The organism is Streptococcus suis, from assembly GCF_029616525.1.
Taxonomy (GTDB): Bacteria; Bacillota; Bacilli; order Lactobacillales; family Streptococcaceae; genus Streptococcus; species Streptococcus suis_AF.
In genome coordinates this window covers 1-56734 of sequence record NZ_JANFME010000013.1, presented here as the reverse complement: position 1 = coordinate 56734, position 56734 = coordinate 1, and the positions used below count along the sequence as shown (strand labels likewise).

The 56734-nt window shown below is 41.2% G+C and carries 60 protein-coding genes and 1 riboswitch (1 of these 61 cut by a window edge); of the genes, 43 read left to right on the top strand and 17 right to left on the bottom strand.

The features are described 5' to 3' along the window. The 9 genes from NOL38_RS06605 to NOL38_RS06565 form a co-directional block, all read right to left on the bottom strand. Positions 1-435, bottom strand: partial view of a rolling circle replication-associated protein gene (locus tag NOL38_RS06605; RefSeq protein WP_004195527.1) — the 5' portion only. It extends 348 nt beyond the left edge of the window; only the first 435 of its 783 coding nucleotides appear in the window; the start codon lies at positions 433-435; its stop codon lies beyond the left edge, outside the window. A gap of 224 nt (positions 436-659) precedes the next feature. Then, positions 660-1421 carry a metallophosphoesterase gene (locus tag NOL38_RS06600; RefSeq protein ID WP_044754998.1) on the bottom strand — a complete coding sequence of 254 codons (762 nt, stop codon included), beginning with the start codon at positions 1419-1421 and terminating at the stop codon, positions 660-662. 9 nt (positions 1422-1430) lie between these two features. Then, positions 1431-2210 carry a metallophosphoesterase family protein gene (locus tag NOL38_RS06595; RefSeq protein ID WP_044754997.1) on the bottom strand — a complete coding sequence of 260 codons (780 nt, stop codon included), beginning with the start codon at positions 2208-2210 and terminating at the stop codon, positions 1431-1433. Positions 2211-2424: 214 nt separating this feature from the next. Then, the gene (locus NOL38_RS06590) at positions 2425-2748 is read right to left on the bottom strand and encodes a hypothetical protein (RefSeq protein ID WP_029186902.1); all 324 of its coding nucleotides are present in this window, start codon (positions 2746-2748) and stop codon (positions 2425-2427) included. A gap of 9 nt (positions 2749-2757) precedes the next feature. Continuing rightward, a complete protein-coding gene (locus tag NOL38_RS06585; protein ID WP_004195539.1) occupies positions 2758-3147 on the bottom strand; it encodes a hypothetical protein in 390 nt (129 codons plus the stop codon). Between the two features lie 41 nt (positions 3148-3188). After that, a complete protein-coding gene (locus NOL38_RS06580) occupies positions 3189-3503 on the bottom strand; it encodes a hypothetical protein (protein ID WP_004195544.1) in 315 nt (104 codons plus the stop codon). A 90-nt stretch (positions 3504-3593) separates the two neighbouring features. Next, a complete protein-coding gene (locus tag NOL38_RS06575; RefSeq protein WP_044754996.1) occupies positions 3594-4913 on the bottom strand; it encodes an FtsK/SpoIIIE domain-containing protein in 1320 nt (439 codons plus the stop codon). Between the two features lie 21 nt (positions 4914-4934). Next, positions 4935-5693, bottom strand: coding sequence for an endonuclease/exonuclease/phosphatase family protein (locus NOL38_RS06570; protein WP_044754994.1), 759 nt, complete (start codon positions 5691-5693; stop codon positions 4935-4937). A gap of 256 nt (positions 5694-5949) precedes the next feature. Next, complete coding sequence (locus tag NOL38_RS06565) at positions 5950-6456, bottom strand: hypothetical protein (RefSeq protein ID WP_004195552.1); 507 nt, start codon at positions 6454-6456, stop codon at positions 5950-5952. Between the two features lie 435 nt (positions 6457-6891). Here NOL38_RS06565 and NOL38_RS06560 point away from each other — a divergent pair, with 435 nt between their 5' ends. The 9 genes from NOL38_RS06560 to NOL38_RS06520 all read left to right on the top strand — a co-directional run bounded on the left by NOL38_RS06560 (position 6892) and on the right by NOL38_RS06520 (position 13072). Further along, positions 6892-7335: an LPXTG cell wall anchor domain-containing protein gene (locus NOL38_RS06560; protein ID WP_277941747.1), complete on the top strand. Its 444-nt coding sequence runs from the start codon at positions 6892-6894 to the stop codon at positions 7333-7335. A gap of 157 nt (positions 7336-7492) precedes the next feature. Further along, positions 7493-8074 carry a hypothetical protein gene (locus NOL38_RS06555; RefSeq protein ID WP_277941746.1) on the top strand — a complete coding sequence of 194 codons (582 nt, stop codon included), beginning with the start codon at positions 7493-7495 and terminating at the stop codon, positions 8072-8074. A gap of 237 nt (positions 8075-8311) precedes the next feature. Next, complete coding sequence (locus tag NOL38_RS06550) at positions 8312-8500, top strand: hypothetical protein (protein ID WP_277941745.1); 189 nt, start codon at positions 8312-8314, stop codon at positions 8498-8500. Between the two features lie 169 nt (positions 8501-8669). Further along, positions 8670-9113, top strand: a complete 444-nt coding sequence (locus tag NOL38_RS06545) for a zinc-dependent MarR family transcriptional regulator (RefSeq protein WP_004195554.1) — start codon at positions 8670-8672, stop codon at positions 9111-9113. Further along, positions 9114-9818: a metal ABC transporter ATP-binding protein gene (locus NOL38_RS06540; RefSeq protein WP_002936595.1), complete on the top strand. Its 705-nt coding sequence runs from the start codon at positions 9114-9116 to the stop codon at positions 9816-9818. Beyond that, positions 9811-10623, top strand: a complete 813-nt coding sequence (locus NOL38_RS06535) for a metal ABC transporter permease (RefSeq protein ID WP_002936593.1) — start codon at positions 9811-9813, stop codon at positions 10621-10623. The genes NOL38_RS06540 and NOL38_RS06535 overlap by 8 nt, the downstream gene beginning before the upstream one ends. Positions 10624-10632: 9 nt before the next feature. Continuing rightward, entirely contained in the window at positions 10633-12147 is a 1515-nt protein-coding gene (locus NOL38_RS06530) for a metal ABC transporter solute-binding protein, Zn/Mn family (RefSeq protein WP_277941744.1), read from the top strand. Between the two features lie 99 nt (positions 12148-12246). Then, positions 12247-12696: a CopY/TcrY family copper transport repressor gene (locus NOL38_RS06525; protein ID WP_172041282.1), complete on the top strand. Its 450-nt coding sequence runs from the start codon at positions 12247-12249 to the stop codon at positions 12694-12696. A 166-nt stretch (positions 12697-12862) separates the two neighbouring features. Then, on the top strand, positions 12863-13072 hold the full coding sequence (locus NOL38_RS06520) for a heavy-metal-associated domain-containing protein (RefSeq protein ID WP_105130627.1): 210 nt from the start codon (positions 12863-12865) through the stop codon (positions 13070-13072). A gap of 27 nt (positions 13073-13099) precedes the next feature. On the opposite strand, the gene NOL38_RS06515 is transcribed toward NOL38_RS06520, so the two are convergent. Genes NOL38_RS06515 through tyrS form a run of 3 tightly spaced genes read right to left on the bottom strand, consistent with a single transcriptional unit; the run spans position 13100 to position 15573 of the window. Continuing rightward, on the bottom strand, positions 13100-13477 hold the full coding sequence (locus tag NOL38_RS06515; protein ID WP_277941743.1) for an HIT family protein: 378 nt from the start codon (positions 13475-13477) through the stop codon (positions 13100-13102). A 53-nt stretch (positions 13478-13530) separates the two neighbouring features. Next, entirely contained in the window at positions 13531-14313 is a 783-nt protein-coding gene (locus tag NOL38_RS06510; protein WP_277941742.1) for a TMEM175 family protein, read from the bottom strand. 3 nt (positions 14314-14316) lie between these two features. After that, positions 14317-15573, bottom strand: coding sequence for a tyrosine--tRNA ligase (tyrS, locus tag NOL38_RS06505; RefSeq protein WP_277941741.1), 1257 nt, complete (start codon positions 15571-15573; stop codon positions 14317-14319). Positions 15574-15726: 153 nt separating this feature from the next. On the opposite strand from tyrS, the gene pbp1b reads away from it, so the two are divergent. The 4 genes from pbp1b (at position 15727) to NOL38_RS06485 (ending at position 27019) form a co-directional block, all read left to right on the top strand. Continuing rightward, a complete protein-coding gene (gene pbp1b, locus NOL38_RS06500; RefSeq protein WP_277941740.1) occupies positions 15727-18114 on the top strand; it encodes a penicillin-binding protein PBP1B in 2388 nt (795 codons plus the stop codon). Between the two features lie 993 nt (positions 18115-19107). Continuing rightward, positions 19108-22680, top strand: a complete 3573-nt coding sequence (gene rpoB, locus NOL38_RS06495; RefSeq protein ID WP_277941739.1) for a DNA-directed RNA polymerase subunit beta — start codon at positions 19108-19110, stop codon at positions 22678-22680. A 177-nt stretch (positions 22681-22857) separates the two neighbouring features. After that, complete coding sequence (gene rpoC / locus NOL38_RS06490) at positions 22858-26505, top strand: DNA-directed RNA polymerase subunit beta' (protein ID WP_277941738.1); 3648 nt, start codon at positions 22858-22860, stop codon at positions 26503-26505. Between the two features lie 148 nt (positions 26506-26653). Then, positions 26654-27019 (top strand): DUF1033 family protein, encoded by a 366-nt coding sequence (locus NOL38_RS06485; RefSeq protein ID WP_172001920.1) that lies wholly within the window; start codon positions 26654-26656, stop codon positions 27017-27019. 34 nt (positions 27020-27053) lie between these two features. Here NOL38_RS06485 and NOL38_RS06480 read toward each other — a convergent pair whose 3' ends face one another. Beyond that, a complete protein-coding gene (locus NOL38_RS06480; protein ID WP_277941737.1) occupies positions 27054-28004 on the bottom strand; it encodes a S66 family peptidase in 951 nt (316 codons plus the stop codon). An 85-nt stretch (positions 28005-28089) separates the two neighbouring features. On the opposite strand from NOL38_RS06480, the gene comGA reads away from it, so the two are divergent. From comGA to NOL38_RS06425, 11 genes are all read left to right on the top strand, one after another. Next, positions 28090-29040 (top strand): competence type IV pilus ATPase ComGA, encoded by a 951-nt coding sequence (gene comGA, locus NOL38_RS06475; RefSeq protein ID WP_277941736.1) that lies wholly within the window; start codon positions 28090-28092, stop codon positions 29038-29040. Further along, a complete protein-coding gene (gene comGB, locus NOL38_RS06470; protein WP_277941735.1) occupies positions 28952-29989 on the top strand; it encodes a competence type IV pilus assembly protein ComGB in 1038 nt (345 codons plus the stop codon). Before comGA ends, comGB begins: the two co-directional genes overlap by 89 nt. Position 29990: 1 nt before the next feature. Next, positions 29991-30272: a competence type IV pilus major pilin ComGC gene (gene comGC / locus NOL38_RS06465; RefSeq protein ID WP_024387069.1), complete on the top strand. Its 282-nt coding sequence runs from the start codon at positions 29991-29993 to the stop codon at positions 30270-30272. After that, positions 30253-30660 (top strand): competence type IV pilus minor pilin ComGD, encoded by a 408-nt coding sequence (gene comGD, locus NOL38_RS06460; RefSeq protein WP_099871810.1) that lies wholly within the window; start codon positions 30253-30255, stop codon positions 30658-30660. The genes comGC and comGD overlap by 20 nt, the downstream gene beginning before the upstream one ends. Further along, the gene (comGE, locus tag NOL38_RS06455) at positions 30632-30925 is read left to right on the top strand and encodes a competence type IV pilus minor pilin ComGE (RefSeq protein ID WP_024405248.1); all 294 of its coding nucleotides are present in this window, start codon (positions 30632-30634) and stop codon (positions 30923-30925) included. Before comGD ends, comGE begins: the two co-directional genes overlap by 29 nt. Beyond that, complete coding sequence (comGF, locus tag NOL38_RS06450; RefSeq protein WP_277941734.1) at positions 30912-31346, top strand: competence type IV pilus minor pilin ComGF; 435 nt, start codon at positions 30912-30914, stop codon at positions 31344-31346. Before comGE ends, comGF begins: the two co-directional genes overlap by 14 nt. Continuing rightward, positions 31324-31842: a competence type IV pilus minor pilin ComGG gene (gene comGG / locus NOL38_RS06445; RefSeq protein WP_277941733.1), complete on the top strand. Its 519-nt coding sequence runs from the start codon at positions 31324-31326 to the stop codon at positions 31840-31842. Before comGF ends, comGG begins: the two co-directional genes overlap by 23 nt. Before the next feature lie 49 nt (positions 31843-31891). Beyond that, positions 31892-32845, top strand: a complete 954-nt coding sequence (locus NOL38_RS06440) for a class I SAM-dependent methyltransferase (RefSeq protein WP_277941732.1) — start codon at positions 31892-31894, stop codon at positions 32843-32845. A 49-nt stretch (positions 32846-32894) separates the two neighbouring features. Continuing rightward, complete coding sequence (locus NOL38_RS06435; protein ID WP_277941731.1) at positions 32895-34082, top strand: acetate kinase; 1188 nt, start codon at positions 32895-32897, stop codon at positions 34080-34082. A 125-nt stretch (positions 34083-34207) separates the two neighbouring features. Beyond that, positions 34208-34352: riboswitch (THF riboswitch) on the top strand. Between the two features lie 42 nt (positions 34353-34394). Further along, on the top strand, positions 34395-34946 hold the full coding sequence (locus tag NOL38_RS06430) for a folate family ECF transporter S component (RefSeq protein ID WP_277941730.1): 552 nt from the start codon (positions 34395-34397) through the stop codon (positions 34944-34946). A 55-nt stretch (positions 34947-35001) separates the two neighbouring features. Then, the gene (locus NOL38_RS06425; protein ID WP_277941729.1) at positions 35002-36258 is read left to right on the top strand and encodes a bifunctional folylpolyglutamate synthase/dihydrofolate synthase; all 1257 of its coding nucleotides are present in this window, start codon (positions 35002-35004) and stop codon (positions 36256-36258) included. 44 nt (positions 36259-36302) lie between these two features. On the opposite strand, the gene pepA is transcribed toward NOL38_RS06425, so the two are convergent. Then, positions 36303-37364, bottom strand: a complete 1062-nt coding sequence (gene pepA / locus NOL38_RS06420; RefSeq protein WP_208580731.1) for a glutamyl aminopeptidase — start codon at positions 37362-37364, stop codon at positions 36303-36305. A 146-nt stretch (positions 37365-37510) separates the two neighbouring features. Here pepA and NOL38_RS06415 point away from each other — a divergent pair, with 146 nt between their 5' ends. Genes NOL38_RS06415 through ytpR form a run of 4 tightly spaced genes read left to right on the top strand, consistent with a single transcriptional unit; the run spans position 37511 to position 39755 of the window. Continuing rightward, positions 37511-37795 carry a DUF4651 domain-containing protein gene (locus NOL38_RS06415; protein WP_012774909.1) on the top strand — a complete coding sequence of 95 codons (285 nt, stop codon included), beginning with the start codon at positions 37511-37513 and terminating at the stop codon, positions 37793-37795. Further along, the gene (locus tag NOL38_RS06410) at positions 37792-38112 is read left to right on the top strand and encodes a thioredoxin family protein (protein ID WP_024386278.1); all 321 of its coding nucleotides are present in this window, start codon (positions 37792-37794) and stop codon (positions 38110-38112) included. Before NOL38_RS06415 ends, NOL38_RS06410 begins: the two co-directional genes overlap by 4 nt. A gap of 44 nt (positions 38113-38156) precedes the next feature. Beyond that, positions 38157-39113, top strand: coding sequence for a DUF1002 domain-containing protein (locus NOL38_RS06405; RefSeq protein WP_277941728.1), 957 nt, complete (start codon positions 38157-38159; stop codon positions 39111-39113). A gap of 18 nt (positions 39114-39131) precedes the next feature. Beyond that, positions 39132-39755, top strand: a complete 624-nt coding sequence (gene ytpR, locus NOL38_RS06400) for a YtpR family tRNA-binding protein (RefSeq protein ID WP_277941727.1) — start codon at positions 39132-39134, stop codon at positions 39753-39755. A gap of 32 nt (positions 39756-39787) precedes the next feature. Here ytpR and NOL38_RS06395 read toward each other — a convergent pair whose 3' ends face one another. Then, positions 39788-40567 carry a DUF2785 domain-containing protein gene (locus tag NOL38_RS06395; protein ID WP_277941726.1) on the bottom strand — a complete coding sequence of 260 codons (780 nt, stop codon included), beginning with the start codon at positions 40565-40567 and terminating at the stop codon, positions 39788-39790. A 54-nt stretch (positions 40568-40621) separates the two neighbouring features. On the opposite strand from NOL38_RS06395, the gene NOL38_RS06390 reads away from it, so the two are divergent. After that, a complete protein-coding gene (locus tag NOL38_RS06390; RefSeq protein WP_277941725.1) occupies positions 40622-41017 on the top strand; it encodes a single-stranded DNA-binding protein in 396 nt (131 codons plus the stop codon). A 118-nt stretch (positions 41018-41135) separates the two neighbouring features. On the opposite strand, the gene NOL38_RS06385 is transcribed toward NOL38_RS06390, so the two are convergent. Continuing rightward, entirely contained in the window at positions 41136-41381 is a 246-nt protein-coding gene (locus NOL38_RS06385) for a hypothetical protein (RefSeq protein ID WP_277941724.1), read from the bottom strand. Positions 41382-41578: 197 nt separating this feature from the next. On the opposite strand from NOL38_RS06385, the gene groES reads away from it, so the two are divergent. From groES to fusA, 5 genes are all read left to right on the top strand, one after another. Continuing rightward, positions 41579-41860 carry a co-chaperone GroES gene (groES, locus tag NOL38_RS06380; protein WP_014637330.1) on the top strand — a complete coding sequence of 94 codons (282 nt, stop codon included), beginning with the start codon at positions 41579-41581 and terminating at the stop codon, positions 41858-41860. Between the two features lie 10 nt (positions 41861-41870). Beyond that, a complete protein-coding gene (gene groL, locus NOL38_RS06375; RefSeq protein ID WP_277941723.1) occupies positions 41871-43493 on the top strand; it encodes a chaperonin GroEL in 1623 nt (540 codons plus the stop codon). 229 nt (positions 43494-43722) lie between these two features. Next, positions 43723-44136 carry a 30S ribosomal protein S12 gene (gene rpsL, locus NOL38_RS06370; protein ID WP_002940030.1) on the top strand — a complete coding sequence of 138 codons (414 nt, stop codon included), beginning with the start codon at positions 43723-43725 and terminating at the stop codon, positions 44134-44136. 16 nt (positions 44137-44152) lie between these two features. Then, on the top strand, positions 44153-44623 hold the full coding sequence (gene rpsG / locus NOL38_RS06365) for a 30S ribosomal protein S7 (RefSeq protein ID WP_029178040.1): 471 nt from the start codon (positions 44153-44155) through the stop codon (positions 44621-44623). Between the two features lie 377 nt (positions 44624-45000). Further along, on the top strand, positions 45001-47082 hold the full coding sequence (gene fusA / locus NOL38_RS06360; protein ID WP_024419398.1) for an elongation factor G: 2082 nt from the start codon (positions 45001-45003) through the stop codon (positions 47080-47082). A gap of 202 nt (positions 47083-47284) precedes the next feature. Here fusA and NOL38_RS06355 read toward each other — a convergent pair whose 3' ends face one another. Beyond that, positions 47285-48445, bottom strand: a complete 1161-nt coding sequence (locus NOL38_RS06355; protein ID WP_105106871.1) for a glycerophosphodiester phosphodiesterase family protein — start codon at positions 48443-48445, stop codon at positions 47285-47287. 272 nt (positions 48446-48717) lie between these two features. On the opposite strand from NOL38_RS06355, the gene gap reads away from it, so the two are divergent. From gap to glnA, 9 genes are all read left to right on the top strand, one after another. Beyond that, positions 48718-49728 carry a type I glyceraldehyde-3-phosphate dehydrogenase gene (gene gap / locus NOL38_RS06350; RefSeq protein ID WP_024397990.1) on the top strand — a complete coding sequence of 337 codons (1011 nt, stop codon included), beginning with the start codon at positions 48718-48720 and terminating at the stop codon, positions 49726-49728. 153 nt (positions 49729-49881) lie between these two features. Continuing rightward, on the top strand, positions 49882-51006 hold the full coding sequence (locus NOL38_RS06345; RefSeq protein WP_277941722.1) for a hypothetical protein: 1125 nt from the start codon (positions 49882-49884) through the stop codon (positions 51004-51006). A 7-nt stretch (positions 51007-51013) separates the two neighbouring features. Then, a complete protein-coding gene (locus NOL38_RS06340) occupies positions 51014-51598 on the top strand; it encodes a hypothetical protein (RefSeq protein WP_277941721.1) in 585 nt (194 codons plus the stop codon). A 2-nt stretch (positions 51599-51600) separates the two neighbouring features. Beyond that, a complete protein-coding gene (locus tag NOL38_RS06335; protein ID WP_277941720.1) occupies positions 51601-51951 on the top strand; it encodes a hypothetical protein in 351 nt (116 codons plus the stop codon). Between the two features lie 192 nt (positions 51952-52143). Beyond that, positions 52144-53343, top strand: a complete 1200-nt coding sequence (locus NOL38_RS06330) for a phosphoglycerate kinase (protein ID WP_277941719.1) — start codon at positions 52144-52146, stop codon at positions 53341-53343. Between the two features lie 136 nt (positions 53344-53479). Beyond that, a complete protein-coding gene (locus NOL38_RS06325; protein ID WP_277941718.1) occupies positions 53480-54016 on the top strand; it encodes a hypothetical protein in 537 nt (178 codons plus the stop codon). Between the two features lie 9 nt (positions 54017-54025). Beyond that, positions 54026-54541 (top strand): FUSC family protein, encoded by a 516-nt coding sequence (locus NOL38_RS06320; RefSeq protein ID WP_277941717.1) that lies wholly within the window; start codon positions 54026-54028, stop codon positions 54539-54541. Positions 54542-54616: 75 nt separating this feature from the next. Then, a complete protein-coding gene (locus NOL38_RS06315; RefSeq protein ID WP_002940041.1) occupies positions 54617-54988 on the top strand; it encodes a MerR family transcriptional regulator in 372 nt (123 codons plus the stop codon). Between the two features lie 28 nt (positions 54989-55016). Then, the gene (glnA, locus tag NOL38_RS06310; protein ID WP_011921751.1) at positions 55017-56363 is read left to right on the top strand and encodes a type I glutamate--ammonia ligase; all 1347 of its coding nucleotides are present in this window, start codon (positions 55017-55019) and stop codon (positions 56361-56363) included. Positions 56364-56734 lie beyond the last annotated feature (371 nt).

Here is a 56734-nt window from a genome sequence, read left to right as displayed (position 1 = left end):
AAGTAGAATATGAGCATGCCATGCTCCACGTTTTTGCTTTTCTAATACTGCTATATATCTTAATTGGCTTTTCTTAGTTTTAAATATGTGATAGTTAAAGCGTTTGATAAATGTTTTGAGTAAGTCTTTGAATTCGTTTCTCTCGCTGATATTTTCTTTAGTGGTCAAGGTAAGAAAAGAAGTCGTATCATCAAAGTTACAATCGACTAGGCGGAGTAAGCTCCACTTTGCTTCTAAGCGAGTTTTTTTCATGCGTTCAAGACGTTGTTCTTGTTCTTCTGGTGTTAGTTCGTCAAATGTTCTGCGTTTTGATTTTTCCTTGTTTTCAGTATTAGTATCTGTAATTGATTTTCCTTTTGAAAATATTGGCTTATCATATTCCCAAATTTCAATATAGGAAGAAGTGCGGACTATTTTTTTATTATATGAGGTCATAAAAAATAGTTCCTTTTTGATTGGCTTTCGCCAAAAGATTGTCTATATAATAAATAAACTAGGAGGAGCAAAGCTCCTCCCTACTTCTATCATGTGATCCTAAGCACCGCTCCGCTAAACACGCTTCCAGCTTGCCGACCTACAGTCGGCAGTTTTGCCTAGGTACATGATTAGAAGTAGTTACGTATGAGTGTCAGCAATAAAATATTGCATAGGTAACCCTCCTAGTAGTCATATGATTGAGTGACGGTATTATAACAAAGAACGGGTATGATATGACTTTTGCCAACACAACCATCAATAAAATAATGACTTTTTTGGTCATAGTAGATTTTCCCAAGATAGCTTGGGTCATTTGCGACCTCTGAAGAAGCAATGTGTCCTGAAATAATATCCTTATAAAAATATCCGATACTTGCTGGAAATTTGTTAGTAAAAATATCAGGATTAGAATACAATTTCCAATTTTCTCCGAACTCTTCATCAACTCCAGCATGGACAAATATTTGATTATCAGTCTCATAAAAACGTTCTGAATTAAAATATTTATTTCTAAACCAATCTACTATTGCAGGATATTCAGAAGTAACACAGTCTCTTATTTTCTTGTTAATTTGAACTAGGCATTCTTCATCAGATATAGAAAAATCTGATACAACTGTATCAACGATATTTTTTCGCTTATTCTGACCAATGAAACTAATTATAGTATCATAGGAAGTGTATTTAGAAGTTCCGTCTTCCTCAAATAGCCACTCAGAAAAATATTCTTCATGATTTCCTAATAAAGTGATAACCTGGTCAGGAAACTTCTTTTCTAGTTCGATGATTTTTGAGATAACTTGAAAAGATTGTGAACCGCCATCTATATAATCGCCAAGCAATATAAGTCGATTGTTCGTATCAGATAAATCCACTTTTGATAGGCTTTCAATAAATTCATCATAATGTCCATGAATATCGGACATGGCATAAATTTTAGACATAAAAAATTCCTATTGAATTAACTTTTTTAATGTTTCGTATGTTTCTAGATTTCCCCAATTTGTTGAGATGACTGTTAATTCATTGTGCTTATCATCATGGATAATCAAATCACCATTTCCGATAACTTGATATTCATGGTGGTTATTAAGGTATAATGAAAATGTATCAATTCCAATGATATTATTAGAAGTATCAATATTTTTTTGGGGAGTATGACCTACAATCTGTTTGGGATATTTTAAGTTTGTTTTTTCTTTTAGCTCGCTTAAATCTGCCCACAGAGGAGAACCAGTTTCAAATAGTCCTCCTCGTTTTGTTCCAATGCTATCAGCCAATTCTTTTAGTTTGTGAAGATGTCTTGAGGTGATTTTTTCAAAGTGCCAAGGTTCAGGGTTGAAAAGAGTGGTATATCCTGCGTGACTGATAAGAAAATCGTTCAATTGATATGCTACTTGTAATCCTAGTTCCTTTAATTGTTCTTTAACAGCAAAAAACACTTCTATATTTTCGACAGAATACTGGCTTACGAAATTAATAAGATAATCTGCGTCGTGGTTACCGATGATATTGATAACCTCCAAACCATTGGCTTCCATATTCTTTTTCCAACTAAATAAAAATGTGAGGTCATGTGCATAGAGATTTATATTATTTGTTTGACCAGGAAAGTCAACATAATCTCCGAGGAAAATAACTCTTTTGACATTATTATCTTTGATAACATTGTCAACTATTGGCAAAATTAGTTGAGATTTCAGATGTAAATCTCCGACTAGTAATGTTTTCATTTGACCTCCTATCTTGCATTTACTGCATAATCATAATATAAGTAATTAGCAATTAATGAATGTGAACTGCCATCTATATAATCTAAAACCAAAATATATTGGTTGTTATATCATATAAATCCTCCTTTGAAAGGTTTCAACAAATTCATCATAATGTCCATGAATATCGGACATGGCAAAAATTTTTGACAAAACCTCCTACTATAATGGTTTCTTACTCATTTCTTATCCATTCTTGAGTTTGCATCCACTTTAATATATCTTCAATTTGTTGTGGTGTGAACTTATATCCACCTTCCCAACTTAAATCTTCTTCAGCGATACGATGTAAAGAATGAAAGTCAATTTGGTGTGAGAACCTTATATAATTTGTATTTTCCCAATATTTGAGTGGCTCAAACCAAATTCGTTTATTATTAGTATGAGGAGTATCATCAATAAAAAATATCATTACTTCTAATAAATCTTTTATTGCTTGTAATTCTGAATCGGAATATTTTCCAGGAGGTTGAGAATAATAGTTGACATCTTCAATCATTGGTTTCTCCTATCTTGCATTTACTGCGTAGACATAATTTAAGTAATTAGCAAAATCCCCCATTCGTTTTCTATCGTCATGAAACTTATCAAACCAAGAGGTATCATTTCCAATTTTTTCAGCGTATCGTTTAATAATTTTGAGTTGAATAATAATTGAATCATGAATCCGCGTCCTTGATTTATTAGCAGAATCCTTCTCGGCTAATGGTATAGTTAAGAACTTACCACGTGCCTCGGCATATTGAGCACATAGCTCAATTAGTCTTTGCCAGTATTCAAGGAATTCTGAATCATGAATATTTACCGAGCTGATTAAATCCTCATAAATTTTTTCAGCCTGTTCAAAAGTTATGATTCCTTTGTCTTTTAGAAAATCGTTATAAGTGAAAATTTGCATTGTAAAACTCCTTTATATGTTTTTGTTATATTTTAACATAACTATTTTGTTACAGGTAAGACATCAGAGCAAGCAAACCAAAGATTGCCATTGAATTGTCCAACGTTCAAATCTTTAAGCGCAACAGGACAAGTCTTGTTGTTTGCCATTTCTTGAACAGAAGCAGTAGGGGTTAAAGTGTTGACTTTGACTTGAATCATTTCCATAAAGAAATCTGAGGTTTCATCTTGAATTGATACATTGAGCCGTAAAGCTATTGGTTTATTTGTTTCTCTGTCTAAGACTTCAGTATATCCTTTTACGGCAAAGAAGCGATTACCAAGGAGCTCAGGTTTCAAAAAATCATTTAGTTTCATAATAGTTTCCTTTCTTATCATCGCTGAGCGATGAGGAACCGATATTTCTACTGAAAATCTTACGAATTTCAGTAAAAATATCGATTGCAATTAGTTGGTTTCCTCTAAATATAATTGTAGTTCACTTATAAAATTAAATTGTTTGGTATCTAAGTAGGGGCTTTCCCAGTATTGAGCGTTTTCCCTGCCTGACCCCTGCATATAAAGATAGCCAGCTCCCTTTACTTCAATAGGTTTCAAATTGTCAGGAGTAGCAGAGCCAAAGACCATTCTATAACCTTCATTAGAATTGGCACCAAGAGCGATTCTCAATCCCAAGTTATCTCTAAGGTCAGTATTTAAGGTTTCGGCTCTCATTTGTTGGGCTGCTACAAGGATAAATATACCTGATTGCCTTCCGAGTAAAATAATTTGTTTAATTCCGTCCATAACTTCGGCAATAATTTCTCTTGATTTTTTATCTGTCCCTGATGCTTGAAATGCCCCCATTTCATCAAAAATCAGCCATAGAGGTTTAAAGCCATGGTCTGCAAAGTTTGAGCCGTATAGAAAGTTATCACGCATATATTGATATCGTTCCTGCATTTCTTCGACTACTAAACGGACAATACGAGCGATATTATTAGGAGTGGTTGCTACATATTTTTCTCCAAAGTAATGTGACAAGCTACCCAGGTCAGAGTTTTTTGGGTCTGCTATGTAGACAGTTGATTGTCGCTTGAGAAGTTCTAAAATCAAGAAAGTAATAAAAACTGACTTTCCACTTCCTGTACCTCCTGAAACCAAAATGTGAGGGCATTTTACAGGGTCATAGATTATTCCGTATCCTAAATCAATATTATGGTTGTTAATCATTTGTTTTTTGCTGTGAGATTGTATAATTAATCTTTCTGGTTTTTTGTAGTAAAAGTGGTACTCTACAAAACTAGGACGGATAATTTTCTCGTCTAATTCAAGTTCGAGAACTCCAGCAAGGACATCATCAAGTGACTGTACTTTTTTGCTAAATTCATCGCCTGTAATCAGAGCTTTGATAAGTACGTGACCCTTTTGCCTATCTAGCTCATATTCTAAGGTTGCACTTCTAATAATTTTTTCATGCCCTGTACTATCTTTTTGAGCAGTATAAAGTCGGTTAGTATATAGCACATACAATAAACTTTCTCTAATTATTAAATAAAAATCCAGGTTATATCTGAAATGTTTTAATTTAAGGTGGATTTTATATATAACAAAACCACTTAGTAAGAAGAATGGGATTTGAAGAAAAGCAGGTGCCCTAATATTTACGATAATAGTAAATAGAGTACAGACCGTCAGTCCTAGTATCAACCATTGGAATACTCTTAATCGCCGACTTGAAATAATGTAATTTCTTGTTAAATCTGCTATATGTTTCAGTCTAATCATAAAATCTCCTCTCTACTATTATTAAAGTGAAATAGTTGCAGTTAGGATTGCGTGGTCAGGATATCCGACTTTATTTTGATAATCAGGATTTTTTAAGAATTTCCAGGAATAATTTTCATTTGATATTGGGACATTTGCAAAAATATGGTCTAATTTACAATACTTCCAAGAGTTTACATCTGATGGAGTATATGCAGTTAAACCTAATTGGCTCATTTCCTTGACAAGTAATGGATAAGAGTAAAATTCCCTAGCTTTTCCCTGGTAAGAATGAACATCATCATTTTGTTTGAAGAAGCCATTATTAAAGTCACCTAGAATAATAGTATTTTCATGACTTGCAGGCAAATTTGAAATTAGATTATCTAGTTGTATTTTGCGCTCTTTAAAATCTTCAATGATATCTTTTCCACCAGTTTTTATACGAGTACCTATAATATTTAACTCCTTACCAAATATATTTACTGTAACTCGCAAAAAGTTTGGATTACTATCATCATTATCAATGGTAGTGAATTTACTATCAGAAATTAAGGAACTTTTGATAGCTACTAAGATTTCGTTTCCGAATTCAAGAGAACGGTTATCTTCAAAAATTTCATAGCCAATATCCTGCAATCTAGCACAGAATAAATTATGGGTCTCTGTCTTAACATACTCTGTTAGACAAATAATATCTGCGTTTAATTGTCTTAGTTCGGTTACAACCATTTCAGGAATTTGTCTGCCAAGTCCTGAACGTTGATTGATATTCCAAGTAGAAACTGTAAGTTGTGTCATAAAACTGTCCTCCAAAAAAATTAGCAAGAGGAGGAACTCCTCCTGCTAGTCGTCTAATCCGTCAAATATTTCTCCTTGTTCGTCCTCATCATAATAACTATCCAATTCTTCATAGAAGTAATCTAAAGCTTCTTGGTCAGTAGTATTCATAGCGTTCTCCTTTTTGTTTTTTGTCCGTTGCAATAATAGGACATATTAGTTATAACAAAGTTAAAAAGATTTGTCAACAAAAAATGTCCAAAATATAATTTGGACACTATCTTCTTATTGATTCAGTTTTTAGTTCCGTAAATAACTGAATGAACTGACTGTGATTTGCGGGAGCGATGTAATCTAAAATTTTTTGTTCATATATTTCAAAAATCTCTTCAATATTCTGAGAAGTAGAATTCAAAAAGTCAGGATTTTTCCTTAATAATATTACAGCTTTAAGTATAAATTTTAACGTAACACCCAACGTAATACTTCTTGTTCCAATAAATTGAGGAAGATATGATTTATAGTACTTTATCGTTTCTTCAAGTTGAGGTGTAATCTGTATTCTAAGTCGTAAATCTTTTTCTTCAAAATTGGTATTTTCGATTTTTATAGAATTATCAGAAATTATTTTTTCCCAACTATTTATACCAGATATTTCATCGATTGCTTTAGCGATGACAAATGCTTGAGTTATATAGTCAGAGGTTTCATCTTGATAAATCTTTTTCAAATAATTAAAATAATATGCTGTTTCTATAGATATTCTAGCTTGAAAATAGTTCATTAAGTTCTCCTACCCAATTTTTTTCTTGGTATCATTATAACATGGACATAAAAAAAATCAAATTAAGAATAATATTGATACTTATATATTGAAGAAAAGTAAATCCTAAAAAGTTACTAAAAATAAAAAAATCTACCATTTTTTTGATAGAAGTAGTTACTTATAATGCCGATTTTATCGGTTTTCATCCTATTAAAACTTCGAGTGCCAAACTCAAAATCCAGTGTCCGCAAGGACGTGCCGGTTTGACCCCGGCCGCCGGTATAGTTTATGAAGAAACGTTGATTTATCAGCGTTTTTTTTTTTTTTTTTTTGCTTTGTCTGGCGGGTAGGGTGGTTTTAGGCTCAGAATATTTCTGACATTGTAGTACTGTTAGATTTGCTATAGTATTTCTACTTTAGTATGTTGATAATGGTAAGGTGGGCTTCTGAAAATTGACACAGTTGTTTCCTGTATTTAAGGTGTTGATTAATTTGGGCATGGAAAATAATGTTTTCAGTTTTTCCTTTGGGCTGATGACAAGCTTTTATGAGGCTGTGAAGGAGGCTTATACCCAAGCACAGATTGTGGCTCAGCGACAAGCTATCAATGATACAGGCGGTCAACCGATTGCTATCACAGATAAAGTTGGTAAGATTGCGGGCTACTTTGATGGCAACCAAACTGCAGGCACTAAGCTACAGCCAATCACTTATAGCAGAGTTGAAAAGTATAGACAGCTGCCACAAACGGGCTCACAAGAAAGCCTTTTGGTATTGTTAGGCTACACGGCCCTTGCTGGTCTTGGACTAGGTTATGCAAAAAAAACGGAGAAGAGGATAGGAAAGAATGGCAGAACAACAAAATATAAACCAATTTGGTCGCGAGGAACTCATTGATATTTTGCAGTATTTGTATGTGCAGATTGATGAATTCTTTACTATTAAGAATAAAATGTCTTCTATTGTTGAATAGACCATTAGTACACGTGTTAAACAGGCTACAACAGCTAAGTATAATCGGAATGGAAATATTGGTGGTATCATTTTTGCCCTGATGGGAGTGGTTGAACTCGGCAATAATTTTTTCAACGCTCTTTTCATGATGGGGGTGATGTATCTATTTGGGCAGGCTGCAGTCCGTCTCTTTATTTGGCTTATGGCTAGACCGACTAATAAAAAACATTCGGTTTTCGGTCTCAATTATACTGTAAATGTACTTAGTAAGAAACAACTTGAAAAGGTCACTCAAGAAGCAACTGTTGAAGCGGAACATTCTCAAGAATATCAGTCGCTCCTTGCAGATAAGTTAGCATTGGAAAGCAACCAGACACTTCTTTATTTCCTATCTCTGATTCCTGATAATTTTGCAAATTTGACAGATTTTGCGGGTATGTTGGTCTTGTTGCAGGATTTCCGTGCAACGAATTTCCAAGAAGCTGCCAACCTTTGGCGGACAGAACAGCGTCAGCAATCTGTGATGAATCAACAGAAAAAATGGCGGAACAATTGGCGCGGAGTAATGCTCAAATTTCACAACTGCGTGATCAGGCAGAGCGACTTCGTAAGGGGCAGGCTCATTTGGAAGATGCCGCGGCAAGGGCAGCTATCCAGAATGCGCGAGCTAATGAAAAATTAGCTAACATGGAGCGTTACGGCGTCCATGCAACTATTCGCTGATTCAAATGAACTGGAGAAGTCCTGGTTTGTAGGAGAAAGATGAAAAAGAAATTATTAAGATTAGGTTTTGTAGCCTTGTCAGTTTTGGTGTTAACGGCTTGTCAGATGGGAACGAAAGAATATCTATCTGTTTCTTTTAAAAGAAGATTCTTTTGTCAAAACTTCAACAGATTTCTATGTTTACAATTTCTCTAAATTGATTATTGACAAGGATGGTATTGTTACACTAGAAGCACCGAGTAAACTAGATAAAGATAAAATGGTTAAGCTATCTGCTCAGTCGGATCATTTTTATCGTGATAGTATCGATGATGTCTATGCAAGCTTGACTAATCTCGAGTATAGGGATGTTACAACAGAGGCGGAATCTGCTGTTAACAGATAGTAAGAATAGTTTGAAATGAAGGAACACTGAGAAATTGGTGTTTCTTTTTTATTAAGAAGGCTTACGAGTTGCTATGGATAGATATACTTTTTTTCAGTAAATTTTCCTTGTTTTTTTGTTTTCTATGTGGTATACTTAACAAGTTAATTAAAAGGTTAAGGGGATGCCTATGAATCGTATTGCATTAGAAATTGAGAAGTACCTGCACGAGATTGTTTTGAGTTCGGAGAATCAATTGGAGATTTTGGTTGGCTCTTGTCAAAGCACTGTGAAGTTGACGAATACGCAGGAGCATATTTTGATGCTTATTGAAAAGGCTGCATATACTAATACTGAGATTGCTAAGGAGTTGAATGTTAGTCAGGCTGCGATCACGAAGGCTACAAAGTCATTAGTTGCTCAGGGGTTATTGGTGGCGGTTAGAGATGATAAGGACGCTCGTATTGTTCGCTTTAGTTTGACTGAGGCTGCTAAGCCTATTGCTGCAGAGCATGCTCATCATCACGCGCATACCTTGGAAGCTTATGAAGAGCTTTTGGAACATTATAGTCTTGAAGAGCAGGAGTCAATTGCTCGATTCTTAAGTGAGTTAGTGGAGAAGATTAGAAAATAGATGAGATATATTACTGTGGAAGACTTGTCGTTTTATTACGACAAAGAACCGGTTTTAGAACATATTCATTATTATCTTGATAGTGGGGAATTTGTGACTTTGACTGGTGAGAATGGCGCAGCCAAGACAACCCTCATTAAGGCGACTTTGGGGATATTGAAGCCCAAACAAGGGAAGGTTTCTATTGCTGAGAAGAGTATAAAGGGGAAGAAGTTGAGAATGGCCTATTTACCTCAGCAAATTGCAAGTTTTAATGCTGGTTTTCCGAGCACGGTTTACGAATTTGTAAAATCAGGGCGTTATCCTCGACAAGGTTGGTTTCGTCGTTTGACAGCCCATGATGAGGAACATGTTCGGATTAGTCTGGAATCTGTAGGGATGTGGGAACATCGGGATAAGCGCTTAGGTGCTTTGAGTGGTGGGCAGAAGCAGCGTGCGGTCATTGCGCGTATGTTTGCCTCTGATCCAGATATTTTTATTCTGGATGAACCGACAACAGGGATGGATGCAGGGACCAAGGATGCTTTTTACCAGCTCATGCACCATTCGGCTAAGAAGCATGGAAAGTCGGTTTTGATGATAACTCATGATCCTGATGAGCTGAATAAGTATGCGGATCGAAACATCCACTTGGTTCGTGATCAGCAGTCTCCTTGGCGTTGTTTCAACGTCCACGAAGCGGATGAGGAGGTTGCCCATGTTTGATCTATCTGTATTTCATTATGACTTTATGCAGCGTGCTTTCCTGGCAATCATTGCGATGAGTCTGTTCTCGCCCATTTTGGGGGTCTTTTTGATACTTAGACGGCAGAGTTTGATGTCGGATACTCTTAGTCATGTTTCGTTGGCTGGGGTTGCATTTGGTTTGGTATTGGGGATTTCACCAACGCTTTCGACTGTTCTTGTCGTTATTGTGGCAGCTGTATTTTTAGAGTATTTGCGGACAATTTACAAGAATTTTATGGAAATTGGGACGGCTATCCTCATGTCGACTGGTTTGGCTATTTCGCTCATTGTCATGAATAAATCTGGTGGGAAATCAGGGCTTAGCCTGGAACAATATCTGTTTGGTTCGATAGTGACCATTAGTCAGGAGCAGGTAATTGCTTTGTTTACGATTGCTGTGATTGTCATCGTGCTGACATTGTTGTTTTTACGTCCGATGTATATTCTTACCTTTGACGAGGATACGGCATTTGTAGATGGGTTACCTGTGCGAGCTATGTCCATTGCCTTCAATGTGGTGACTGGTGTTGCCATTGCCTTAATGATTCCTGCGGCAGGTGCTTTGCTGGTTTCAACAATTATGGTTTTGCCTGCTTCTATTGCATTGCGACTTGGTAAGAGTTTTAAAGCTGTTATCTTTACGGGGATGGGAATTGGTTTTTTTGGAATGGTCATGGGGTTGCTGACCTCTTACTATGCAGAAACCCCAGCGAGTGCAAGTATTACCTTGATTTTCATTAGTATTTTCTTACTGGTGAATGTTGTTCAAAAATTTAAAAAATAAGGAGTTAAGATGAAAAAAGTTGGTTTATTATTCTTGTCTGTCTCAGCTTTGCTTTTAGCTGCTTGTGGCAATAGCACAGCTTCTCAGGAAGATGGCAAGTTGGATATCGTCACGACTTTTTATCCTGTTTACGAATTTACCAAGGAGGTAACAGGTGATGAAGCAAATGTTGAATTGTTGGTTAAGGCTGGGACAGAGGTTCATGGTTATGAGCCGTCAGCTAAAGATATTGCTCGTATCCAAGAAGCAGATGCTTTTGTTTATGAAAATGAAAATATGGAAACATGGGTCCATGATGTAGAAGGTTCGATTGATACTGAAAAAGTAAATGTTATCAGTGCGACGGAGGGGATGTTGCTTTTGCCTGGTGGTGAGGAGGAACATGAAGGCCACGACCATAGTGAGGAGGGGCATAGCCATGCTTATGATCCGCATGTATGGTTGTCTCCTGAGCGTGCCATCACACTTGTAGAAAATATTCGTGATAGTTTGGTAGCTAAATACCCAGAAAAGAAAGATGCTTTTGAAACAAATGCGGCAGCCTATATTGAGAAATTAGATGCTTTGGATGCTAAATATTCTGAAACATTATCTGCTGCGAAACAGAAATACTTTGTTACACAACATACTGCATTTGCATATTTGGCTTTGGACTATGGTTTGAAACAAGTTTCTATTACAGGTGTTGCTGCAGATGAGGATCCAACTCCATCACGTCTAGCAGAATTGACAGAGTATATTAATAAATATGGTATTAAGTATATCTATTTTGAAGAAAATGCGTCAAAATCTGTTGCAGAAACACTTGCCAAAGAGACTGGGGTTCAGTTGGATGTTCTTAATCCTCTTGAAAGTTTGACGGATGAGGATATGAAAAATGGTAAGGATTATATTTCTGTTATGGAAGATAATCTGACTGCCCTTGAAAAAACAACTTCCCAAGAAGGTTCTGAAATTTTGCCAGAAGAGGGTGCTGAGACTGCGCAAACTGTTTATAACGGTTATTTTGAAGATAGTGCCGTAAAAGATCGTACTCTTTCAGATTATGCAGGCGAGTGGCAATCTGTTTATCCATATTTGCTAGATGGGACCTTAGATCAAGTCTGGGATTATAAGGCTAAACAGAAAGGCGATATGACAGCTGAAGAGTACAAGGCTTATTACGATACAGGCTACAAAACAGATGTGGATCATATCAACATTACAGACAATACCATGGAATTTGTAGTGGGAGATAAGAAAGAAAAATTCACGTATAAGTATGTGGGTTATAAGATTTTGACCTACAAAAAAGGAAATCGTGGCGTTCGTTTCTTGTTTGAGGCAACTGATGCAAATGCTGGTAACTATAAATATGTTCAATTTAGCGACCACAATATCGCCCCTGTTAAAACAGGTCACTTCCACATCTATTTTGGTGGAGAGAGCCAAGAAAAATTGTTGGAAGAAATGGACAACTGGCCTACTTACTATCCAGATGATATGACTGGTTTGGAAATTGGTCAGGAGATGCTGGCTCACTAACATATGAAAATCGACCGAGTATCTTGCTCGGTCGTTCTTCTTGACATTTTTTGACTACAAATGTAAACTGATTGTAGAAAAGTGATTGGAGGTGAATGTGTGGAGCAGACAATTTCTGCTGCGGAGTGGCAGGTGATGCGGGTTCTGTGGGCCCATCCTGGTGCGACTTCTCAGGAAATTATTCAGGCCTTGCAGGAGGGATTTGATTGGCAGGCGACGACCATTAAGACACTTTTAGGGCGGCTGCGGAAGAAAAACTATTTGAGAATGGCTAAGGAAACTAGCAAATACCACTATTATCCGCTGATTAGTGAAGAGGAACATTTGCAGGGGCAGGTGGAGCTCTTACTAGCTACCATATGTTCCACAAAACAGGGGCAACTGGTTGAAAAACTGCTGGACACAGGGACATTTTCCCAAAAAAGCCTTGAGAATATCGCTAGCAAAATCTCGCAGTTACAAAAGACGGCACCTGAGAGTATTGTCTGTCAGTGTCTGCCAGGTCAATGTACTTGTGGTCATCATCATACACTTCAAAAATCGACATAAGATGTGTTGATAAATGAGTGTAAAATTTGGGTGGTGTTACTTGAAAATGAGTAAGTACCAGAGTTCAATCTTTGGCTTAAGGATGTGAACAGAGTTTGCTCAATTTGCAAACCTTTAGAGTTGTGCTACTTTTTATTTTTATTGTGAAAGAACGAGGAGAAAAATCATGAAACAGACCTTGAAATTGAAAAATTTATCTTGTCAAAACTGTGTGAAGCATGTGACCAATCATTTCTTGGAAATGGATGGGGTGGAAGAGGTGAACATCCAGCTGGAAGAGCAGTTGGCGGAGGTGGAAACCTCTGTAGCCTATGACTTGGAACAGTACCAAGAGGTGCTGGAAGATACTATCTATGAAGTGGAAGAGTTGGTATAAGCGAAAAAGCAGCCGTCGGGCTGCTTTTTATAGTGCTTTGAGAAAATGAGTCAGGTCTAGCTGTACTTGTGCAAGTGAAATTTGGTCCCAGAAGCCGTCTGAACGAAAGCGTGGAATCAGGTGGACATGGAAATGGGTGCCAGCATCAAACAAGCGATCGTTGCAAGCTATGGTCACACCGTCAATTGTCAATACTTGACAGAGTTTATTAGTCAAAAAGACTTCTAAGTCCGATAGCTCATAGCGAACAGCAGAAGGGATTTGGCTGAGCGTGTCATAGTGTTCCTTGCTGATAATCAGTAGATGCCCTGTTTGGACAGGGTCAATATCCCAGACTACCTTGAAATACTCCGTCTGGTAGAGAATATCTTCTTCTTTGAGTTGGTGGCAAAAAATACAGGTCATGTCTTTTCTCCTAGGTTAGCAGAAAAGGAAATCACATAGGATTTCCTTGGGAATTATATGTGATTTACTCTAACTGCCATTTTTTCTTTCCGCTCCTGCCGTTTCTTTTCGAAGAAGGCTGCCCCTAGGAAAGATACGATTGGTCGCAAAATGTAGAAATAAAAGGCAAGTGTCGGATTAAAGTAAGCAAATAGGATAACGACGATGTTGAAAAGGGCGACGGTCACCAATTGCCGTAAGTGTGCCATGGAAACAAACCGCTTTGTATATGTTGTGTCGGCAAACTTTTCTTGTAGGACAAAGTAATTCAAAATGGATTGACAGAGATTGACTGCAATGGTCACGACCCCATAACCAACAACAGCCGTGGTGGTTATGCCTTCCATCATCCACCGAGTAAAGAGGGGAATGAGGGCTAGCGTTGCCATAAAGTTGAATTGAACAATTAAGATTTTGCTGGTTGCGTGCTCAATCTGTCCCAGAATCTTGTGGTTGTCATACCAAAAATCCGCCACGATGAAAAAGGATACAAAGAAGATGAGGATGCCAGTGAAAAAGTGATGTGTATCAACAGTGTCGCTCGGTAAAGGAATTTCCAGCAACATCATGGTGATGATGACCCCAATCACTGCGTCGGAGAACACCTCTAGATGCTCCTTCAGGCGTTTGGCACGACGTGTCTCATCCTCACGATAGAGTTGGTCCAAAAATGCTTGACGTTCATCGGCAGACAAATGCTCTAACTCAGGATGCAAAAGACTGGCTTCCTGAGCCATTTGTTCAAAGTAGTCGTTCAAAAATTCTTGATTTTTAGGATTTTGCTTGGTATTTTTCATAGCTTAATAAGTCAAAACTGAATATTTTTTCTTTCCACGACGGATAACGGTTAGCTCGCCGTCAATCTTGTCTCTGTCAGAAAGGGTATAGTCCAAGTCTTGCACACGCTCACCATTGACATAGATGGCACCATTTTGCACATCTTCACGAGCTTGGCGTTTTGAGTTGACAATACCAGAGGTAACCAAGAGTTCGACGATGTTAAGGTTGTCTTCAGCCTGTACAGCGTAGTTTGGAACGTTGCTAAGTCCCTGTTTGAGTTCTTTTGCGGACAGGTTTTTGATATTGCCAGCAAACAATTGCTCGGTGATGTTAAGGGCTTGTTTATAGGCTTCTTCACCGTGGACCAATGTCACGACTTCCTTGGCCAAAATCTTCTGAGCCAGGCGTTCATGACGGGCAGCGTCAAATTGTTTCTCGATTTCAGCAATCTCATCTAATGATAAGAAAGTAAAGATCTTCAAGAAACGAACGGCATCGTCATCCATGACATTGAGCCAGAATTGGTACATTTCATATGGGGAAGTCTTGTCGGCATCCAACCAAACAGCGTTGCCCTCTGACTTACCGAACTTCTTACCTGTCGAGTCGGTGATAAGCGGAACAGTCATAACGTGACCAGACTTGTCAGCCTTGCGGCGAAGCAACTCGGTACCTGCAGTCATGTTACCCCACTGGTCAGAACCACCGATTTGTAGGGTTACATTGTGCTTGTCATTGAGTTCGTAGAAGTCATAGCCCTGCATGATTTGGTAGGCAAACTCGGTGTAGGAAATCCCTGTTTCAATCCGTTTTTTTACAGAGTCTTTACTCATCATGTAGTTGACTGTGTAGTATTTACCAACATCACGAAGGAAGTCGATAAAGCTGATGTCTGAGAACCAGTCGTAGTTGTTGACCATTTCGGCCTTGTTGTCACCATTTTCAAAATCCAAGAAGCGAGAGAGCTGACCTTGGATTTTTGTTACCCAACCGTCCACGGTGTCCTTAGTTTGCAAGCTCCGCTCCGCATCCTTGAAGGAAGGATCGCCAATCAGACCAGTCGCACCGCCAACTAGGGCGTAAGGCTTGTGGCCAGCCAACTGCAAACGACGGCTGGTTAAAATCGCAACCAAGTGCCCTAAGTGTAAACTATCTGCTGTTGGATCGTATCCTGTGTAATAAGAAACCTGTCCTTCTGTCAATGCTTTTACCAAGGCTTCTTCGTCTGTCGTTTGAAAGACCAAGCCACGAGCTTTTAGTTCTTCAAAAATGTTCATGTGGGCTGTCTCCTTTAGGTTTAATATACAGGACCATAAACCATTTTATATGATTTTTGGACCGAACTTCATTTTAAAAAATTCCTCCCTATTATACCACGAAATTGCGGAAAATAAACAAAATTTGGTATAATGGAACGATAAGGAGTTAATATGGCGACTAAATCAGATAAGCAAGATTTTAAAAAGAAAATCAGTGCCCTAGGCTTAGGGGATGTAGTAGGAGTTTTCCTTCGGACGCTGAAATTATTATTCAATTCAGTAGCTGTCTTGGTGTTCCTATTCGGTCTTTTTGGTGCGGGTATAGGAATTGGTTTCGTGGTTAGTCTTTTTGATGACGTTAAGATTCCCAAAACAGAGGAACTGGTAGCGAAGGTTTCAGAAGTTAGTCGGATTTCCACCGTTACCTATTCGGATGGTAGCTTGGTGTCGGAAGTGAATTCAGATCTGCTTCGTGTACCTATTACTTCGGAAGAGGTCTCGAATTATCTAAAACAGGCTGTAATTGCGACAGAGGATGAAACATTTGAAACCCACAATGGGGTTGTGCCTAAGGCTGTTTTGCGTGCGGCACTGGGATCAGTTGGTCTAGGTTCATCTAGCGGTGGTTCAACCTTGACGCAGCAATTGATAAAACAGCAACTTGTCGGAGATGCTCCAACCTTTACGCGTAAGGCAAATGAGATTGTTTCGGCTTTGGCTCTCGAACGAAACATGTCCAAGGAAGAAATCTTAACGATTTACTTAAATGTTTCTCCTTTTGGTCGAAACAATCAAGGTCGAAATATTGCTGGTGCTGAAGCTGCAGCCCAGGGTATTTTTGGAAAACCGGCTAGTGAGTTGACAGTTCCGCAAGCAGCCTTCATTGCTGGACTACCGCAAAGTCCAATCGTGTATTCCCCTTATGCTTCTGATGGTACTCGTAAGGCGGATGAGGACATGGTATATGGAATCGAACGCTATCAAGATGTTCTCTTTAATATGTATCGTGCGTCGTTTTTGACCAAGGAAGAGTACGAAACCTATAAAGCTTATGATATTAAGCAGGATTTCATTGCTCCAGCTCCGGTTACTGCAGATACAAAGGACTACTTGTATTATGAGGTAATGGAAGAAGCAGAACAAGTTATGTTTGACTATTTAGTGAAACGCGACAAGGTTACTGAGAGTGATTTGAAGAATGATGAAACAAAAGCTTCCTACCAAGAATTAGCTAAGCAGGAGCTTAGTCAAGGTGGTTATACCATTAAGAGTACGGTTGACAAGGGGATTTATGATACCATGCAATCGGTGGTAGCAAACTATGGGTCGGTCTTGGACAATGGAAATGTTTATGTTGAAACAGGCAGCGTTCTGATTGATAATGCTACGGGTGCGATTCTTGGTTTTGTAGGTGGTCGAGATTACGCTACCAACCAGAATAACCACGCTTTTGATACCTTGAGATCACCAGCATCAACAATTAAGCCTTTGTTAGCTTATGGAATTGCTATTGACCAAGGATTGATGGGGTCAGCGAGTATTCTATCGGATTATCCGACGAATTTCTCAAGTGGGCAACCAATTATGTATGGTTCTGGTCGTGGTACTGGTATGATGAACTTACAGACAGCTATTGACCGTTCGGTAAATATTCCGGCCTTCTGGACCTACAAGATGTTACAGAATTCTGGAGTTGATGTGGAGTCATATATGGATAAAATGAATTATAATATTTCCATGTATGATATCGAAAGTGTGCCACTTGGAGGCGGGGTCGAAATTTCTGTTTTAACCAATACAAATGCTTATCAGACATTGGCAAATGGTGGAGTATACAACAAGCATTACATCGTTGAAAGTATTACAGCTAATGATGGTACTGTCATCTACAAACATGAGGCGGCCCCGGTACAAGTCTATTCCAAAGCTACAGCAAGTATTATGAATCAACTCTTGCGTCAAGTAATTAATTCAGGATATACTACAACCTTCAAAAGTCGTCTAAGTGCCTTAAATCCTCAAGCTGCAAATGTAGATTTTGTTGGGAAAACAGGAACAAGTAACGAAGTGAACGACGTATGGTTAATGCTTTCTTCACCAAAAGTTACTTTGGGTACCTGGGCTGGAAATGATGATAACTCTGAAATGTATGTATGGACGGGTTATCACAACAATTCGCAATATGTCGCTCATATGGTTAATGCGCTCTATAATGTGAATGCAGATATGTTTTCAGGAAAATTTGAATTAGATAGTAGTGTTATTTCATCTACAGTAGTGGCTTCAACGGGTCAACGTGCAGGAACAGTTCAAGTTAATGGTCGTCAAGTAACTGTTGGTGGCGCAACTACTACAAGTTATTGGGCGAAAAATGGTGCCCCAGTTACCAGTTATAATTTTATGGTGGGTGGTACAGATAGTGATCGTGCACAGGCTTGGAGCAGTATTGCGGGTTCTCAAACAACTACAACCCCAAGTAGTACGACACAGAGCAGTAGTTCAAGTCGTACAAATTCATCCACTCAATCCTCATCAAATAATCAGAATAATAATGATTAGCGCTTGATATTTTATGTTGGATATGCTATAATTGTATAAATTATTTGTCGTGTGTCTTGTTTGAAATATTGTCCAAACAAGGCTTGCAGCAGTTAAATCAAACTTTTTCAAAGGAAGATTTAGCTGCTCTTTTTGTGTCTATGAGGAATTTTTTTGAGAATTGTTACCTATTCTTAAAAATTCTAAAAATTCAGAAAAAGGATGAATGTTGGTCATCACATGGCTGTATATAATTGAACTCGGGCTACACTCCTGTAAAAAAGATACATCTCCTTGCAATCTTTTGATTGCTTTGTCGATGTTCTATTTTCTTTTGGAGTGTTAAACGCTCTCGTATCTTTTAATTGAACTTGCCTACAACTCTGTGAAAAAAAGAAAAGGTTTGTAGAGCTTTGTTTTTGTTTACTTCGTGGCGTCGTAAACGACTGAACTTTCTTCGACTATTGGTCTAGAAAGTCCTAGTCGTTCTGACGAGGGTGCGTCAACAAAATCAAAGATTTTGGACTTACCGCTTATTTTTCTTTGAGTTATTTACGGCTTAGTATCTTAAATTGAACTCGGGCTACACTCCTGTAGAAAAAGATGCAGTTTGTGGAACTTTGACTTTGTTTACCCCTTGGCGTCGTAAACGACTGAACTTTCTTCGACTATTGGTCTAGAAAGTCCTAGTCGTTCTGACGAGGGTGCGTCAACGAAATCAAAGATTTCGGACTTACCGCTTATTTTCTTTAGGAGTGTTAAACGCCCTCGTATCTTTAATTGAACTCGACCTAAAACCTGTGTGAAAAAGATAGAGCTCCTTGTGTCTGATGACACAACGTCACTCTCCTATTTTCACTTTGGTTTTTACGGTCTCGTATCTTTTAATTGAACTCGCCTACAACTCTGTGAAAAAAGATAAACAGCTCCTAGGAGGCTTGCCTCCGTCGTCGTGTTTCCTATTTTTCTTTGAGTTGTTTACGGCTTAGTATCTTATTACAAAGGAGAAAACTTTTGGCAGGACATGAAGTTCAGTACGGTAAGCACCGTACCCGTCGTAGTTTTTCAAGAATCAAGGAAGTTCTTGATTTACCAAATTTGATTGAAATCCAAACGGACTCTTTCCAAGACTTTTTAGATTATGGTTTGAAAGAAGTCTTTGAAGATGTACTTCCAGTTTCAAACTTTACGGATACCATGGAATTGGAATTCGTTGGTTATGAATTGAAAGAGCCTAAATACACATTGGAAGAGGCGCGTGCGCATGATGCGAACTACTCAGCTCCAATCTATGTGACTTTCCGTCTGGTGAATAAAGAAACTGGCGAGATCAAGACTCAAGAAGTCTTCTTTGGTGAGTTTCCAATCATGACTGAAATGGGTACCTTCATCATCAACGGTGCAGAGCGTATCATCGTTTCTCAGTTGGTTCGTTCACCAGGTGTCTACTTCAATGATAAAGTAGATAAGAATGGTAAAGTAGGTTATGGATCAACGGTTATCCCTAACCGTGGAGCTTGGTTGGAATTGGAAACAGATTCAAAAGACGTTGCCTACACTCGTATTGACCGTACGCGTAAGATTCCGTTCACAACGCTTGTTCGTGCGCTTGGTTTCTCAGGCGATGATGAAATCTTTGACATCTTTGGTGATAGCGAATTGGTTCGCAATACCATTGAAAAAGATATTCATAAAAACCCAGCAGATTCTCGTACGGATGAAGCGCTTAAGGAAATCTATGAGCGCCTTCGTCCAGGTGAACCAAAGACAGCTGAAAGTTCTCGTAGCCTTTTGACAGCTCGTTTCTTTGACCCACGTCGTTACGATTTGGCACCTGTTGGTCGTTATAAAATCAATAAAAAGCTCAACCTTCGTACTCGTTTGCTCAACCAAACACTTGCTGAGCATGTGATTAACGGTGAGACAGGCGAAATTGTCTTGGAAGCTGGTACTGTATTGAGTCGTGATGTGCTTGAAAAAGTAGAAGCACAATTCGATGAGCTCAACTTGGTAGAATATATTCCAAATGACAACGCTGTTCTTCTCGAGCCAGTTCTTTTGCAGAAATTCAAGATTGTAGCTCCTAAGGATCCAGAACGTGTTGTGACGGTGATAGGTAATGCTAATCCTGCAGAAAACGTACGTACAGTAACACCTGCGGACATCTTGGCTGAAATGAGCTACTTCCTCAACTTGGCTGAGGGTCTTGGTCGTGTAGATGATATTGACCACTTGGGTAACCGTCGTATTCGTGCCGTTGGTGAATTGCTTGCTAACCAAGTACGTATCGGTTTGACTCGTATGGAACGTAACTTGCGTGAGCGTATGTCTGTTCAAGACAATGAAGTATTGACGCCACAACAAATCATCAATATCCGTCCTGTTACAGCCGCAATCAAAGAATTCTTTGGTTCATCTCAGTTGTCACAGTTCATGGACCAACACAACCCACTTTCTGAGTTGTCTCACAAACGCCGTTTGTCAGCCTTGGGACCTGGTGGTTTGACTCGTGACCGTGCTGGTTATGAGGTTCGAGACGTTCACTACACTCACTATGGTCGTATGTGTCCGATTGAAACGCCTGAGGGACCAAACATCGGTTTGATTAACAACTTGTCTTCTTATGGTCACCTCAACAAGTATGGCTTCATCCAAACACCATACCGCAAGATTGACCGTGCAACTGGTACAGTTACAAACGAAATCGTTTGGTTGACAGCGGATGAAGAAGATGCCTATATCGTAGCACAATCAACATCACCTCTTGATGAAAACAACCGCTTCGTTGATAAGATTGTTATGGGACGTCACCAAGGTAACAACCAAGAGTTCCCAGCAGATTCAGCAGACTTCATGGACGTTTCACCTAAACAGGTAGTTGCCGTTGCGACAGCGTGTATTCCTTTCTTGGAAAACGATGACTCCAACCGTGCCCTCATGGGTGCCAACATGCAACGTCAGGCTGTCCCATTGATTGATCCAAAAGCGCCTTACGTTGGTACTGGTATGGAATACCAGGCTGCCCATGACTCAGGTGCGGCAATTATCGCTCAACACGATGGTAAGGTTGTTTACGCAGATGCGGACAAGGTAGAAGTGCGTCGTGAAGATGGATCGCTTGATGTCTACCACATTTCTAAATTCCGTCGTTCAAACTCGGGTACTGCCTATAACCAACGTACCCTTGTAAAATTGGGCGACATCGTAGAAAAAGGCGACTTCATCGCAGATGGACCTTCTATGGAAAATGGGGAAATGGCTCTTGGTCAAAACCCTATCGTTGCCTACATGACTTGGGAAGGTTACAACTTCGAGGATGCGGTTATCATGTCTGAACGCCTTGTGAAAGACGATGTCTATACATCTGTTCACTTGGAAGAGTACGAATCAGAAACACGCGATACCAAGTTAGGCCCTGAAGAAATCACTCGCGAAATTCCAAACGTTGGTGAAGATGCCCTTCGCAACTTGGACGAAATGGGGATTATCCGTATTGGTGCCGAAGTTAAAGAGGGCGACATTCTTGTTGGTAAAGTTACACCAAAAGGTGAAAAAGATCTTTCTGCTGAAGAGCGTCTCTTGCACGCAATCTTCGGTGACAAGTCACGTGAAGTACGTGATACCTCTCTTCGTGTACCTCACGGTGCCGATGGTGTCGTTCGTGATGTGAAAATCTTTACTCGTGCCAACGGTGATGAATTGCAATCAGGTGTTAACATGTTGGTTCGTGTTTACATCGCTCAAAAACGTAAGATCAAGGTCGGAGATAAGATGGCCGGTCGTCACGGTAACAAGGGTGTCGTTTCACGTATTGTACCTGTTGAGGATATGCCATATCTTCCAGACGGAACACCAGTTGACATCATGTTGAACCCACTCGGGGTGCCATCACGTATGAACATCGGTCAGGTTATGGAACTTCACTTGGGTATGGCGGCTCGCAACTTGGGCATCCATATCGCAACACCAGTTTTCGATGGTGCAAGTTCAGAAGACCTTTGGTCAACTGTTAAAGAAGCAGGTATGGATTCAGATGCCAAAACCATTCTTTACGATGGCCGTACAGGTGAGCCATTTGACAACCGTGTATCTGTCGGTGTCATGTACATGATCAAGCTTCACCACATGGTTGATGATAAACTCCATGCCCGCTCAGTCGGACCATACTCACTCGTTACCCAACAGCCACTCGGAGGTAAGGCTCAGTTTGGTGGTCAGCGTTTCGGTGAGATGGAGGTTTGGGCCCTTGAAGCCTACGGTGCTTCTAACGTCCTTCAAGAAATCTTGACCTACAAGTCAGATGATGTGACAGGTCGTCTTAAAGCCTATGAAGCCATCACCAAAGGTAAACCAATTCCAAAACCAGGTGTTCCAGAATCATTCCGCGTTCTTGTCAAAGAATTGCAATCACTTGGTTTGGATATGCGTGTCCTTGATGAAGACAACAATGAAGTAGAATTGCGTGACCTTGATGAAGGTGAAGATGATGACATCATCCACGTAGATGATCTTGAAAAAGCACGTGCAAAAGCCGCAGCTGACGCAGCCGCAGCCTTTGCAGCAGAAGAAGCAGAAGGCAAAGAATAATTAGAATGGATGGAATAAGTTGGTCCAAATCTCAGAACTGAAAGAGATAAGGACCAACAGTCTTCCACCGTCTGATTTATAGAAAAATAGCTTACCAGCTATCCATTCTGCTGATTATTGTTCAAGAATTTGAGGTATGGGAATCCATCCTCTCACAAGAAAAGAAAGGGATTATTAGTGGTTGACGTAAATCGATTTAAAAGTATGCAAATCACGTTAGCTTCACCAAGTAAGGTTCGTTCATGGTCTTACGGTGAGGTTAAAAAACCTGAAACAATCAACTATCGGACACTTAAACCAGAACGTGATGGACTCTTTGACGAAGTCATCTTTGGTCCAACAAAAGACTGGGAGTGTTCATGTGGTAAATACAAGCGTATCCGTTATAAAGGGATTACTTGTGACCGCTGTGGTGTTGAAGTGACTCGTGCAAAAGTACGTCGTGAACGTATGGGACACATTGAGTTGAAAGCACCAATTTCACATATTTGGTATTTCAAAGGGATTCCAAGTCGTATGGGCTTGACCTTGGATATGAGCCCACGTGCGCTTGAAGAAGTTATCTACTTCGCGGCTTACGTGGTGATTGATCCGAAAGATACACCGCTTGAGCACAAGTCAATCATGACTGAGCGCGAATACCGTGAGCGTTTGCGTGAATATGGCTATGGTTCATTCGTTGCCAAAATGGGTGCAGAAGCGATCCAAGACCTCTTGAAACAAGTCGATCTTCCAAAAGAAATCGCAGCTTTGAAAGAAGAATTGAAAACAGCTTCTGGTCAAAAACGCATTAAAGCAGTTCGTCGCTTGGATGTATTGGATGCTTTCTATAAATCTGGTAACAAGCCTGAGTGGATGATTCTCAATATCCTTCCAGTTATTCCACCAGATTTGCGTCCGATGGTTCAGTTGGATGGTGGCCGTTTTGCCGCATCTGACTTGAACGAACTCTACCGCCGTGTTATCAACCGTAACAACCGTTTGGCTCGTCTCTTGGAACTTAACGCTCCAGGTATCATCGTACAAAACGAAAAACGGATGCTCCAAGAAGCTGTGGATGCTTTGATTGACAACGGTCGCCGTGGTCGTCCAATTACAGGACCAGGTAGCCGTCCACTTAAATCACTCAGCCACATGCTAAAAGGTAAGCAAGGACGTTTCCGTCAAAACTTGCTTGGTAAGCGTGTTGACTTCTCAGGACGTTCCGTTATCGCTGTTGGTCCAACGCTGAAAATGTACCAATGTGGTGTGCCACGTGAAATGGCAATCGAGCTCTTCAAACCGTTTGTCATGCGCGAAATCGTTGCCCGTGATATTGCTGGTAACGTAAAAGCTGCAAAACGTTTGATTGAGCGTGGTGATGACCGTATTTGGGATATCTTGGAAGAAGTGATCAAAGAACACCCAGTTCTTTTGAACCGCGCACCTACCCTTCACCGTTTGGGGATTCAGGCTTTTGAGCCAGTTCTGATCGACGGTAAAGCCCTTCGTTTGCACCCGCTTGTCTGTGAAGCCTACAACGCCGACTTTGACGGTGACCAGATGGCGATTCACGTTCCATTGTCAGAAGAAGCACAAGCAGAAGCACGTATCCTTATGCTCGCGGCAGAACACATCCTTAACCCTAAAGATGGTAAGCCAGTCGTAACACCGTCTCAGGATATGGTTTTGGGTAACTACTACTTGACCATGGAAGATGCTGGTCGTGAAGGTGAAGGTATGGTCTTCAAGGATGCGGATGAAGCTGTTATGGCACACCGCAATGGCTATGTTCACTTGCATACTCGTGTAGGTATCGCAACAGATAGCCTCGATAAACCTTGGAAAGACAATCAAAAACACAAGATTATGATGACAACTGTCGGAAAAATCTTGTTTAATGCGATTATGCCTGAAGGACTTCCTTACTTGCAAGAGCCAAACAATGCTAACTTGACAGAAGGAACTCCTGATAAATACTTCTTGGAACCAGGATCAGATATCAAGGCTGCTATTGCAGAATTGCCAATCAACCCACCATTCAAGAAGAAAAATCTTGGTAACATCATCGCTGAAATTTTCAAGCGTTTCCGTACAACTGAAACATCAGCCCTGCTTGACCGTTTGAAAGACTTGGGTTATTATCATTCAACACTTGCTGGTTTGACAGTGGGTATTGCCGATATTCCGGTTATCGACAACAAGGCTGAAATCATTGAAGAATCTCACGAACGTGTAGAACAAATCAAGAAACAATTCCGCCGTGGTATGATTACGGATGATGAGCGTTATGCAGCTGTTACAGATGAATGGCGTTCAGCTAAGGAAAAATTGGAAAAACGTCTGGTTGAAAAACAAGATCCGAAGAACCCAATCGTTATGATGATGGACTCTGGTGCCCGTGGTAACATTTCCAACTTCTCCCAGTTGGCCGGTATGCGTGGTCTGATGTCAGCTCCGAACGGACGTATCATGGAATTGCCTATCTTGTCTAACTTCCGTGAAGGTCTTTCTGTATTGGAAATGTTCTTCTCAACTCACGGTGCCCGTAAGGGTATGACGGATACGGCCTTGAAGACAGCCGAATCAGGTTATCTGACTCGTCGTTTGGTTGACGTTGCCCAAGATGTCATCATCCGTGAAGACGACTGTGGAACAGACCGTGGTCTTGACATCCGTTCTATCACAGATGGCAAGGAAATGATCGAGCCACTTGAAGAGCGTTTGCAAGGTCGTTACACTAAGAAAACTGTTAAACATCCTGAAACGGGTGCCGTTATCATTGGTCCAAACAAATTGATTACGGAAGAGATTGCCCGTGAAATTGTCAATGCAGGCGTTGAACAAGTAACCATCCGTAGCTTATTTACATGTAACACTCGTCACGGTGTCTGCCGTCATTGTTACGGTATCAACTTGGCAACAGGTGATGCGGTTGAAGTGGGTGAAGCAGTTGGTACGATTGCAGCTCAATCTATCGGTGAGCCTGGTACACAGCTTACAATGCGTACCTTCCACACGGGTGGTGTAGCCTCAAACAGCGATATCACGCAGGGTCTTCCTCGTGTTCAAGAGATCTTTGAAGCTCGCAATCCAAAAGGGGAAGCGGTTATCACTGAGGTCAAAGGGGAAGTTATCGCTATTGAAGAAGATGCTTCTACTCGTACCAAGAAAGTCTTTGTTAAAGGTGTGACCGGTGAAGGTGAGTATGTGGTTCCATTTACAGCCCGTATGAAGGTTGAAGTTGGTGACCAAGTCGCGCGTGGAGCCGCCCTTACCGAAGGTTCTATCCAACCAAAACGCTTGCTTGAAGTCCGTGATGTCTTGGCGGTTGAAACTTACCTTCTTTCTGAAGTTCAAAAAGTTTACCGTAGCCAGGGTGTAGAAATCGGCGACAAGCACATCGAGGTAATGGTTCGTCAAATGCTTCGTAAAGTGCGTGTCATGGATCCAGGTGACACAGATCTTCTCATGGGTACCCTCATGGATATCACAGACTTTACAGATGCCAATGCTGAAGTGGTTATCGCTGGTGGTATTCCGGCAACAGCTCGTCCAGTTCTTATGGGTATCACAAAAGCGTCTCTTGAAACCAACTCATTCTTGTCTGCCGCATCCTTCCAGGAAACAACACGTGTCCTTACAGATGCTGCTATCCGTGGTAAACGTGACAACCTTCTCGGTCTTAAAGAGAACGTTATTATCGGTAAGATTATCCCAGCAGGTACAGGTATGGCCCGCTACCGTAATCTTGAACCACAAGCCATCAATGAAGTTGAAATCATTGAAGACACAGTAGCAGAAGAGCTTGCTGCAGAAGCAGAGCTTGAAGCTGTAACTGAATAAGATTTGAGACACATCTCTTTCTGAGGGATGTGTTTTCTTTCGTTCAGAAATAAAGCGCTCACACAACTTGATAAGGAATTAACAAGCAGAATGTTTCCTTAAATCAGACGAATTCGGTATAATGTGTACGAAAAAGGAAGTATGTGTTATGTATCAAGTAATTAAAATGTATGGAGATTTTGAGCCCTGGTGGTTTTTAGATGGTTGGGAAGAAGATATTGTTAGTAAGGTAGCCTTTGATCGTTATGAAGATGCTTTAAAAGCATTTCAGAAGGAATGGGTACGATTATCAGAAAAGTTCCCTAAAAAGCAGAGTAAAAATGGCACAATGGTGGCCTTTTGGGATGAATCAGACCAGCATTGGTGTGAGGAATGCGATGAATATTTGCAGCGATATCATTCGTTGATGTTGGTAGAAGCGAGAGAAAATTTACCGGCTTGTTTTATTAAGCAACCTACGCAACCTCGTATGCGCCCCTGCAAATTAAAACAAAATAATTGCGTAAATGAATAATAAAAGAGGATTGACCCGCAAAGGTCAATCCTCTTTAGCTGAATGTGATAGAAAATGCTTCTGCATCAAGCTCAACATGCCCACCAATCCGAATGGTAAAGAGTGGCTGGGTATGGGCAAAGTCCAGATCGTAGAGAACAGGGATGGTTTTGAGAATAGGGTGCTTGTCCAAAATCGCTAGCAAAATCTCTTCGGTCATCTTGGTTTCCTTAGGAAAACGACCGAAGACAAGAGCCTGTGGATTTGGATAAGCTTGTAGAAGGGCTGTCAAGTGACGAGCGATAATGAGATAATCGTCGTCTTCCGCCTCTTCTAAAAATAGAATATAGTTGTCTGGTCTGGGTGTGAACTCTGCCCCAGTCAGCAGGTTGAGGGTTGAGATGTTTCCGCCGATGGCAATACCGGAGGCTCGGCCGGGATTGTAGACTTTCCATTCTGTTGGGTAAAAGGTGCGAGGGGCGTCTGGTAGGTACCAAGCGTCGCTAGACCATTCTGAACTTGGAGTCAATTCATAGGAGTCTTGTGTCACAGCCTTGAGCCAGGCTTCTGTTTGATACTCTTGGGCTTGCACCATTTTGAAGCTAGAATAAGCTGGTCCCATATAGGTTTGCAGACCTGTCTTGGCATAGATGGCATTGAGCAAGGCAGTCGTATCTGAATAGCCACAGAAAATCTTTGGATGACGCGCAATTAGGTCAAAATCCAAATAGGGCAACAGCTCATTACAGTTAAAACCACCGATGGTTGTAAGGATGGCGTCGACAGTCTTGTCCGCAAATGCAGCTTCCAAATCAGCCACCCGACTGGCAATCGGAGCGGAATCGAAGATGTCGTTTTCAAAATAATGCTCAGAAAAGGACAGTTTGAAGCCCAGGTCTTCCAATTTTTCCTTGGCTGCAAGATTGGCTTCAAAACCACCAATTCTTTCAATAGATGAAGAGGGACTGACTACACGTATGTGGTCGCCTTTTTTTAATTTTTTCATAGGAACCTCCAAGATTTTTTATTATTTTATCAGAAAAGAAAGGAAAATCAAGTTTCCTTGCGAATAGATAGGGTGAGGAGGTTTTATGATTCAAGAAAAATCAAGAAAGTTGATTGAAGAGGCGGTGGCGGATAGGGTCAGTGACATTTATCTGGTTCCTCGTGGTCAGGACTACCAAGTCTATCATCGTATCATGGACGAACGGGAGTTTGTGCAAGACTTGGCTGAGGAGGAAGTAACAGCCATCATCAGCCATTTCAAGTTTTTAGCAGGATTAAATGTTGGTGAAAAACGCCGTAGCCAGCAGGGTTCCTGTGACTATGATTATGGTAGCGGAGAGATTTCACTTCGCTTATCAACTGTCGGTGATTATCGTGGCAAGGAAAGCTTGGTTATCCGCCTGCTCTATGACAATGACAAGGAACTCAAGTTCTGGTTTGAGGCGGCCGAGCGGCTTGCAGAAGAAATCAAGGGACGAGGGCTCTACCTTTTTTCTGGTCCAGTCGGATCTGGTAAGACCACTCTTATGTACCATCTTGCCAGGCTGAAATTCCCAGACAAGCAGATTTTGACCATTGAGGATCCTGTCGAAATCAAGCAGGAGGATATGCTGCAACTCCAACTCAATGAAGCCATCGGAGCCACCTACGACAATTTGATAAAATTATCCCTGCGTCATCGACCGGACCTGCTCATCATCGGTGAAATTCGGGATGCGGAAACGGCGAGAGCGGTTATCAGAGCCAGCCTGACAGGAGCCACTGTTTTTTCAACAGTTCACGCAAGGTCTATTTCAGGTGTCTATGCCCGTATGTTGGAATTGGGGGTCAGTCCTGAAGAGCTAAACAACGCCCTTCAAGGGATTGCCTATCAACGCTTGATTGGGGGAGGAGGTGTAGTGGATTTTGCAAACGAAAATTACCAAAACTATTCCGCAGACCAGTGGAATGCGCAAATTGATCGCCTTTTTGCGGCAGGACATATCAGTCTTCGGCAGGCAGAAACAGAAAAAATTGCCCTTGGCTCGCCAGCGTAAGGTCATTGAGCTTTTCAATAATCTTTTTGCCAGCGGTTTTCATCTGGGTGAGATTGTTGATTTCCTCAAACGCAGTCAGCTTCTGGCAGATCCCTATACCCAGGTCTTGTCAGACGGGCTGTTAGCAGGCAAACCCTTTTCAAGTTTGCTGGCGGATTTACGGTTTTCAGATGCGGTGGTCACACAGGTGTCTCTGGCAGAAGTTCATGGCAATACCAGTTTGAGTTTGGGTCATATTCAGTCCTATCTGGAAAATGTCAGCAAGGTTCGTAAAAAATTGATTGAGGTGGCAACTTATCCAGTTATCTTGCTAGGTTTTCTGTTCTTGATTATGCTGGGTTTGAAAAACTATCTTTTACCTCAGTTGGAGGAAGGTAATGCAGCGACCATGCTGATCAATCATCTACCGACCATCTTTTTATCCCTCTGTGGACTTAGTTTGGTAGCGGTCTTGGCTGGTATGGTTTGGTTTCGCAAAACCAACAAAATCAAGGTCTTTTCCTGCTTAGTAGCTCTGCCATTTTTCGGAAAACTCATCCAAACCTATCTGACGGCCTATTACGCCAGGGAGTGGGGGAGTTTGATTGGGCAAGGTTTGGACCTGCCGCAGATTGTAGGCCTGATGCAGGAGCAGCAGTCGCAGCTCTTTCGGGAGATTGGTCATGACCTGGAGCAGTCGCTTTCCAATGGTCAGAGCTTTCACGAACACATTAAGACCTACGCCTTTTTTAAGCGGGAGCTGAGTTTGATTGTCGAGTATGGTCAGGTCAAGTCCAAGTTGGGTGGCGAGTTGACAGTTTATGCAGCCGAGTGTTGGGAGGATTTTTTCTCTCGGGTCAATAGAGCCATGCAGTTGATTCAACCGCTGGTCTTTCTCTTTGTGGCCTTAATGGTCGTTCTCATCTACGCAGCCATGTTGCTGCCGATTTATCAAAATATGGAGTTGTAAAATGAAAAAATTAGTTGAAATGAAGGTAAAAGGGTTCACTCTGGTGGAAATGTTAGTCGTTTTGGGGATCATTAGCCTGCTCTTGCTCCTTTTTGTGCCAAATTTGAGCCAGCAGAAGGATGCTATTCAGAAGAAGGGGGATGCGGCTGTTGTCAAAGTAGTGGAGAGCCAGATGGAGCTCTATGAATTGGAACATGACAAGGAAGCAACGGTGGCAGACTTGCAGGCAGCTGGCTACATCACTGAAAAACAAGCAAAACAGTATGCTACGGCGAAAAAATAAGGCTTTTACCCTGTTTGAAAGTCTGCTGACCTTGTTGGTTGTCAGCTTTCTGGCAATCAGCCTGTCGGGAACAGTACAAACGGTTTTTCGGTCTGTTCAGGAAGAAATTTTTCTCTGGGAATTTGAGGCCATCTATAAAGACAGTCAGAAATTGGCAGCTAGTTCACACCAGTCAGTTAGTCTAACTATCGGCGAACAAGAAGTGACAAATGGTCATCAGATGGTGAAAGCGCCTAGAAGTTTAGAAGTATTAGAAGGGAAGACCATCACATTTGAAGAAAATGGAGGAAATTCCTCACTGTCTAAAATTCGCTTTCGGCTTAGTCGAAAAACAGTCACGTATCAATTATATATAGGGAGTGGTCGCTATAAGAAAACAGAAGAATAAGGCTTATATTTTATTAGAAAGTTTGGTAGCCCTAGCTACCTTGGTGACCATTTGTAGCTTGATTTTGTCAGCGGTGGATGCTGGTCGTAGGCGACAGGATTGGGAATTGGAACAACAGGAGGTTCTCAATCTAGCACAGATGGCTGTTCAGACCGGGCAAGATAACCTAGCCTTAAACGGTGTTACAGTTCAGGTTCAACGAACTGCGGATAAGATTATTGTTTTCCACGAGGGAAAGGAGGTTTTATCGGTTGTTAAAAAGTAAAATTCCTGCTTTTACTCTCTTGGAATGCTTGGTAGCCTTAGTCATCCTTTCAGGTAGTCTTCTGGTCTTTGAAGGCTTGTCAAAACTGCTGGTTCAAGAAGCGCATTACCAAGGTCAGACCGTTCAAAAGGAATGGTTGGTCTTCTCTAGTCAATTGCGGTCGGAGTGGGACCAGGGTGAATTGGTCAAGGTTGAAAATGGCAAGGTCTATGTCAACAAAGGCGAACAGGCTTTGGCCTTTGGCGAGTCACGGTCGGATGATTTTCGGAAAACTAATGATAGAGGACAGGGCTATCAACCTATGATTTATCAGGTGGACAGCGCAGCTATTTCCCAAGAAAACCAGCTGGTGCGCATCGACTTTAGCTTTAAAAACGGAGAGGAGCGGACCTTTATCTATGCTTTTAAAGAAAAAAGTTAAGGCGGGCATCCTGCTCTATGCCCTTTTGATGCTGGCGGTTTTTAGTCTTTTGCTTCAGTTTTATCTACACCGCCAAGAGGCTGAGAGTCGCTTGGTACAGGTGGCAAGGCAAGAAACGACTGCCTACATCATGGCTCAGATGGTCTTGGACAAGGTCGAGCAGGACCTGCAAGAGCCTCAAGTAGTTGCTGAAAAGGTGGCTAGCCAAACAGATGAAAAGAAGGAAGATGCCATGGCTGCTAGCCAAACTGTCAATGAAAAGGAGAAAAAGGAGGAACAACCAACTAGAGAAAGTCAAGAAACCGCTGAAAAACCAGCTCAAACTAGTTCTGAGCAAAGCAAGCCAATAGAGACCGAAGGGAGCATGTTGTTTCAAGAGGGTCAGGCCAGATATCATATTAAAAATAGGAATTTAATGGTTAACGTGAATCTAAGAAATGGAGGGAAGTATCACTATCAATTTCCGGTTAAAATAGTACCCGAGGGGAGTGGCTAGTCGCTCCCTTTTTGGTGCAAAGTTGGTGAATTTTTGATAAGATAGGAGTATGAATTTTGAAAAGATCGAACAGGCTTACGACCTGCTATTAGAAAACGTACAGACTATCCAAAACCAGCTAGGTACCAATATCTATGATGCCATGATTGAGCAAAATGCTGCTTACATAGCTAATCAGCATGAGACGGACCTTATTATCAATAATAACAAGACCTTGAAACAACTAGATTTAACCAAGGAAGAATGGCGTCGTGCCTACCAATTCCTACTCATCAAGGCCAATCAGACTGAACCCATGCAGTACAATCACCAGTTCACACCAGATTCCATCGGATTTATCCTATCTTTTCTAGTAGACCAACTAGTGCCGACTCAAAAGGTGACGGTTCTGGAAATTGGTTCGGGGACAGGCAATCTAGCTCAGACCATTCTTAACGCCAGCCAGAAAGAATTGGATTACTTGGGGATCGAAGTGGACGACCTCTTGATTGATTTGTCGGCAAGTATTGCTGATGTCATGCAGGCAGATATTTCTTTTGCTCAGGGAGATGCGGTACGTCCGCAGATTTTGAAGGAGAGTCAAGTAATTTTGGGAGATTTGCCTATTGGCTACTATCCAGATGACCAGATTGCTAGCCGCTATCAGGTCGCCAGCCCAAATGAACATACCTACGCCCATCATTTACTCATGGAACAATCCCTGAAATATCTGGAAAAAGATGGCTTTGCGATTTTGTTGGCTCCAAATGATTTATTGACTAGCCCGCAAAGCGATTTGCTGAAAGGTTGGTTACAGGAGCAAGCCAATATTGTTGCCATGATTGCCCTGCCACCAAATCTCTTTGGGAAGGCTGCTATGGCCAAGTCTATTTTTGTTTTGCAAAGGAAAGCAGCTAGACCTCTAGCGCCGTTTGTTTATCCCTTGCAAAGTCTTCAAGAACCAGAAGCTATTCAGAAGTTCATGCTCAATTTCAAAAATTGGAAGCAAGAGAATGCAATTTAAGTGAAAATCTGTTATACTATTTAGGAAAACGCTTTAAAAGAGGTAAGATATGTCAAAAACAATTGCAATTAATGCAGGTAGTTCAAGTCTGAAATGGCAACTTTATCAAATGCCAGAAGAAACAGTATTAGCGGCAGGGATTGTTGAGCGCATCGGTTTGAACGATTCCATTTCAACAGTTAAGTATGATGGGAAGAAAGAAAGTGAAGTTTTAGATATTCCTAATCATACAGTTGCGGTTAAGATTCTCCTAGAAGACTTGCTTAAACACAACATCATTGCTGCTTACGAGGAAATTACTGGTATCGGACACCGTGTTGTTGCAGGTGGAGAGATTTTCAAAGAATCAGCTGTTATTGGACCAAAAGAGGTTGAGCAAATTGAAGAACTAAGTGCTTTGGCACCGCTTCATAACCCTGCTCACGTAGCAGCAATGCGTGCATTTGAGGAAGTACTACCAGAAGTTTTGAATGTAGCTGTTTTTGATACAGCCTTTCACACTACGATGCCAAAGCATGCCTATCTTTATCCGATTCCACAAAAGTACTATACCGACCACAAGGTTCGTAAGTATGGAGCGCACGGAACTAGTCACTATTATGTAGCGCATGAGGCAGCAAAAGTATTGGGACGTCCGATTGAGGAATTAAAATTGATTACGGCTCACATCGGAAACGGTGTATCTATTACTGCCAACTACCATGGTCAATCAGTTGACACTTCTATGGGCTTCACTCCTCTAGCTGGTCCAATGATGGGAACTCGTTCGGGAGATATTGATCCAGCGATTATTCCTTACTTGATTTCAAATGTTGATGAGTTGAAGGATGCTGCAGACGTTGTTAACATGTTGAATAAACAGTCAGGCTTGTTCGGTGTATCTGGCTTCTCAAGTGATATGCGTGATATTGAAGCAGGCATCCAAGCTCACAATCCAGATGCAGTGTTGGCCTACAATATTTTCATTGACCGTATTAAGAAATTTATCGGTCAGTATCTTGCAGTTTTAAATGGGGCAGATGCCCTTGTCTTCACGGCAGGTATGGGTGAAAATGCACCGCTTATGCGCAATGACGTAGTAGAAGGCTTGTCTTGGTTTGGTATTGAGTTGGACCCAGAAAAAAATGTATTCGGCAACTATGGTGACATTTCAACGGCAGAATCAAAAGTTCGTGTCTTGGTTATTCCGACGGATGAAGAATTGGTTATTGCGCGTGAAGTGGAACGCTTGAAATAAGAAAAACTAACTGGTAGTCGGAGACTGCCAGTTTCTCTTATAGTTTATACCTTTAGAAAGGTATAGTTTTTAGCAAGTGGTCAAAGTATATAGTGTGTGATACAATAGACTAGCAAAGAAATTTGCACAGAGTAGATGGTTTGCGTTAAGTGTATGTGGATGGGATGTTGCCACATAACGAAGCTGATCTTTGCTTGTATCTGATGTCTCCTAGAGTAGGAACATTGGACCTGGCTGAGAGTAGCGCGGTAAACCATTGCATCCGCTGTCGAATATACACGACAGCTCCATTTTGAAAAAGGAGCATTTTTTATGGAAAAGAAAATTCCAAAATTAACGGTGCAGCTGTTGGCTGCTATTGCTGTGACTCTTGCCTTGGTCATGATTGTGGAGAACTATTTCTCCATTCGTCTTTCGGAAACCTTGCAAGTCCAGTTTGCCTTTATCCCAAATGCTATTTTGGGAGCTATTGCCGGTCCTGTTTGGGCAGCTATCTTTGCGGCGATTTCAGACCCAGTCTTTGTCTTGTTCAGTGGACAGACCATGTTATTCAGCTTTATCTTGATTGAGGCGGTATCGGCTTTTCTCTATGGTTGGTTCTTTTATCAAAAATCACTCGATACCAAGAACAAGGCTGATTGGCTCTATGTTGCAGGGGTTGTTGTCTTGATTCAGGTTGTGATTTCTTTCATCATGACACCGATTGCCCTCCATTTCCATTTTGGAACACCTTGGATTGTTCTGTATAGCAGTCGCTTGATTAAGGCAGTTTTTGAAATTCCATTACGGATTGTCGTGACCATGCTTGTCTTGCCAAGTTTACAAAAAATACCTGAATTGGCCAAGTTAATGGGCATTAAATAAAACAGTATCGAGCAACAGGTCATCCCCCTGTTGCTGCTTTTGTAGAGAGGGAATCATGAATTATCAAGAAACTCGCCGGTGGCTATCTAATCGCCCGGCTTCTGATTTGGAACACGGGATTGCACGTGTCAACTGGATTTTGGAACGCTTGGACAATCCCCAACTTCAAGTTCCGACTATTCACTTTGTTGGTACAAATGGCAAGGGCTCGACCCTCAACGCCTTACAGTCTATCTTGCAGTCTTCGGGCTACAGAGTTGGTCGCTTTACTTCACCGTCTATCATTGATTTTCGAGAGCAGATTGTCTTTAAGCAAGAGATGATTTCGGAGGAGGATTTTGCGAGAATTGTGACAGACTTGCAACCCTTGATTGAGGACTTGGACCAGACGGCTGGCCTGGATGCTATATCGGAGTTTGAGATTGTAGTAGTGGCTATGTTTGTCTACTTTGCCCACTACCAGCGTCCTGATATTCTCTTGGTGGAGGCAGGCATGGGCGGTTTGCAGGATGCGACCAATGTCCTTGCCCCATTGGCAGTAGTTTGCCCGTCCATCGGCTTGGATCATCAGGCATTTTTGGGAGAGACCCACGCTGCTATAGCCCGTCACAAGGTTGCTGTCTTGCGTGAGCGGGTTCCCCTCCTATATGCGACCGACCAGCCAGAAGTGGTGGCAGTATTTGAGGATCACGCCAGTCAGCTTCAGAGTCCGACCTATGCGGTGGGACGGGAGATTCTTTTGGAAAATAGCAGAGCAGGTTTTGCAGTTTCAAGCGCTATCGGCCGTGTAGAAGATTTAAGGCTGCTTATGCAGGGCCGTCACCAAGAGGTCAACGCAGCCTTGGCAGTGACAACAGCTCAGCTCATTAAACCTCATTTTCCAAAGATTACCAATGAAACCATCCGCCAGGGCTTGTCCCAAGCCATCTGGCCGGGCCGCTTAGAGTTGATTAGACCTAATCTCATGATTGACGGTGCCCACAATAATGAAAGTATCGCCGTCCTGACCCAGCTCTTGGAAGAAAAGTATGCTGACAGGGATATTGAAATCCTCTTTGCAGCCATCAATACCAAGCCTGTGCACCAGATGTTGTCCCAGCTTAGTCAATTTGGACCTGTTAGCGTTACGACTTTTGACGATTTCAGAGCGTTACAGTTAGAAGATTATCCGTCAGGCTACGAACGGGTGCAGACCTATCAGGAATGGTTGGAGCAGGCGGACTTGGACAATCCCAAAAAACTCTACCTGATTACAGGCTCGCTATATTTCATTACCTATGTGAGGAAGTACATTTTAGAAGAACTTGTATAGAAAAAAGGCTTTGCCAGGCGCTCTACCTAGCAAAGTCTTTTGTTTTAATAGTTTTTGATTAAGTCAACCGTTGAGCGGTCTAACTTTTTAACGATGGCTTGCAAGAAGGCTTGAGCCTCTAAGAAGTCATCCATGCTGTAGAGAGTTTGATGTGAATGGATGTAGCGAGCGCAGACACCGATAGTTGTTGATGGAACACCATGGTTTTTCAAGTGGGCTGCACCGGCATCTGTTCCACCTTTACCACAGTAGTATTGATATTTAATGCCAGCTTCCTCAGCAGTTGTGAGGAGGAAGTCTTTCATGTTTTTTAACATGATATGACCTGGATCATAGAAACGAAGCAGAGTTCCGTCACCAATTTTTCCTTGGTCGCCATAGATGTCGCCAGCTGGTGAGCAATCAACAGCAAGGAAAATGTCTGGATTGAACTTGGTTGTAGAAGCATGAGCTCCACGTAGGCCAACCTCTTCTTGCACATTTGCCCCGGCAATCAACTGATTTGGCAATGCTTGACCGGATAGGTTTTCCAGTAATTCAGTCACCATAAGGACACCGAAGCGGTTGTCCCAAGCCTTAGAAATAACATTTTTTCCGTTGGCAGTTAGAATTGTTTCATTTTTGGGAACGAGGACATCCCCCGGCCGAACGCCGAACGCCCAAGCTTCGTCATAATTGGCAAAACCAGCATCGAAAATAATATCAGCAATGGCAGGCAGGCCAGGAGCGTTAGCCCCACGTGAAAGGTGAGGTGGTACTGAGCCTGAGATGGCTGGAATGGTACGACCGTCCTGCAACTGAAGAGTGAAGGCCTGGCTAGAAACAACCAGAGGATTCCAGCCACCTAATTCGACAACACGGAAAGTACCGTCTGGCTTGATTTGGCTAATCATAAATCCAACCTCATCCATGTGGGCGGCCACTAGGATACGAGGAGCATTTTCAACAGCCGTATCCTTGATGCCAAAAATTCCACCTAGTCCATCTGTTTCGATGCGGTCCACATGCGGTGTGATTTTCTGGCGGATGTGGTTGCGAACCTGTCCTTCAAATCCCGGTAAGCTTTGCAATTCTGTAACTTCTTTAATTTTTTCAAAAAGAGTCATTCTTCTTCCTCCATGACATGATTACTACTATTTTATCACGAAGAGCTAGACTTGTCCTACTAATATGTCAAAAGGATCTTCTCAGCTGTCACAAGTCCAATGGCATTTTTGGGAAAATTCCTGGGAAATATGATAAAATAGTCAACATGAAAAAGAAAAAGACAGCCTTGCTAGCAGGCTTATTGGGGGCAGGTGTGCTCACCGCTAGTGCTCAATTTTACCGTAAAATCCAAGAAGACCGTAAAAAAGCACAGGCCTTGCAGGAGGTGCGTGACTTTTTCGCTGATTTAGGAGAGATTGCCACGGTCTATGTGGATGAAACGGCTTCTACGCAGACCACTCTTATCGGAGGGGTTGTGATGGAGGCAGGACAGGTATTTTTGTTTGAAAATACCAAAGGTTCTATTCAATACAGGGAGGAAGAAAGATGATTTTTCCAACAAATCTTGAAGAAGTAGCTGCCTTGATTGAAGATGGCAAGCCGACTGTTTTTCTATTTGTGACGACTTGGTGTGGAGACTGCCACTATATCAAACCGCATGTGCCAGCTATCGAAGAAGCTTTTCCAGATCTCCGTTTTGTGCAACTGGATCGAGATGACTTTATGCCTTTGGCACAGGAATGGGCTATTTTAGGCATTCCAAGTCTGGTTGTTTTGGAAAATGGTCAGGAAATCGGTCGCTTTGTCGATAAGAATCGCAAGACCAAGGAAGAAATCATGAACTTCTTATCTGGACTGGGTAGATAAATTAGCAGAGAAGCTCTGCCATTTCCCAAAAGAAAGGAAAGAACATGAAGAAATCACTAGGAAAAATTCTTCTAGCACCTGTGGTGCTGGGGTTGAGTTTGAGTCTTGCTCCCTTGGTGCAGGCTGAGATTCAAACAGATGTTATCAATGAAAAATGGGGTAAGCCAACACTAGTCTACGGTGGAGGTTTGTCAGATGCGCAGGCAACGGAAGTCAATCAACTTTTTGGGGTCTCTGATATTAATAATGTTAGCCGTCAGGTGGTTGTTGGCGCGGATATGGACCAATATTTAGGTACATCTGGAGCGGACACAGCCTCCCTCTATTCATCTGTCTTGGTGCAAAAGCAGGACACTGGCAAAGGGGTTGTGGTGGACATCAAGACTCCGCAGAACATCACCTTGATTACTGAAACGCAGTATGCCAATGCGGCCATAACTGCCGGTGCAACAGACGTCTTGATTGACGTTGCGGCACCCATTCAGGTGACGGGAGAGTCTGCTCTGACAGGTGTTTACAAGGCTCTTGCAGCCAATGGTGAAACAGTTGATACCGCTCGAACTGAAGTAGCTCAACAAGAGCTAGAGACAGTCAATGAAGTGGCGACGGCTCATACAGGTGACATTAATTTTGATAGTTCGGCTTTGGATAAGGCAGTGGCGGAAATCAAGACAGCTCTTGCGGATTACAAGCAATCCAATGGCCAGGTGGCTTCTGAGGCTGACATCAACACCATCATCAATGATGTTTTGGCCCAAAACGGTTTGGAAAATGTCATCACAGCAGATGAAATTTCTAAGCTAGTCACATTTGCCAAAGCCTATCAGGAAACTTCTGCTATTGATTCGGCTGAGGTTGCTGCCCAGCTCAACCAGTTTAAGCAACAGGCGGAGCAACAAATTTCAGAAGCCTATAAGAATTTACAAGATTCAGGGATTTTAGAAAAAATCGGTGCCTTCTTTGAAAATTTATGGAAGGGCTTGACCGGTCTATTTGCATAAAGGGGAAATGAAAAAGAAATGATTTTTACATATAATAAAGAACAGGTTGGCGATGTCCTTATGGTGATTGTTGCGGAGGACAAGGGACAGGCTGTCCAGTTTGAACGCAAAGGCAAGGTAACACGTGTCTTCTTAGCAGAAACGGGTCAAACAGTAGCCTGGAATATCTTTGAAGCATCAAGTTTGGTTGAGCTTGCTGGAAATGGTCAAGTTTTCCTGACAGACGAGCAAGTTGCGACCTTGAATGCTGAATTGGCTAAGGAAGGTTTTACTGAAAGCTTGGTTAACGACAATGCTCCAAAGTTCGTAGTCGGTCAGATTGTGGAATTGGTTCCTCATCCCGACAGCGACCACCTCAATATCTGTCAGGTCAATGTTGGTGACAAAACAGTGCAAATCGTAGCTGGTGCCCCAAATGCTGCACAAGGTCTGAAAACCATTGTGGCTCTTCCGGGGGCAATGATGCCGAGCGGTAGCCTCATCTTCCCAGGGAAATTGCGTGGTGAAGATAGCTTTGGTATGATGTGTAGCCCGCGTGAATTGGCTCTGCCAAACGCACCACAAGTCCGTGGTATTATCGAATTAGACGACTCCGCAGTGGTCGGAGAAGCTTTTGATCCAGCAAAACACTGGAAGGGATAGAAAAAGAAGAATTGGTCAGGTGGCCAATTCTTTTATGCTGGTTCAATTTTTCCTTCAATAGCCTGTTCGATTTCTTCGGTCGATGCTTGATGTGACCTAAGTTGGAAGTAAAGACTAGACAGAAAATGTTGGAGATTGAGCCACCGGAAGTAGTCTACTGGTTCTTGATTTGGAAAGTCCAGCTTGCTAATCCATTCCGTCAGCTCTTGGCTGGTTACTTTTTCATTCAGTAGTAAATATACAGGAATTTGTGCCAGACGGATTTCCTCGCCAGCTGAGAAAACTTTACTTTGTCTGGTCAGACAAGTGACAATAGTTTGCCAGACTTCTTTGCTTTTTTCAGCGGGAAATTGATCATGACAGCTTGCGGCCAGAAGAAAATCTGCTCCGTGGGCAACGGTATGGATCCAACCGAGTTTTTCATCGTAGCCAGACCAGTCATTTTCAATCGCCAAATAATCCAAGGCCTGCTGGAAGAGTAGGTCACGGTCGTTAGTGCTTAAAAATGCATGATAAATAGACTCTGGCTCATTATCGACAGACAGCAACAGACAGTAAAGTAAGCAAGTAAAACTTCGCTTTAGTGTGGAACTTTCTAGGGAAAGAGGATTGGTTACTTGAGAGAATTGTAGCAGCGACTGTGCTTGCTCCCTTGTGACCAAGCCCTCCAAAAAGATGTGGCAAAAACTAGCATAGACCAGTTCGTCGCGTATAGCAGGAACAGGATGACCGATGTTTTCCAGCAACCAAGCCAGTTCGGCATTGGTATATGGTTGGGAGGTCTGTATCTTTTCCATCAAAAATTCTTTCATAATTTTCGCTCCTTTTCTAATCCTTCTACGAATAAATAAGTAGGAGGATATAAAATGTATAATAAAGTTATTCTAATCGGTCGCTTGACGGCCCAACCTGAACTCACTCAAACACCAACTGGCAAAAATCTGACTCGTGTAACAGTCGCAGTAAATCGCCGATTTAAGACAGAAAATGGGGAACGTGAAGCAGATTTTCTTAATGTTATTTTCTGGGGCAAACTAGCGGAAACGCTTGTTTCCTATGGTAATAAAGGTAGTCTAATTTCCATTGATGGCGAATTACGTACACGAAAATATGAAAAAGATGGTAGCAACCACTATGTGACTGAAGTCTTAGGACAATCCTTCCAGCTGCTCGAAAGTCGGGCCCAACGTGCCATGCGTGAAAATAACACAGGCGATGACCTAGCTGACTTGGTTTTGGAAGAGGAGGAATTACCGTTTTAAAGCAATATCGGTCCTAAGACTGATGAAGAGAGTTGGAAAATGGGCTATACTATAATCAATCCTAAATATTTTTCATATTTCCTTAAAAACACCGACGAAAGTTGGTGTTTTTTGTGGTTTATTTTCCATATTTCCGCCATTCTACCAGTATGATAATCAGAGAAAACAGGATAACTCCATAAAAGAAAAAGATGATGTAATGAGGGTGGGAAAAGAGAAGCAACCAGACTAGCCAGAGTAGATAGGCGAAAATGATTTTGCCCCAAAAGCCTAATTTACGTTTTAAAAACCATTCTGTAAAACTTTCGTGAACGGAAAATCGACTTTCAAGGTAATCGATTTTTAAATCTCTAAAAAATTTCATAAATCCCCCTTAACTTTTTAATAATAGTATAGCATAGTTTACCAATAATGAATAGGTAAATTCTGTCTCATACTTAAGAAGGATTTTCACGAAAAAGGAATAGAATTTTCTTGACTATTTTTGACCAAGTGATACAATAGGAAATGTGAATTAGCACTCGGTGGTAAAGAGTGCTAAAAAGACCAGGAGGTAATACCATGTTGAAACCATTGGGCGATCGTATCGTCGTAAAAATTGAAGAAAAAGAACAAACAGTTGGTGGATTTGTCCTAGCAGGTGCAAGTCAAGAAAAGACAAAAGAAGCAAGTGTCCTAGCGATCGGACAAGGGATTCGTACCTTGAATGGTGACTTGGTTGCCCCAGCGGTTGCGGTGGGTGATACTGTGTTGATCGATGCTCATGCAGGATTGGAAGTTAAAGACGGCGACCAGACCGTTCACATCATCCGTGAAGCAGACATTTTGGCAATCGTAGAATAGAGGTAGAAAAATGGCAAAAGAAATCAAATTTGCAGCAGATGCACGTGAAAGCATGGTCCGTGGTGTCGATATTTTGGCTGATACTGTCAAAGTAACCTTGGGTCCAAAAGGTCGTAATGTTGTTTTGGAAAAAGCTTATGGCTCACCACTCATTACCAACGACGGTGTAACCATTGCTAAAGAAATCGAGTTGGAAGACCATTTTGAAAATATGGGTGCTAAGTTGGTATCCGAAGTGGCTTCAAAAACCAATGACATCGCTGGTGATGGGACAACTACTGCAACTGTTTTGACTCAGGCTATTGTTCGCGAAGGCTTGAAAAACGTAACTGCAGGTGCCAATCCAATTGGTATCCGTCGTGGTATCGAGGCTGCGGTTGCGACTGCGGTTGAAGCCTTGAAAGCTCAGGCAAGCCCAGTATCCAATAAAGCTGAAATTGCTCAGGTAGCAGCGGTATCTTCCCGTTCTGAAAAAGTTGGTGAGTACATTTCTGAGGCTATGGAGCGCGTGGGTACAGATGGTGTTATCACCATTGAAGAATCTCGCGGTATGGAAACTGAGCTGGATGTGGTTGAAGGTATGCAGTTCGACCGTGGTTATCTGTCACAATACATGGTAACAGATAATGAGAAAATGGTGGCAGAACTTGAAAATCCATTTATCTTGATTACAGATAAGAAAATTTCTCATATCCAGGATATTTTGCCACTTTTAGAAAGCATTCTCCAAACCAGTCGTCCTCTCTTGATTATTGCTGACGATGTGGATGGCGAGGCACTTCCTACCCTTGTGCTCAACAAGATTCGTGGTACATTCAACGTTGTTGCAGTCAAAGCTCCAGGCTTTGGTGACCGTCGTAAAGCTATGTTGGAAGACATCGCTATATTGACAGGCGGAACGGTTATCACAGAAGATCTTGGTTTGGACTTGAAAGATGCAACCATTGAAGCACTTGGTCAAGCTACCAAGGTTGTGGTTGACAAGGATGGTACAACTATTGTTGAAGGTGCTGGCAATCCAGAAGCCATTGCCAACCGTGTCGCCGTAATCAAGTCACAAATTGAGGGAACAACTTCAGAATTTGACCGTGAAAAATTACAAGAGCGTTTGGCAAAATTGTCTGGCGGTGTTGCTGTTATCAAAGTCGGTGCCGCAACGGAAACTGAGTTGAAAGAAATGAAACTCCGTATCGAAGATGCCCTCAACGCAACACGTGCCGCAGTTGAAGAAGGAATCGTTGCCGGTGGTGGTACAGCCCTTGTCAATGTTATCGATAGCGTAGCGAAATTGGAGTTGAAAGGCGACGATGAAACAGGACGCAATATTGTCCTTCGTGCCTTGGAAGAACCAGTTCGTCAGATTGCCTATAACGCAGGCTATGAAGGTTCAGTTATCATTGATAAACTGAAGAATTCAGAACTAGGCACTGGCTTTAATGCTGCAACAGGCGAATGGGTCAACATGATTGATGCAGGTATTATTGACCCTGTTAAGGTGACTCGTTCGGCCCTTCAAAACGCAGCTTCCGTAGCCAGCTTGATTTTGACAACGGAAGCAGTTGTTGCCAACAAACCAGAACCAGCCGCTCCAGCTATGCCACAAGGTATGGACGGAATGGGTATGGGCTACTAAGAAATAGCAAAATGACACAGCTGCTTGGCTGTGTTTTTTCTTGAAAATTTCAAACATATCTATTTGACAATGGGTTTGGGATGTGGTACTATATTAGACGGTACTTTTTACTTTTGGTCTCTCAAGAGTGTACAGGGACGTGCTGACAAATGTTGCAAAAGTACACACAGATAGGGGTTGTCACCAATGCCCTATCACCAAAAATAAAAATATATACAGGAGAATGTAGATGCCTACAATTAACCAGTTGGTACGTAAACCACGTAAGTCTAAAGTAGAAAAATCTAAATCACCAGCTTTGAACGTTGGTTACAACAGCCGTAAAAAAGTTCAAACAAATGTTTCATCACCACAAAAACGCGGTGTTGCAACTCGTGTCGGAACAATGACACCTAAAAAACCTAACTCAGCCCTTCGTAAATTCGCTCGTGTACGTTTGAGCAACCTTATCGAAGTTACTGCTTACATCCCAGGTATCGGGCACAACTTGCAAGAGCACAGCGTTGTTCTTCTTCGTGGTGGACGTGTAAAGGACCTTCCAGGGGTACGTTACCATATCGTTCGTGGTGCGCTTGATACTGCAGGTGTTAACGATCGTAAGCAAGGCCGTTCTAAATACGGTACTAAACGTCCAAAAGGCTAAGAAAGGGGAAATATAAATGAGTCGTAAAAATCAAGCGCCTAAGCGCGAAGTATTGCCAGATCCATTGTATAACTCAAAATTGGTAACTCGTTTGATCAACCGTGTTATGTTGGACGGTAAACGTGGTACTGCTGCATCAATCGTTTACGGTGCCTTTGATCAAATCAAAGAAGCAACTGGTAACGATGCACTTGAAGTATTTGAAACAGCAATGGAAAACATCATGCCTGTACTTGAAGTACGTGCACGTCGTGTCGGTGGTTCTAACTACCAAGTCCCAGTTGAAGTTCGTCCAGAGCGTCGTACAACACTTGGTCTTCGTTGGTTGGTAACAATCGCTCGTAACCGTGGTGAGCACACTATGGTTGACCGTCTTGCGAAAGAAATCATGGATGCAGCAAACAACACGGGTGCAGCTGTTAAGAAACGTGAAGACACTCACAAAATGGCAGAAGCAAACCGCGCATTCGCACACTTCCGCTGGTAAGATAGGATGTGAGGACGTTAAGAAAATTCAAGGAAAAATAGGAAATCAGACGATGGACCTTAAGGTCCAAGGAAGATTTACACCTAAAGGTAGCCACACTTGTAATTGGCTAAAGCCAAAACAATTGCGTCTCTTTTTTCCAGAATTTTTAGTCCGAACTCAACTAATTAGGATGTGAGGACGTTAAGTCAGTTCTACATAAATCAATTGAGATTATTGTACAAACTTCTCGTTCAATCATCACAAATCGGATTGAGGCTTGCCTCATCCACTTCACACCATTAGTAAGAAATCAAGCGGGTGGGACTTGCCCACTCGCTTTTCTTAAAATATGGTATAATAAAGTATAAAACTAAAATTATAGGAGAACAAACCTCATGGCACGCGAATTTTCATTAGAAAAAACTCGTAATATCGGTATCATGGCGCACGTTGACGCGGGTAAAACAACGACAACTGAGCGTATTCTTTACTACACTGGTAAAATCCACAAAATCGGTGAAACTCACGAAGGTGCATCACAAATGGACTGGATGGAGCAAGAGCAAGAGCGTGGTATCACAATCACATCTGCTGCGACAACAGCTCAATGGAACAACCACCGTGTAAACATCATCGACACACCAGGACACGTGGACTTCACAATCGAAGTACAACGTTCACTTCGCGTTCTTGATGGTGCGGTAACCGTTCTTGACTCACAATCAGGTGTTGAGCCACAAACTGAAACAGTATGGCGTCAAGCAACTGAATACGGTGTTCCACGTATCGTATTCGCTAACAAAATGGATAAAATCGGTGCTGACTTCCTTTACTCAGTAAGCACACTTCATGAGCGTCTTCAAGCAAATGCTCATCCAATCCAATTGCCAATCGGTTCAGAAGATGAGTTCCGTGGTATCATCGACTTGATCAAGATGAAAGCTGAAATCTATACTAACGACCTTGGTACAGACATTCTTGAAGAAGATATTCCAGCTGAATACCTTGAGCAAGCTCAAGAATACCGTGAAAAATTGGTTGAAGCAGTTGCTGAAACTGATGAAGAATTGATGATGAAATACCTTGAAGGTGAAGAAATCACAAATGACGAATTGAAAGCTGCTATCCGTAAAGCAACTATCAACGTTGAATTCTTCCCAGTGTTGTGTGGTTCTGCCTTCAAAAACAAAGGTGTTCAGTTGATGCTTGATGCAGTTATCGACTACCTTCCAAGCCCACTTGACATCCCTGCTATTAAAGGTGTTAACCCAGATACAGATGCTGAAGAAGAGCGTCATGCATCAGATGAAGAGCCATTTGCAGCTCTTGCCTTCAAGATCATGACTGACCCATTCGTAGGTCGTTTGACATTCTTCCGTGTTTACTCAGGTGTCCTTAACAGCGGTTCATACGTATTGAACACTTCTAAAGGTAAACGTGAGCGTATCGGACGTATCCTTCAAATGCACGCAAACAGCCGTCAAGAAATTGAAACTGTTTACGCTGGTGACATCGCCGCTGCGGTTGGTTTGAAAGACACTACAACTGGTGACTCATTGACAGATGAAAAAGCAAAAATCATCCTTGAGTCAATCCACGTTCCAGAACCAGTTATCCAATTGATGGTTGAGCCTAAGTCTAAAGCTGACCAAGACAAGATGGGTATTGCCCTTTCTAAATTGGCTGAAGAAGATCCAACATTCCGCGTTGAAACAAACGTTGAAACTGGTGAAACAGTTATCTCTGGTATGGGTGAGTTGCACTTGGATGTCCTTGTTGACCGTATGCGTCGTGAATTCAAGGTTGAAGCAAACGTAGGTGCTCCTCAAGTATCATACCGTGAAACATTCCGCGCTTCTACACAAGCTCGTGGTTTCTTCAAACGCCAGTCTGGTGGTAAAGGTCAATTCGGTGACGTTTGGATCGAATTCACACCAAACGAAGAAGGTAAAGGTTTCGAGTTCGAGAACGCTATCGTCGGTGGTGTGGTTCCACGTGAATTCATCCCAGCGGTTGAAAAAGGTCTCGTAGAATCTATGGCTAACGGTGTTCTTGCTGGTTACCCAATCGTTGACGTTAAAGCTAAGCTTTACGATGGTTCATACCACGATGTCGACTCATCTGAAACAGCCTTCAAAGTGGCAGCATCTCTTGCCCTTAAAGAAGCAGCTAAATCAGCTCAACCAACTATCCTTGAGCCAATGATGCTTGTAACAATCACTGCACCAGAAGATAACCTTGGTGACGTTATGGGTCACGTTACTGCACGTCGTGGTCGCGTTGATGGTATGGAAGCTCGTGGTAACACACAAATCGTTCGTGCTTATGTGCCACTTGCTGAAATGTTCGGTTACGCAACTGTTCTTCGTTCAGCAACACAAGGTCGCGGTACTTTCATGATGGTATTTGACCACTACGAAGATGTACCAAAATCTGTACAAGATGAAATCATTAAGAAAAACGGTGGCAATGCATAATTGATTGCCTCAAGCCTGCTCAGTTGAGTAGGCTTTTTCGTGTTTACGAGATAACAATTTTACAATAGAATAGAAAAACCACCAGTTTTGCTGGCGGTTTTTCTATTCTATGAAAATCAATTTCAGACGAATTAAATTGAGATGAGAATGTACGGTTAAGTAAGGAAATAGGACAAATGACATTCTATCATAAATGGAATCATTAATTGTGAACTGGGAAAATTCTAAAGAATTGTAATTGTTCTTGGTACAATTGATTGTATTTGCTAGCTTGTGATAAGCTGGATAGAATTGTTTGGGTACGACTTGGATAGTCAGTGATGATACCATCTACTCCGATTGAGTCTGCTTGTTGAACACCTTCGTCAGTATTGACTGTCCATACATAAAGTGATTTTCCTGATTCACGAATATAGTTAAGTAATTCGTCGGTTAGTTGGTCCAATGGAACACTATAGCCCGTTAGATTAGGCAATTCATTTTCCGGAGGAGTATTCATTAACAAGTATGTATCGAATTTTGGGGAGTAGGAGAGGGCAGTTTTCATGAAATCATAGCTGCCAGACTGGAGTTGGTGTCCATCTTTCTCAAAGATTTGCTGATATTTTTTCATGAAATTATCCACCATCTGAGGACTATCCTGTTCTGAAGTTTTAAAGTCAATTAAGAGTTTCTGATTTTGAGCGGATGCTTCAGCTAGAATCTGGTCAAAACTTGCGATTTTGGCTGTATGTCCAGCTGCATCTGTTATTGTCGTTTCTGTTAGACTTGCCAAAGTCAGATCATGGGGACGATAATCAATACCCGCCCAGTTGATCAAACTTGGATCATGAAATGCAATAAACTCAAAGTCAGCGGTCTCCCAAAGATCGATTTCGATATAATCTGGCTTGCTTTGGCTAGCTATTTGGACAGCCTCAACCGTATTTTCGATGGCTTGATGATCATTTAGAGCACGGTGAGAAATGACAAGAGGAGACTGAGGTAGATGATGTCTTGCTTCATACTGGGAGAATAAAAAAACGGGTAGGGCAGGAAGAAAAATGACAAGAAGTGAGAAGGGTGTCCACCAAGTGAATCTTTCGTTAAATACTATTTTCCACCAGACCCATAAAGGAAGGGTAATGGCAAGGACTAGGTTGCTATATAGAAGAGCAAAAAATAGAATATAAATTGTCTGTACATGATTGGGAAATAGATCTGAGAGTAGGGATTGTGAAAAGCTATTGGCTAAACTTAATCCGTACCAAGTTCCCAGACTTAGTAAGGGGATAAGAATGCTAAGGACACATTTTTGCCACCTAGGACGACGTATTCTATTTTTGGGACGTCTTTGATGACTTTTTGAGTGATTTGTTGGCATAAGAACAATTACTTTCTAAAAAAACATTCTTAACAATTGTATCAAATTTTATAGGTTTTAGCCAATTGAATTAGTGGGATTTCAAAAAACAAAGGTAGCTCCATATATTGCTAATGAAACAATATGAAATTCTTGCTTTTTTAATAAATAAGTTATATAATAAGAACGTTGAAAACTAACTTGTAGATTTACAAGTTACAATTTTCACAAAAGGATTAAAAGGCTTGCCTTTTAAAATAAAGAACTCGATTTTCATAAGGAGGAAATCATTCATGGTAGTTAAAGTTGGTATTAACGGTTTCGGACGTATCGGTCGTCTTGCTTTCCGTCGTATCCAAAACGTAGAAGGTGTTGAAGTTACTCGTATCAACGACCTTACAGATCCAGCAATGCTTGCACACTTGTTGAAATATGACACAACTCAAGGTCGTTTCGACGGTACTGTTGAAGTTAAAGACGGTGGTTTTGAAGTTAACGGTAAATTCGTTAAAGTTTCTGCTGAGCGTGAGCCAGGAAACATTGACTGGGCTACTGACGGTGTAGATATCGTTTTGGAAGCAACAGGTTTCTTCGCTTCTAAAGAAAAAGCTGAGCAACACATCCACGCTAACGGTGCTAAAAAAGTTGTTATCACTGCTCCTGGTGGTAACGATGTTAAGACTGTTGTATTTAACACTAACCACGACATCCTTGATGGTACTGAAACAGTTATCTCAGGTGCTTCATGTACTACAAACTGTTTGGCTCCAATGGCTAAAGCTCTTCATGACAACTTCGGTATCGTTGAAGGTTTGATGACTACAATCCACGGTTACACTGGTGACCAAATGGTTCTTGACGGACCACACCGTGGTGGTGACCTTCGTCGTGCTCGTGCTGCTGCTGCAAACATCGTTCCTAACTCAACTGGTGCTGCTAAAGCTATCGGATTGGTAATCCCAGAATTGAACGGTAAATTGGATGGTGCTGCACAACGTGTTCCAGTTCCAACAGGTTCTGTAACTGAATTGGTAGCAGTACTTGACAAAAACGTTACTGCTGAAGAAGTTAACGCTGCAATGAAAGCTGCTTCAAACGAATCTTATGGTTACACTGAAGACCAAATCGTTTCTTCAGATATCGTAGGTATCTCATTCGGTTCATTGTTCGACGCAACTCAAACTAAAGTTCTTGACGTTGATGGCAAACAATTGGTTAAAGTTGTTTCATGGTATGACAATGAAATGTCTTACACTTCACAACTTGTTCGTACTCTTGAGTACTTCGCAAAAATCGCTAAATAATCCTTAGTGAAAATCAAAGAGGCTTCGGCCTCTTTTTTTTTACACAAAGAACACATATAAGTATGTGTTTGTGCAAAAAAGCTTGTTATACTATGCATAACAAGTATTGACTTACCAGTCAATACTTAACCTAAGAGTAACATGGAGAAAGTTATGAAAAAATTTCTAAACCTACACCCTAAGTTCATTCGCTTTGTTTTCTTACTTGTTGCGGTGTTAGCTTGCCTATCATTTGCTTATTCACGATATGAAAATTATCGGTTAACTCCACGTATCAGTGAGGAAGTGAAAAATGCTCCCTTAAAGATTGATACTAGTTCAGTAGAGTTAGAAGATGGTAAGTCCTATCGACTACCGAGAAACATTGCTAATTTAGTAGGTGTTTATAAAGGGCTTGAGAATGGGCATGAAGTTCAAGTAAGAGTTAATCCTGACGGTACCTATGAAATAATTAGTAAGGGGGAGCGACTTACTGAAACATATTTGGATAAGAATGGAGAGCTTCGCTATAAGCAGGAAGAAACGGTTGGATTAGAAATAGGTATTCTTGTAGAGGAGCATGGTTATGTTCGATTTTATCGGTATAAAGATACTATAGATGATGATACGCTGATAGGGCTAGAGATATTATCAAATGGCTTATATATAGATAGTGATGGTAAAGTTGATCTTTTAAAATCCATGTTCCAGAAGCTTCGGAGAGAAGCAGTTTTCCGCCATAATGAATATGTTCCGCAAGATGTGCTGACGATTGATGAAACAAATGCAGTGTTTACTCCTAATTTTTTACTGTTTGACAAGGAGAAACTGGTTAGCTATTCCTATTATCATGCACATAGTTTTAGGGATGGTCCCTTTAAGACTAGTTATACTCCAAAATCTGAATTCACAAGATCCAAAGATGTTTATGACATTTGGGCTCAACCGATTGAGAAATGGGCAATTGAGGAAGTCTTGATAGAGGAAGTCACCTTATCCGACTTTTTAAAAATGTATGGCTCGAGTATTAGGAAAACAGCTAAGGAGCTGTGGAAGATTGCTAATAGTACCGTTGAGAAACCTACAGATGCAGAGTTGGAGAGCTACATAAAGGAAAACGGACGAGCTACAACGGATGAAGAATTAGCTCATATTAAGAAGAAGTACGGAGTGGAGTTTGATGTTTCCTTTACTATTGAGAATAATAAGGAATATTATACGACGATAAATGTTTTCGGCTGGTCTGAGGATACTGGTTTTGACGAATTTGGGCTCCTGAAGGAGAATGGGAGGTTTTAGGAAACATATGTTATCAATAGCATCAGATATTGTCACGATTATTGGAGGTCTGACCATTGTAGGAAGTCTTTATCAGTATCTAAAAGCAAAAAGTTTTGAGAAAGAAGTATCTTTTCTGGAAATCATTGACAGTTTTAATTCTTCTATAGAAGTGATGGAAGAAAAATTAGAGTTAATTGAGGGATGGAATGATTATATTCTATATGAGGAAGGTCCGGAGGTATTTGATAAACAATTAAATCAATTACGGATGCAGGAAAGTCGTTCTCAAAAGAATATGCTTTATTTGGACATGCTCAAGACACTTATAAATTATTCGGGTTCTATTCCTTTGCAAGATATTTTTGAAAGCAATCCGTATATTGTTGAAGAATTGGTAGAGTTGCTTGTTCAAAAATCAGAGGCTCTCCTGTCTGACTATAAGACAGAACAGATACTCAGGTTTCGCAAGTATTGTTTGCAACTATCGGACCACTACCTTTCTATTCATAGAGGTGATCTAGAAGAGGATGTTATGAGATATAAGGAGTTACACTTAGATATTCTCGAAGATATAAAACGTTGTTTAGAAACATATTTAAAGGAAAAATAATTATGAAAAAGTATTTATTTGCTACAGTATTGGTTTTGGGAACCTTTTTCTTGGTTGCTTGCAGTAAGGCTGAGGAAGTTGTTGTAGAAACTATTAATAATGTAGATGGACGTTATATTGCCAATGCCTATGGTTTCGAGCTCGACCTTGAAATCGATGGTGAAACCATTACAGGCGAGGCTAGTATAGGTATTGTGGATAGTGACATTACTGGCAGTGTAGATTTGCAGGGGCAAGAGATAGACATCGATCTTTCAGATAGCAAATCGATTTCAGGGACCTATGAAAAATTAGAAAATGGAGATTTAGAGGTCGATTTTTCAGGGAAGATGATTGTATTTGAAAAGCAGTAGTCGCTATCTAAGGTGGAACAGGACAAGAGTTTTAGGATAAGGAGGACGGAACTGCTAACCAAGAGGCTTCGGCCTCTTTTTTTTTATTATTCGTTCTTTTTGTAGATTTGTGAAAAAACTATCTTTATGAGAGAAAAAATACAGAAAATATGGTACAATTGAAAGGTAAAAATTTTATAAGGAGTCTATCTAATGGCTAAATTGACTGTTAAAGACGTTGAATTGAAGGGCAAAAAAGTCCTTGTCCGTGTGGACTTTAACGTTCCTTTGAAAGATGGCGTTATCACTAACGATAACCGTATTACAGCAGCTCTTCCAACTATCAAGTATATTCTTGAGCAAGGTGGACGTGCAATTCTTTTCTCTCACCTTGGTCGTGTGAAAGAAGAAGCTGACAAAGAAGGTAAATCATTGGCTCCTGTAGCAGCTGACTTGGCGGCTAAATTGGGTCAAGACGTTGCTTTCATCGCTGGCGCTACTCGTGGTGCTGAATTGGAAGCAGCTATCAATTCTTTGGAAGATGGACAAGTTCTCCTTGTTGAAAACACTCGTTTCGAAGATGTTGATGGTAAGAAAGAATCTAAAAACGACGAAGAACTTGGTAAATACTGGGCTTCACTTGGTGATGGTATCTTCGTTAACGATGCATTTGGTACTGCACACCGTGCACACGCATCAAACGTTGGTATCTCAGCAAACGTAGAAAAAGCAGTAGCTGGTTACCTTCTTGAAAACGAAATTGCTTACATCCAAGAAGCTGTTGAAACACCAGAACGTCCTTTCGTAGCTATCCTTGGTGGTTCAAAAGTATCTGACAAGATTGGTGTTATCGAAAACCTTCTTGATAAAGCTGATAAAGTTCTTATCGGTGGTGGGATGACTTATACATTCTACAAAGCGCAAGGTATCGAAATTGGTAACTCACTTGTAGAAGAAGACAAACTTGATGTCGCTAAAGAATTACTTGAAAAATCAAACGGCAAATTAGTCTTGCCAGTTGATTCAAAAGAAGCAAATGCATTTGCAGATTACACTGAAGTACGTGATACTGAAGGAGAAGCTGTTTCTGAAGGTTTCCTTGGTCTTGACATCGGCCCTAAATCAATCGCTAAATTCGAAGAAGCTCTTGAAGGTGCAAAAACAGTTGTATGGAATGGTCCTATGGGTGTTTTTGAAAACCCTGACTTCCAAGCTGGTACAATCGGTGTGATGGACGCTATCGTTAAGCAACCAGGCGTTAAATCAATCATCGGTGGTGGTGACTCGGCTGCTGCAGCTATCAACCTTGGCCGTGCAGACAAGTTCTCATGGATCTCAACTGGTGGTGGTGCATCTATGGAGTTGTTAGAAGGTAAAGTGTTGCCTGGTCTCGCAGCTCTCACTGAAAAGTAATATACGATGATGAAAAGGGTTGGGAAAGCAACTCTTTTCTTGGTATAGAGAGGAATTTTTGGGGAGTTGGCCTGATTTCTTTCTGAGTGATTGACTGATTCAAGCTAGTTTTTGTGAATAGATTTGGGAGTGTTATATGATTGATAATTTACTGTCGGGAGATAGTCTATTTTTCTATATATTGTTCTACTTGTTTCTTCATTTATTAGGCTTTTTAGTGCTGAGAACGATTCATGTACTTCCTTCGATAAAGTGTATTTCAGAACAACTTGAGCAACGGAAAGCGCAACTGTATCTATTGCAATGTTGTCTCTTATCCTTCGCTGTGTTTTTCATCTATTTTTACTTATGGCAGAGTATTTGGAGACTTGCGATTGTGCTAACCCTTGGGCTGGTTACTTTGCCACATACACTCTCATTTTTCTCGTTACGTATCTGGAAATATGACAGGTGCAACGGTTGGAAGTTGGTGTGGCATTTGCTTCTTGGCGTGTCGCACATGGATATTTTTATGACAATTATGAGTTTGAATAGTATACATGCAAATGGAGTTGGTGATTTTGATGTTCAGCCAGCTTTTAAGATAGTAGCAATGGTAGCCTCAGTCAGTTTTTATATATTGCAAGTCTATTACTTAGCGTATTTATCCCACAAATCATCTGCTTCATGTTAAAATAGAAGTATGTTCAAGAAATATAAATTTAATCCCAAAGAATTTAAGTTGGGCTTGAGGACTTTTAAGTCTGGTTTGGCAGTCTTCCTAGTTATTCTTTTGTTTGGTTTTATGGGCTGGGAAGGGATTCAGATTGCGGCTTTGACGGCTGTGTTTAGTTTACGAGAAGACTTCGATCAGAGTGTCCATTTTGGAGCTTCTCGTATTCTGGGCAATTCTATTGGTGGTTTTTATGCGCTACTTTTCTTTATTTTGGATAGGTTATTCTTAGATCATTTTTGGGTAACTGCGGTTTTTGTTCCGATATTTGTCATGTTAACGATTATGACAAATGTGGCGATGAATAATAAATCGGGAATTATTGGTGGAGTATCAGCTTTATTAATTATTACATTGTCGATTCCTGCTGGTGATACGATTCAATATGTGTTTATTCGTGTGTTTGAAACCTTTATCGGAGTTTTCATTGCGATTCTAGTTAATTATGATATGAATGTTATAAAAAAACGTTTTCAGGATAAATAATGTTATAAAATATAACATCACCTATTGACCTCAAAAAAAAATTCTCCTATAATGGTAGGCAGAAAGGAGTTCGTTATGAGAGAAAAAGAGTTTCGTCGTTCCTTAGCCATCTTTCCGATCGGTAGTGTGATGAAGTTGACAGATTTAACTGCTCGTCAAATTCGTTACTATGAAGATCAAGGCTTGATTAAGCCCGATCGCAATGAAGGGAATCGTCGCTTGTATTCTCTAAACGATATGGACTTACTTTTAGAAATCAAGGATTTTTTGGATGAAGGTTTGAATATTGCTGCGATTAAGAAGGAATATGCAAATCGGGAAGCGAAAGCTAAGGTCCAAAAACAGCAGAAAACCTTGACTGATGAAGATGTCCGTCGTATCTTACATGATGAATTCAGTCGTCAGGGACGATTTTCAAGTCCTAGTTCCATTTTCCGTTCGTCGTAATTAGCTTTTAAAATAGAGGAGAAAAATAATGACATTCACAGTGGCAGATATCAAGCGCGATATCAAAGAGAAAAACGTTACCTTCCTACGTCTTATGTTTACGGACATCATGGGAGTGATGAAAAACGTAGAAATTCCAGCAACTGATGAGCAGGTCGAAAAGGTTTTGTCAAATAAGGTCATGTTTGATGGTTCATCTATTGAAGGATTTGTTCGTATCAATGAATCAGATATGTATCTTTACCCAGACTTGGATACATGGACTATCTTCCCTTGGGGTGATGAAAATGGCCGTGTAGCTGGCTTGATTTGTGATATTTATACAACAGATGCTAAGCCTTTTGCTGGTGACCCACGTGGAAATTTGAAGAAATCGCTTCGTCACATGGAAGAGGCAGGTTTCTCTTCATTCAACCTTGGTCCAGAACCAGAATTCTTCCTCTTTAAGATGGACGAACAAGGAAATCCAACGCTTGAAGTAAATGATAAAGGTGGTTACTTTGACCTCGCACCAACGGACTTGGCTGATAATACACGTCGCGAAATCGTCAATGTCTTGACAGAGATGGGCTTTGAAGTTGAAGCGAGCCATCACGAAGTGGCAGTAGGTCAGCATGAAATTGATTTCAAATATGCGGACGTCTTAAAAGCTTGTGACAATATTCAAATCTTCAAGTTAGTTGTTAAAACAATTGCTCGTAAGCATGGTATGTATGCGACATTTATGGCCAAGCCTAAGTTTGGTATTGCTGGCTCAGGTATGCACTGTAACATGTCCCTCTTTGACAAGGATGGAAACAATGCCTTCTTTGATCCAGAGGATCCTCGCGGTATGCAGCTGTCTCAAACTGCTTACCATTTCCTTGGTGGTTTGATTAAGCATGCTTATAACTATACTGCTATTACAAACCCGACAGTGAACTCTTACAAGCGTTTGGTTCCAGGCTTTGAAGCTCCTGTGTATATTGCTTGGGCTGGTAAAAACCGCTCACCATTGGTTCGCGTACCTGCCTCACGTGGAATGGGAACTCGTTTGGAATTGCGATCGGTTGATCCAACTGCCAACCCATACTTAGCTATGGCCGTTCTATTGGAAGTTGGTTTGGAAGGTATTCAAAATAAAATTGAAGCACCAGCACCAGTAGAATCTAATATCTATGCAATGTCTGATGAGGAGCGTCGTGAAGCAGGTATCACTGATCTTCCTTCAACTCTTCACAATGCATTGAAAGCTCTTCGTGAAGACGAGGTAGTTCGTGCAGCTCTAGGTGATCATATCTATACGAATTTCTTGGAAGCTAAGAAAATCGAATGGGCAAGCTACGCAACCTACGTTTCTCAATGGGAAATTGACAACTATTTGGATATGTATTAAAAAAATGGTCCGGTGGACCATTTTTTCATGAGCTTGAAAACCAGATAGCGAATTAGCCCCCGACGGGTCCTTTGTTCACGAGCTTAGAAATTTTAGAGCGTGTAATGGTCCAGTGGAGTGAAATAGTCTGGGAAGAGACTGTTTCAGTCTGAGCTAATAAATAGCAGGGCGAGGGGATGGACATGAGCTTGAAATCGGTCTTTTTATAAGCTGGGTTATCTGTTAATATAAAATAAATCCCAGAGGTCTCACCTCTGGGATTTTAGGCTCTATAATTTCTGTAGTGGGTAAATCCACTGTAGAGATTATGGAGCCTTTTTGAGTATATACAAAAAGTCCCATATGACCTATAATGAAAAGCAACCACACTC

Excerpts from the sequence above, each read along its gene's own strand:
- rpsG (WP_029178040.1), top strand. The coding sequence starts at position 44,153 with ATGAGTCGTAAAAATCAAGCGCCTAAGCGCGAAGTATTGCCAGATCCA.
- comGC (WP_024387069.1), top strand. The coding sequence starts at position 29,991 with ATGAAAAAATTAGTTGAAATGAAGGTAAAAGGGTTCACTCTGGTGGAA.
- pbp1b (WP_277941740.1), top strand. The coding sequence starts at position 15,727 with ATGGCGACTAAATCAGATAAGCAAGATTTTAAAAAGAAAATCAGTGCC.
- NOL38_RS06570 (WP_044754994.1), bottom strand. The coding sequence starts at position 5,693 with ATGACACAACTTACAGTTTCTACTTGGAATATCAATCAACGTTCAGGA.
- groL (WP_277941723.1), top strand. The coding sequence starts at position 41,871 with ATGGCAAAAGAAATCAAATTTGCAGCAGATGCACGTGAAAGCATGGTC.
- NOL38_RS06395 (WP_277941726.1), bottom strand. The coding sequence starts at position 40,567 with ATGAAAGAATTTTTGATGGAAAAGATACAGACCTCCCAACCATATACC.
- NOL38_RS06590 (WP_029186902.1), bottom strand. The coding sequence starts at position 2,748 with ATGATTGAAGATGTCAACTATTATTCTCAACCTCCTGGAAAATATTCC.
- rpsL (WP_002940030.1), top strand. The coding sequence starts at position 43,723 with ATGCCTACAATTAACCAGTTGGTACGTAAACCACGTAAGTCTAAAGTA.
- gap (WP_024397990.1), top strand. The coding sequence starts at position 48,718 with ATGGTAGTTAAAGTTGGTATTAACGGTTTCGGACGTATCGGTCGTCTT.
- NOL38_RS06325 (WP_277941718.1), top strand. The coding sequence starts at position 53,480 with ATGATTGATAATTTACTGTCGGGAGATAGTCTATTTTTCTATATATTG.
- comGA (WP_277941736.1), top strand. The coding sequence starts at position 28,090 with ATGATTCAAGAAAAATCAAGAAAGTTGATTGAAGAGGCGGTGGCGGAT.
- NOL38_RS06345 (WP_277941722.1), top strand. The coding sequence starts at position 49,882 with ATGAAAAAATTTCTAAACCTACACCCTAAGTTCATTCGCTTTGTTTTC.
- NOL38_RS06545 (WP_004195554.1), top strand. The coding sequence starts at position 8,670 with ATGAATCGTATTGCATTAGAAATTGAGAAGTACCTGCACGAGATTGTT.
- NOL38_RS06440 (WP_277941732.1), top strand. The coding sequence starts at position 31,892 with ATGAATTTTGAAAAGATCGAACAGGCTTACGACCTGCTATTAGAAAAC.
- NOL38_RS06565 (WP_004195552.1), bottom strand. The coding sequence starts at position 6,456 with ATGAACTATTTTCAAGCTAGAATATCTATAGAAACAGCATATTATTTT.
- NOL38_RS06340 (WP_277941721.1), top strand. The coding sequence starts at position 51,014 with ATGTTATCAATAGCATCAGATATTGTCACGATTATTGGAGGTCTGACC.
- NOL38_RS06530 (WP_277941744.1), top strand. The coding sequence starts at position 10,633 with ATGAAAAAAGTTGGTTTATTATTCTTGTCTGTCTCAGCTTTGCTTTTA.
- NOL38_RS06335 (WP_277941720.1), top strand. The coding sequence starts at position 51,601 with ATGAAAAAGTATTTATTTGCTACAGTATTGGTTTTGGGAACCTTTTTC.
- ytpR (WP_277941727.1), top strand. The coding sequence starts at position 39,132 with ATGATTTTTACATATAATAAAGAACAGGTTGGCGATGTCCTTATGGTG.
- NOL38_RS06515 (WP_277941743.1), bottom strand. The coding sequence starts at position 13,477 with ATGACCTGTATTTTTTGCCACCAACTCAAAGAAGAAGATATTCTCTAC.
- NOL38_RS06580 (WP_004195544.1), bottom strand. The coding sequence starts at position 3,503 with ATGAAACTAAATGATTTTTTGAAACCTGAGCTCCTTGGTAATCGCTTC.
- groES (WP_014637330.1), top strand. The coding sequence starts at position 41,579 with ATGTTGAAACCATTGGGCGATCGTATCGTCGTAAAAATTGAAGAAAAA.
- comGD (WP_099871810.1), top strand. The coding sequence starts at position 30,253 with ATGCTACGGCGAAAAAATAAGGCTTTTACCCTGTTTGAAAGTCTGCTG.
- NOL38_RS06520 (WP_105130627.1), top strand. The coding sequence starts at position 12,863 with ATGAAACAGACCTTGAAATTGAAAAATTTATCTTGTCAAAACTGTGTG.
- tyrS (WP_277941741.1), bottom strand. The coding sequence starts at position 15,573 with ATGAACATTTTTGAAGAACTAAAAGCTCGTGGCTTGGTCTTTCAAACG.
- NOL38_RS06510 (WP_277941742.1), bottom strand. The coding sequence starts at position 14,313 with ATGAAAAATACCAAGCAAAATCCTAAAAATCAAGAATTTTTGAACGAC.
- NOL38_RS06485 (WP_172001920.1), top strand. The coding sequence starts at position 26,654 with ATGTATCAAGTAATTAAAATGTATGGAGATTTTGAGCCCTGGTGGTTT.
- glnA (WP_011921751.1), top strand. The coding sequence starts at position 55,017 with ATGACATTCACAGTGGCAGATATCAAGCGCGATATCAAAGAGAAAAAC.
- NOL38_RS06320 (WP_277941717.1), top strand. The coding sequence starts at position 54,026 with ATGTTCAAGAAATATAAATTTAATCCCAAAGAATTTAAGTTGGGCTTG.
- NOL38_RS06410 (WP_024386278.1), top strand. The coding sequence starts at position 37,792 with ATGATTTTTCCAACAAATCTTGAAGAAGTAGCTGCCTTGATTGAAGAT.
- NOL38_RS06330 (WP_277941719.1), top strand. The coding sequence starts at position 52,144 with ATGGCTAAATTGACTGTTAAAGACGTTGAATTGAAGGGCAAAAAAGTC.
- NOL38_RS06480 (WP_277941737.1), bottom strand. The coding sequence starts at position 28,004 with ATGAAAAAATTAAAAAAAGGCGACCACATACGTGTAGTCAGTCCCTCT.
- NOL38_RS06585 (WP_004195539.1), bottom strand. The coding sequence starts at position 3,147 with ATGCAAATTTTCACTTATAACGATTTTCTAAAAGACAAAGGAATCATA.
- NOL38_RS06390 (WP_277941725.1), top strand. The coding sequence starts at position 40,622 with ATGTATAATAAAGTTATTCTAATCGGTCGCTTGACGGCCCAACCTGAA.
- NOL38_RS06430 (WP_277941730.1), top strand. The coding sequence starts at position 34,395 with ATGGAAAAGAAAATTCCAAAATTAACGGTGCAGCTGTTGGCTGCTATT.
- NOL38_RS06435 (WP_277941731.1), top strand. The coding sequence starts at position 32,895 with ATGTCAAAAACAATTGCAATTAATGCAGGTAGTTCAAGTCTGAAATGG.
- NOL38_RS06575 (WP_044754996.1), bottom strand. The coding sequence starts at position 4,913 with ATGATTAGACTGAAACATATAGCAGATTTAACAAGAAATTACATTATT.
- NOL38_RS06415 (WP_012774909.1), top strand. The coding sequence starts at position 37,511 with ATGAAAAAGAAAAAGACAGCCTTGCTAGCAGGCTTATTGGGGGCAGGT.
- NOL38_RS06405 (WP_277941728.1), top strand. The coding sequence starts at position 38,157 with ATGAAGAAATCACTAGGAAAAATTCTTCTAGCACCTGTGGTGCTGGGG.
- NOL38_RS06385 (WP_277941724.1), bottom strand. The coding sequence starts at position 41,381 with ATGAAATTTTTTAGAGATTTAAAAATCGATTACCTTGAAAGTCGATTT.
- fusA (WP_024419398.1), top strand. The coding sequence starts at position 45,001 with ATGGCACGCGAATTTTCATTAGAAAAAACTCGTAATATCGGTATCATG.
- NOL38_RS06595 (WP_044754997.1), bottom strand. The coding sequence starts at position 2,210 with ATGAAAACATTACTAGTCGGAGATTTACATCTGAAATCTCAACTAATT.
- NOL38_RS06555 (WP_277941746.1), top strand. The coding sequence starts at position 7,493 with ATGGGAGTGGTTGAACTCGGCAATAATTTTTTCAACGCTCTTTTCATG.
- NOL38_RS06540 (WP_002936595.1), top strand. The coding sequence starts at position 9,114 with ATGAGATATATTACTGTGGAAGACTTGTCGTTTTATTACGACAAAGAA.
- pepA (WP_208580731.1), bottom strand. The coding sequence starts at position 37,364 with ATGACTCTTTTTGAAAAAATTAAAGAAGTTACAGAATTGCAAAGCTTA.
- NOL38_RS06355 (WP_105106871.1), bottom strand. The coding sequence starts at position 48,445 with ATGCCAACAAATCACTCAAAAAGTCATCAAAGACGTCCCAAAAATAGA.
- NOL38_RS06535 (WP_002936593.1), top strand. The coding sequence starts at position 9,811 with ATGTTTGATCTATCTGTATTTCATTATGACTTTATGCAGCGTGCTTTC.
- NOL38_RS06425 (WP_277941729.1), top strand. The coding sequence starts at position 35,002 with ATGAATTATCAAGAAACTCGCCGGTGGCTATCTAATCGCCCGGCTTCT.
- comGG (WP_277941733.1), top strand. The coding sequence starts at position 31,324 with ATGCTTTTAAAGAAAAAAGTTAAGGCGGGCATCCTGCTCTATGCCCTT.
- NOL38_RS06600 (WP_044754998.1), bottom strand. The coding sequence starts at position 1,421 with ATGTCTAAAATTTATGCCATGTCCGATATTCATGGACATTATGATGAA.
- NOL38_RS06315 (WP_002940041.1), top strand. The coding sequence starts at position 54,617 with ATGAGAGAAAAAGAGTTTCGTCGTTCCTTAGCCATCTTTCCGATCGGT.
- comGB (WP_277941735.1), top strand. The coding sequence starts at position 28,952 with ATGCGCAAATTGATCGCCTTTTTGCGGCAGGACATATCAGTCTTCGGC.